The sequence below is a fragment of the Shewanella sp. S1-58-MNA-CIBAN-0166 genome (genome assembly GCF_040310085.1).
Taxonomy (GTDB): domain Bacteria; phylum Pseudomonadota; class Gammaproteobacteria; order Enterobacterales; family Shewanellaceae; genus Shewanella.
Window position 1 is genome coordinate 1 of record NZ_JBEOPN010000035.1, and the last position, 49711, is coordinate 49711.

The following is a 49711-nucleotide window of genomic DNA, read 5'->3' on the forward strand; positions in this document are numbered from 1 at the left end:
GGTCGCTTAGCTCAGCTGGGAGAGCACCTCCCTTACAAGGAGGGGGTCACTGGTTCGAGCCCAGTAGCGACCACCATATCAATTTGTTCTATATTTTTGCGTTTTATCCCAGGTCGCTTAGCTCAGCTGGGAGAGCACCTCCCTTACAAGGAGGGGGTCACTGGTTCGAGCCCAGTAGCGACCACCATCTTGTATTTCTGTATTATTTCTCTAAAAACCTTCAACGTTTTACCAAACAATCCAAACAATCCAAACAATCCAAACAATCCAAACAATCCAAACAATCCAAACAATCCAAACAATCCAAACAATTAATATTTTACTTACATTTTTTGTGTCTATTTTTATTCCTGTTCATAAAAATGTATGGTCCGTAAGCGTCCAGGCAAGTACATCTTCAGCAGCTCTTATTCATCCTCTTTATTAACGACTGATCATTACATCAGGAGTTAAAATAGTTAGACGTTCACATGAAGATTGGGTTGCCTTGATACAACAGTAATCCGCTGGTGGCTTGACTATTACCGCTTTTTGTCGTCTGCATAAGTTCAGTATCAGCTGATTTCTCGCCCGCAAAGCAGACATTGCTAAAATGATCACTCCAAAGAGCGCACCATTTGTTAAGGCTATTCTGACCTCGACGACGGCGATAATAAGCTTTGCAAGCGTCTTCATGACCAACCTTGGGAGACAGGGCGTTGGCTGAAACGAGTAATACAGGGTCACATTAATTATTATGGTGTGCCTTTTTAAATGCTCATTCCTACCGCGACCGATCACTGGTTTAATCCCATTTGATCGCATCTGTGCTACCTTGATAAACGGAGCAAACCAGAACCTGATATCGATAGCTTGTTACGATGGAATGTTAACCAATCGGCGGGGTTCGCTAGACGCTTATGAAACAAAACGTAAACGCAATTTAACAAATGACACCCAAATTAATAACAAAGCGTTTGGGCGAACCCTTAATCTCGGTTATATTACGGGTAAAACAGGGAGTCATAAATCGTATTCGGACGACGTCAAGGAAGAGACATGAGTGATCAGCCAATAGGCCGACATCTTATTCTTTTCGTATTCCACGAAGGTTTGGCCACTCTGTATTTAATCGGTGTTATTCCTATTTTTATAAACTTAACATGAACTTTTTGATGGGGCTTTCCCTTTCACTGTTCAGCTCGATCATATTAAGGAAGAGATATGAGAACGACAAAATGGATGTTAACCTCGTCATTCACCTCAATACTATTATTAGGATGTGGTGGAGGCAGCGGCGATGATGCAGGAACCGCTAACTCGGGTGATCCATCAAACAATCCAATCAATACACAACTCACGCTCAATACCGTTGTGACGAATAAATGTAATGTTCAATCGCCCAAGGCGGGTGTAGAAGTTCTTTTTCATAATGCACAAGGCGACGTTATTGCAGAGCATGTGACTGACTCAAATGGTCTGTTAACCACTGAATGGCCGAGTGATGCTAAACATATCACTACGGTAGCGCTGAATTATTTTACCCGCAATTATGGTTTTAGAACGTTGAGTATTGATACCATTATGGATACGAAAGGGGGAGATTTAGGTGTCATTCATTTCACAAATTTGAGCTATGCACCTGATTGTGATTGCAAAGATGTCACATTTTTTGTTCAAAATTTGATTGAGTCCTCCCCTGATAGCAAACTTAATATCGGCGGTGGACAGGGATATCTAACACCATATACGGCAGATTACTCTCTTGAATGGTGTGATGTGCAAGGACCCATTGATATTCAGTTAACGGCGGCTGATAATCAATCGAGTCAAGCTGGACAAATTGACTTAACCAATCTGGATGAATATACCTTAAATCTCGATGATTTTAATCATGTAGGGGTCATGGTTAACGATCCGGTAAATAACAGTGACGATGATATACATGCTTATTCTTCAGGTAGCTGGGATAGCTATAACTACGCCAATGAGCCTATCTTTATTTATCCGACTATTGCAGAGCATTATTACGTGTCATCTAATATTACTAAACAAATTAAAGTTTACGACACAGTGGGTTATTCTGCCAATTCGGCCATTCGTAAGCTGGATCAACAAGGTAATGCTTCAAGTGAAATCGTATTGGATGTTAATAACGCGTTTTCTAAAGAGGCGTATTCATTATATGAAACAATACGTAGCCAACAAGCCCCTTATCAATATGATTTTTCTAATGCCAGTGATGACATTGCCTTTAGTGAAATACTCCTAGGTGGGAGAAACGGTGATGGTGGTGTAGTGTGGAGGTTGCATGGTGGGATCAGGGGAACCATACCTAACTTCAGTTTCACCCCCTCGCTGGAAGCGAGTATTAACGTATTAGGTGATCGGTATATCCGATTTTTGGCGACAAGTTATGGTGATAAAAAAACGTTGGATGAATGGAGAAGGTTAGAGGTTGAACAAAGTCGAATGGCCGATCCTGATCTCAGTCCGTTATCAAAAGGAAGTGATGTAATGAATTTAGGCTTCTATAACGTTGAATATACTTATTAACGTCAATGTGCCTAAGCATTAAACCATTTATTGGGTGTGGGCATTATCATTGAGCGCTATGCGAGGGGATTGATGTCACAGTGAGTAATGTGTCTCACTCCGTCCAACTGGGTTTTGATATCCACTCAGCCTGACGATCAGTCGTAGCAAAAGGGCTATTGCTGTGACTGATCGCTAGCATTTTTCTACGAAGCCAAATGGCTTTTCTGTCATCGAGAATGGGATTGTTCAGAGTATAAAACTGAGCCGATCTGACTCATTATGAGGCCTTCAACATGACATGTCTCATCCTACAACCTCAGATAATTGTGTCTCAATGGCTGACTTTTTGGCCATTTTTAGTCTCAAGGGGAATAGGATGAAATGAGAAATTCATTTTAAATCAGTAAAGTAGACTAGAACCATTGCGGCCAATACTACTGAAAACGTCTCCTCACTTGACCGGTCGTGGTAGTAATGCTCATTCCTACCGCGACCATAACGAGGTTGGTTTGCGCCAATGTATTCGGAATCTTCATTAGGTGCTTTACCACCTACGCCACGATGAGTTCCGCGCTAGATTGTCCTCAAAAAGACCAAAGTATACTTTCGGTGCTGTTTTTTATGTCAAGTCTTCAATCTAGTGGTCTGACGATTCTGTCATCTTCTCTATCATCTGCAAACTCGGGTTAAACTCTTATTTCAAATGCTTGCTTGGTCGCTATTATCGACCACGCTATTCGTACCGACTTATTCGCTAATGCAACGACGGCTACATTAAATGGCTTCTTTGCTCTGAGCTCAAGTATCCATTCTCCAAATACGGCCACCGCTTTTTCTGGCCTTAATAACATCGCTCGAGCAACATGAATAAACAACGTTCTTAAAGCCTTATTTCCACGCTTACTTATCCCAAGCAAGGTTGACTTCCCTCCCGTTGAATATTGACCATTACACTAGAACATCTTGCTCGACAAGCTGTTTAAGTTTTTATCTTGCCCTGCTATACGCTCAATAAGCAGTAAATAATACTCATGATGTTCAATCAATTCTTGCATCAACATGGCTGGAAGCTGTTCGCCGTTATCGGCAAGCCATTGGAATAACACTTTCATTTTGGAATGCCCTCTAGGAAAGCTCATGCCAAACTCGAGTAAAGTTGCACCAATGCGTGACATACACGCTGTCCGCTCTTTAGTATAACTGGACCTAACGCTGATGACTTTTGAGGTCTCTGTTTTGACACCAACAAAACGCATCGACGGTCTTGTTCATGCTTCTGCTATTGCATCGGCATCAATATAATCATTTTTATTCGTTTTAACGTAAGGTTTAACATATTGGGGAGGAATAAGCTTAACCTCATGACCTAGTGCTTGGCATTTTCTTGCCAACCAGTGGGAATCACCACATGATTCTATTGCAATCATTGTTTTAGGTGTTTGTGACAGAAATTGAATGAGCTTTGAACAAGTTAAATGTTTACGAAATTGTTCACGACCAGTGTGATCATGCCCAACAAGATGAAAAGAAGATTTGCCTAAATCGATCCCAACTACTTTAATAATAGACATGATGGTTCGCCTCTTTGATTAGCCTACCCTAAGTATAGTTTAGGGGTGAGGCGGACCATCTAATTAAGCCACTCAAATTTGAGTGGCTAATGCTCATTACTCAACTTTCGATTAATCTAACCCTAAAAATCCGCCAGTTTGATGGGCCCACAGTTGTGCGTATATCCCTTTGGCATTAATCAGTTCTTGATGAGTACCTTGTTCAACAACACAGCCTTTATCTAATACAATGAGTCTATCCATCGCTGCAATCGTTGAAAGTCGATGTGCTATCGCAATCACTGTTTTACCTTCCATCAATTCATACAACGACTCTTGAATCGCTGCTTCGACTTCAGAATCTAATGCTGAAGTGGCTTCATCAAGCAATAGAATTGGCGCATTCTTAAGTAATACTCTTGCAATGGCGATCCGTTGACGTTGTCCACCAGACAGCTTAACGCCGCGCTCACCCACTTGGGCATCAAGCCCTTTGTTACCAAAGGGATCCGTTAAATTGTCAATAAACTCTGCAGCTTGTGCTTGAGTTATCGCCGCTATTAATTTTTCATCACTGGCATGTGGATCACCGTACAGAATGTTTTCACGGATCGAACGATGTAATAACGACGTATCCTGAGTCACCATACCAATATTTGCCCGTAATGAGTCTTGGGTTATATCCGTTATAGGTTGATCATCAATCAATATTTGGCCTTTTTCAACATCATGAAAACGCATCAATAAGTTGACTAAGGTCGATTTTCCTGCACCAGAACGTCCTACAAGACCGACTTTCTCGCCCGCTTTAATATTCAGATTTAGTTGCTCAATGACGCCGGTTTTTTCACCATAATGAAAGCAAACCTGATTGAAGTCGATTTTACCGTGGTCAACAACAATGTCTTTTGCATCGATTTTATCTTGGATAGCAATGGGTTTTGATAAGGTATTCATACCATCGGTGACGGTACCAATATTTTCAAATAGCGAACTGATTTCCCACATAATCCATTGTGACATTCCATTCAAGCGTAACGCTAAACTCACCGCAATCGCAATGGCACCAACCGTAATCGCATTGTCTGCCCATAACCAAATAGATACAGCCGCAATGGTGAACGCTAATATGTAATTAATGATTTGTACTAAAACATTAATGATCGTTACGAGACGCATTTGGCCATAAACGGTTTTTAAGAAACGCGTCATACTATCTTGGGCGTAGTCAGCTTCTTGAGTCGTATGCGAGAACAGCTTTACGGTTGATATGTTGGTATAACTATCGACAATACGGCCGGTCATTGTTGAACGAGCATCGGCTTGTTCTGTCGATATTGCTTTCAGCTTTGGAACGAGTTTCCATTGAATCAACACATAAGCCGCTAACCAAACGAGCATGGGTAACATTAAACGAACGTCAGCAGTGGCAATCATGACCAACATCGAGGTGAAATACACCAAAATGTACATCAGTACATCCAGTAGTTTCATGACAGTTTCACGTACAGCAAGCGAAGTTTGCATTACCTTTGTGGCGATTCGTCCTGCAAAATCATCTTGATAAAATGAAATACTCTGTTTGAGTAAATAGCGATGTGCTTGCCAACGAATAGCCATGGGGTAGTTACCTAAAAGCGTTTGGTGCACGATAGAAGCATGCAACCAGACAACCAGCGGGATAACGACTAAGACAATTACTGACATGGTAATTAACGTTGTGCTTTCATCTTGCCACAATGTTTGCGGATTTTTGGTGACCAACCAATCTACCAGTTGCCCCATAAAACCAAACAATGACACTTCCAACATTGCCATTATGGCTGTCAGTACTGACATGATAATTAATGGTAAACCAAACCCGCGGGTATAATGACGACAAAATGCGTACAAAGTATTGGGTGGCTGAGTCGGTTCTTCTTGTGGTAAAGCTTGGGTCAATGATTCAAAAAATTTAAACATCTAATGCTCTAACTTAATGGTGAAAATTCTGCTGACTAGGATAACGCAAAAAGGCCAAATGTAATGGGTTAAATTGTTACCATATACGAAACGATTGGGTTCCGTTTTCCGCTAGTCGTGGTTGTTGTATTTCGGTAAAGTAATCTCTTGAATACGCTATAAGCAGAAAATAGTTCAGTTTTTCAGTGAGTGATATAAGGCTAAATAAACGAATGGTCCAGATTAACAGTGATTGTTATATTGCAGCACAGATCTGCCAGCAAGCAAGGCTTAGTCGTGATGCTCGCTTTGATGGTCAATTTTTTACCGGAGTTATCACTACTGGTATTTATTGCCGATCAATTTGTCCCGCTCCTGCGCCCTATGAAAAAAATGTCCGTTATTTTGATTCTGCGATAAAAGCGGCTAATGCTGGACTTAGGCCTTGTCTTCGGTGTCGCCCTGATAGTGCACCGAGTTCATTTGCGTGGTTAGGTACTCAAACAACGTTAATGCGTGCTATCACGTTAATCGAACAAGGCTTTTTAAATGGTGAAGATGCAGGAACGATCGTCAAGTTGGCTAATAAATTAGGTATTACCAGTCGGTATTTAAATAAACTCTTTAACCAAGCTTTGGGGACTTCACCTAAACGTTTTGCGTTGTATCAGCAGTTGATGTTTGCTAAGCAGCTATTACACCAAACTCAATTATCAATGACAGACATCGCCATGGCCGCTGGTTTTAATAGCATCAGGCGCTTTAATGAAATTTTTAAACAAGAACTACTATTAACACCGAGTGATTTACGCCGAAAGAGCCGACGTTCAACTGATGAAACTCATCCTTATAAAAAAAACCAAGTGAGTATTAACATTAAACCAATAACATTAGCACTATCTTATCGGCCACCCCTAAATTGGGCGAAGATGTTGGCTTTTTATGCCTTTCGTCAAGTTGATAATATGGAGGTCATTGATGATATTTCGGGACGTTATGGCCGAACCTTCTCATTTAATGGTGTAGAAGGCTTTTTTTACATTTCACTGAATGCCGATAAACCTCAACTTGATGTGAGTATTTACTTAGCCGATGCCAATGATATTAAATCCTTGCATTATATTACTCTGCAATTACGGCGTATGTTTGATTTAGATGCTGACATGGCGATAATCCAGCAGGCATTATCTCCTATCATAGAATTAGGCGCCAAAATTGATAGTGGTTTGCGTATTCCCGCGGCAGGTAGTGTATTTGAGGCCGCTTGCCGTGCCGTATTAGGGCAACAAGTGAGTGTGGTGCAAGCCACTAAACTATTAAATTTATTGGTTGAATCTTATGGTGAAACGCTGTTCATCGATGGTAAGACTTGGCTGTTATTTCCGACGGCACAAGCTATTGCTAGCGCTTCATTAGATGAACTTAACATGCCAGGTGCTCGAAAATTAGCATTAAATGCCTTGGGGCAATTTGTACATCAGCATGCTGACTCAACACCTGACGATTGGTTGTCCGTAAAAGGTATCGGCCCATGGACTGTTGCTTATGCAAATATGCGAGGTTTGAGTGATCCTGATGTGTTTTTGAGTTCTGATTTAGTCATCAAAAATCGTCTTCATGCGTTATATGAGCAATCGGGTAAGCCCATTGAAAACCCTAAATCGTACTTAAGCATTGCTGCCGACATTGCAAAACAAGCATCACCTTGGGGCAGTTACTTAACCTTCCAGCTTTGGGGTAATGATCCTGTCGCTGCAAAAAACGGATAATATTATGACCCATTTTACTTCGCCCAAGTGTCATGCTTTAATCACAAGTCCAGTTGGTTTACTTTCGCTTAAAGCATCTGAGCATGGATTAACCCATCTACAGGTTGAAGATCTTGCCCAAACGAGCTTGCTCGTAGAGATTCAAACTCAGTTTATACTCCAACAAAGCAATACTGAGACTACTCAAGATTTATTGATACAAGCCCAACAACACATTGATACAACAGTCATTCAATTAACAGAGTACTTCGCTAATCAAAGGCAGCATTTCAGTGTTCCACTAGCGCCTAAAGGTACCGTGTTTCAACATGAGGTTTGGCATGCTCTGAGTCAATTAACATTCGGCCATCGCTGCAGTTACAGTGATATCGCTAATACTATTGGGAGACCTAAATCTGTCAGAGCGGTCGGGGCTGCAAATGGTGCAAACCCAATAGCCATTATCGTTCCTTGTCATCGGGTGATAGGCAAAGGCGGTAAGTTAACTGGTTATGCTTATGGGCTCGATATGAAGCAGTGGCTACTAGACTTAGAAGGGATTGAAGAAATTAACTAATTTATCTGACTGCTGTGCCAAAGTACGTTAAAATGTGCGATTGATATCCATTATTTTGAGCGCATTTGATACATGACCCAAGCTTCTTTAGCTACGACTTTCGCTGAATTTGGCCTGCATACTCCATTGTTGGCCAGATTAGCTGAGCTTAAATACCTGCAGCCTACACCAATCCAAGCAGAAACCATTCCTAGCACACTAACCGGTAAAGACTTACTGGCAGGTGCCAATACCGGCTCAGGTAAAACAGCGGCTTTTGCATTGCCGATTTTACATCAATTGGTGAGTCGTCGGGCAACAACATCTGCCAAAGGTAATTTTGTCAGTGCGTTAGTCTTGGTTCCAACGCGAGAACTCGCTAAGCAAGTTGCCGACAGCTTTAAATCCTATGCGGTTCATTTAAATGGCGACATTAAAGTGGTTGCTGCATTTGGCGGTGTATCTGTTAATACTCAGATGTTAGCATTGCGTGGTGGTGCCGATGTGGTGGTCGCGACGCCAGGTCGTTTACTCGATTTAGTATCGTCAAATGCACTAAAGTTGTCCCAAGTGACAACGTTAGTACTTGATGAAGCTGACCGAATGTTAAGCCTTGGTTTTACTGAAGAATTGACTCAAGTACTCAATTTACTTCCTAAGCAAAAACAAACGTTATTGTTTTCAGCTACTTTTCCAGATGAAGTACGCCAACTAACGCAAGCGCTGCTCGTTAATCCGCTTGAGATACAATTACAAAGCGCTGAAGCGAGTACATTAGTACAACGGGTAATGACGGTTAATCGTGAAAAAAAGACCGCATTACTTGCGCACTTGCTACAACAACATCAATGGCGCCAAGTATTGATTTTTGTTAATGCCAAAAATAGTTGCAATCATTTAGCTCAAAAACTGGCTAAACGTGGTATCACTGCAGAGGTGTTTCACGGTGATAAAGCCCAAGGCGCGAGAAGTCGTGTATTGGAAGGTTTTAAGGCAGGAGATATTCAAGTGCTCATAGCGACTGACATTGCTGCTCGTGGCCTTGATATTGAAAAATTACCAGTGGTAATAAATTTTGACTTACCGCGCAGTCCAGCAGATTATATGCATCGAATTGGTCGCAGCGGACGTGCGGGAGAGGTCGGTTTAGCGTTGACCTTGTTGTCGCATGATGAGTATCATCACTTCTCTGTTATCGAGAAAAAGAATCAAATTCGCCTTGAACGTGAACAAGTTAACGGATTTGAGGCTGATGATGTAGTGCCTGAAAGCGTACTGGAACAACCTAAGCCAATGGCGAAGCCAGAAGGTAGCGGTAAGAAAAAACGTAAAAAGTTGTCCTCAGTTAATGTTGATATTTGGGCTAAAAAACCAGATTAGTAGTAGGTAATATGAAACATATTTTTTGGTTAGTTGATGGACAAGTTGCAGGCCGTAGCGGTCCAAACAAGGATGCGTGGGACTTAGCTGAGTTAAAGCAAGCCGGTTTCGGTGCAATTGCATCCTTAAATAATGGTGAAGGTTGCGATATCGACGCTATGGCTGAATTAGGTCTTCGTCATAAAGTATTTAATTTACCTGATAATATTCCACCTAAGCCGCATGACTTAGCTATTTGTGCTGAAATACTCCCCCAGGTATTAACATTTATTCGTGAATGTGAAACTGATCAGTTACCAGTGTTACTCCATTGTCGCTCTGGGATCAATCGTACAGAAATGGTGATGGCTTATTATATGATGGAGAACGGTGCAGCGCCTTTGCATGCGGTTAGTCAAGTTCGTAATGCCAGTGGCTTAGCGTTCGATGCTGAGGGGTGGGATCAATTTGTTTATGATGTGCTTTACGAGCTGCAATCTGCTTCGAACTGATTAATGTCAATTTAAAGCATCATAATAATGAGGGAAACAACGATAATTAAATCAGTGGCTGATTTAATTATCGTTGTTTCCCTTTGTTGTTTTTATTAGGCTATATTCGGTGCTAACTTGCACTCTGTTCTAGCTTATATGTGTATATTGCCGATTAAGTTTTTCCCGGCTTTGATAAATTACATAAGAAGGTTCACAACAATTCAATCGTTGATCTTTTTTGCACGACATATCGACAACTTGTTGCGGAAATAGTACTAATGTAGTTTGCTATTTCTGGTTATCAACCAAAGTCTCCGCCTCAAATACTCATTATTTATAGAACCGTAATTGTATCGTAATGATTTATCGAGTTGGCTATTATCGGATGAATAGCTAATTTTGTGATTTGTAATGATCTTTGCAGATAAAATAGGCCACTTAAGCTAGTCTAAAGACTGACGATAAATGCTATAGTGAAGTAGATTTCAGTCTTCAGATGAAGGGGTAATGATGAGTCCGAAAATGAGCAAAGCGAATCAATCGCAGGGTTTATTGCTTTTTAAATTAAATCAAACACAAGTGTTTGCTTTAGGTACTTTAAAAATTCGTGAACTCGTGCCGTTTACTCCTTTAACTAAAATCCCACACTCTCACTCGGCTATTCTTGGTGCAGCAACCATTCGGGGTATGACTATTCCGATTATCGATATGGCTGCAGGTATTGGCTATAGACCCGTTACCGAAGCAGAGCTTAAAGATAGCTATATCATCATTACTGATTGTCAGAGAATGGTGATAGGTTTTCTTGTGCGCTCAATCGATAAAATCATTGAATGTAATTGGCGTAATATCGAAGCACCTTCAGGTAACTTAGGCAAAAATGCCTTTTTAACAGGTGTAACCCGTTTTAATGATCAGCTGGTTCAGTTATTAGATGTCGAGTTATTACTGTCGAAAATATTTCCGGATGATCCGATTAATAATCGAGCGATATTAACCGATGTACAACGTGAGAAATTAACACCGTTACGTATTTTACTGGTAGATGACTCAAAAGTTGCCCGTAAACAATTATCTGATGCATTAGACTCTATTAACATTGCTTATCAGGTGACGGCAGATGGTCGCGACGCTCTGCAGATGATGCAACAAGCCGCGGAAGAACGAAAGCCTATTGATTTACTGGTGAGTGATATTGAAATGCCAGGACTTGATGGATACGAATTAGCCTTTGAGGTTAAAAATAATCCAGCAATTGAACATGCGTACATTATTTTACATACGTCATTATCCAGCGAAATCAGTGTCAGCCAAGCCAAACAAGTCGGAGCCAATGAGGCGTTAACTAAGTTTGATGCTAAAGAGTTGATTGAAGCGATGCTTAGAGGTGCTCAAGCATTGCAGCCTGCTGGATGATTGTCATTGTTTTATTTTTGGTATTTTCAGCCTGTAACATGGTTAACAATTTAACAGCAAGTAACCTGTAACCGTCAAATTAGTGCTTTCTTTATGACCGATGATTGAATTTTTTTACTCATTTGGTATCAACACTAGACTTATTGCATGGCATCCTGATATATAGCTACAAGGCTTTTATAGTGTTCAGTATATTCGCTGGGCACAAGGTAATGCTTAACTTTAATGAGGGAGTGCTATCCCTGAAAACGGATTGATTGAAGTGTGCTAATTGAGTGTGGTGAGTTAATCTCCCTCAATGAGTAAGAAAGTAGGGTGTTTTCAGTAATAGCATTGATATTATCGAGATGTCATGAGTATCGTAACCTAAGTATTATATCGCTGTAAGTTACAAGGTGATAAATACGTGGATACGACGAGTATTATGATGTTTCCTTTTCTAAAGATAAGCAAAACCTTGATCATAAAAAGTCATAAATATAATAATCATAGGTTAAGCAATGAATCAAAAAACATCACTGTTAGCTCGTATCGCTAACGGTAGCCTCGTGCTACAAATCATCAGCGGAATCATTTTGGGCGTGATTCTGGCAAGTATTTCAACCACAGGTGCCAATAATGTGGCTTTTTTGGGCTCACTTTTTGTGGGTGCTTTAAAAGCCATTGCGCCAATACTGGTTTTTGTTTTGGTTGCATCATCGATTGCCAATCAAAAGAAAAATAGTCAAACCAATATGCGTCCTATCATTGGGCTATATCTTTTCGGAACGTTTGCAGCGGCATTAACAGCAGTATTATTCAGTTTTGCTTTTCCAACGACTTTACTACTAACAGCCGGGATAGAGGGCTCAAATCCTCCTCAGGGGATTAGCGAAGTAATCAATACCTTATTGTTCAAAGTTGTTGATAATCCGGTGAACGCATTATTAACGGGCAATTACATCGGTATTTTGGTGTGGGGGGCAGGCCTTGGGATAACCATGCATCATGCCAGCGACAGTACTAAGCAAATGCTCTCTGATGTCAGTGATGCGGTGTCAAATATAGTCCGCTTTGTCATTCGTTTAGCACCAATTGGTATTTTTGGTTTAGTTGCGGCTACATTTGCTGAAACAGGTTTCGACGCTCTTGCGGGTTACGGCCAATTATTGATGGTACTTGTGGGATCCATGTTATTCATTGCTTTGGTGATTAACCCTATTATCGTTTATGTCAAAATTAAACGTAACCCATATCCATTAGTATTTAAATGTTTACGTGAAAGTGGTGTAACAGCCTTTTTCACCCGTTCAAGTGCGGCCAATATTCCGGTCAACATGGCATTGTGTGAAGAGCTAAAATTGCATAAAGACACCTATTCTGTGTCTATTCCATTAGGTGCCACCATTAATATGGGCGGTGCTGCGATTACCATTACGGTATTAACATTAGCAGCAGCTCATACTTTGGGTATTCAAGTGGACTTTATGACAGCTCTGTTATTGAGCGTGATAGCGTCCGTTTCTGCTTGTGGTGCTTCAGGTGTTGCCGGTGGTTCACTATTATTAATCCCATTAGCGTGTAGTTTGTTTGGCATTTCTAATGATGTTGCTATGCAAGTTGTGGCAGTTGGTTTTATTATTGGTGTGATTCAAGACTCAGCTGAAACTGCATTAAATAGCTCTACAGATGTGATCTTTACTGCTGCAGCATGTGAAGCTGCTGAAGCGAAAGAGACAGCTCAAGCGCGTTAATATCGTGAAAAAGTCCTTATTGATAAATGCCGACGCGATAGCGTCGGCATTTTTTTGTTTGAATTGCCAAGGTAACCTGATGTGAAGATAACAAACGCCTCTCAAACAGTTCCTTGTCTTGATACCTGCGTTATTCTTTACACAAGAAGACTTGCAATAGGCTAGATATTGACGCGTCGATTCGTCTTGTTACTAAGACAAATAATAATATTGATAGTGATTAATCGCTAAGCTTTTAATCCTTCTCACTACATTCTCATCTCTTATCCCAAGCTCTGATTAAGATATTAAAATGGATGCTGACTAAAAAACGTCATCTCGATTTGGCTATAAGGATGGGTAATTGCGAGCGATTGCGCATGCAGGTTTAACCGTTTACTGGCACTAATTGTTTCGGTATCGCCATAAAACTCATCGCCTAAAATGGCATGGCCAAGCGCCAACATATGAACCCTAAGCTGATGAGTGCGACCCGTGTGGGGTTTAAGTTCCATCAGGGTTGACTGCGTCCTATGTTCAAGTACCTGGAAGTAGGTTAACGCAGCTTTGCCTGAATCTGTAAGCATTTGGAATGGTGGTGAATCAGGATTAGGTCCTAGGGCAAAGTTCACTTTACCTTGTTGTTCACCCACGTGGCCAATCACTTCAGCAATGTACACTTTTTTGGCCTGGCGATTTTGAAACTGAATTTTTAAATGTGATTCCGCTTTTTTAGTACGAGCAAAAATCATGATCCCAGAAGTATCACAATCTAAACGATGGATCAAAATCGCTTCAGGATAGCATCGTTGTAAACGGGTTATGGCCGTATCGTGTGTGTCAGGTGAACGCCCTGGATTTGATAATAGGCCTGAAGGCTTATTGATGACGATAATGTCACGGTCTTTATAGCGTATGTCCAACCACGGAATTGAGGGTGGTTGATAAGTAAAGATGTGCATTATAAGGTGTCTCTCTAATTGTGTCTGATTCAGGTATTGATGTGGCGAAACGTTAATCTCGCGAGTACTCATGTTGCGGATACTAACAAAGTTTTACTGATAACCAAAAACCAATTATTCGACTGAATAATGCTGTTTGGTTATGGCTGCTTTACCAGGTCGCTAACCATAACCGTAATGACATTCCCCAACTGCTTGTTACGCCAGAGGTAACAAAGCGAATATTGTTTTCAGTATCAACGATATAAATAGCAGGCAATGCCATGGCGCCCCATTGTTGGCTTAATAACATTGTTTGATGCTGATTGATGACATCAAAATGATAATGATGATGTTGCATAAAGGTGCTGATGTCGTCGTCAGAACCTGAAGCTACTGCAATGGAAACAACCTGATAATCTGGATTAAGATTAACCGAGTTCACCATAGGAGAGGTCACCTTACACACCGGACACCAAGTGCCCCAAAAATAGACCAAGGTGGGTTTATTTTGGGTACTGTTCTCTCTGATATGCTGCTGGGCGTCAATTGATGCTGAAGTAAATAATGATATTGGTTTATTGGCGATAGTATATGCGTTAATTGGCATCGCTATGCCTGTTCGCATATCTCGCTGTAGATAACTCGCGATAGCGAACAACACCACCGCAATAACGATTATATCGCGTAGACTCGTTAGCCAAAACCGTTTGGTTTTGAGTGTGTATTTTAGATTAAGTAACCATGACGGCATACGACATTAATTCCTATAAATACCCTGTATTAAGGTAAATATGCTGCCGGAGTCTTACGACTATAAAGCCTGCTATAGGCCATTAACTGTGGATAAAAGGTTCTAAATGCAATCTCGATATCAATATAAATCTTATCGATATCTTTAATGGCATGGTCAAAAAGTTCTGGTTTTGATAAACGACGACTGACGCCTTTAATCGCTTGATCTAATCCTTGCCTTGTTTGGTAACTACTAAGCCAATCTTGCTGGATAATTTGTGGCGCAATGGCCTGTAACGTCGGAGGTAGTTCAAGTGTAGTACTAAGCTGGTGGTATGCTTTTTGGCAAAATTCATCTAATGGCTGATGATGATACTCTTCCCAATAAAATGCTAAGTAATGATCAAATACTAAGTCTACTAATATCGGTGCAACACGACGTGAGGTTTTAGGAAACAGCTTGAGCAGGTCGATAATAATTTCATGACTATCAGTAATTTGGTCTATTTGTCGATGAAGCCATATCCCTTGTTGCAGATGTTTTGGATGTTGCTCTATGTTACCTTTCGCGAAATCACCCGACAAATTAGCTACTAGGTGAGTATCGCTGATGTCGGCTAAATGTAAGTGAGCTAAAAAGTTCATAAATTGTACTTCTAATTTTATTATTTTACAGTATGATACTAGCCGTTTGTAACAAAGCGTTACAAAGTGGCAAGTGAGTGGTGTTAATCATAACGTTTTATAGATAAATGTCATGGAGTATTGAGCTTCGTATCATTGTGATGCGTATATGTAACTGCTTTTTAAAGGTTATAGGATTAATTTAGGGATCAAGGATGATGAAAGACTGGATTAAAAAGTTATTGGGTAAGCCAGCTGCACCAAAAAGAAATAAAGTACACATCGACATGCGTTATGAAGAACATTCATATAAATCGGCCCAAACCTTTGACTCTGCCAAGTCAGATACTATTGAACTGGACGATATCGACACCGAGTCGATAGAACAAAAGCCGACAAAATAATCACCAAACTTGATCTTAACCCGCAGTCGCCATAGACTAGCGGCCGTTTTTACTGTTGAGATCATACTATGCGTGTTGCAGATTTTTCATTCGACCTACCTGATGAGCTGATTGCTCGCTATCCGACAGCACAACGCAATGCTTCGCGTTTACTCACATTAAGTGGCGAAAACGGTGAGCTTGCCGACAAAAAGTTTACTGATTTATTCAATCTGATCAATCCTGGAGACTTGATGGTGTTTAATAACACCCGAGTCATACCTGCGCGTTTATTTGGTCAAAAGTCGACTGGCGGTAAGCTTGAGATTCTCGTTGAACGTATGCTCGACGATAAACGTATTCTAGCCCATGTTCGCAGTTCAAAATCGCCTAAAGTGGATACGATTATCGACTTAGACGGCGGCTACCAAATGAAAATGTTGGTTCGTCACGATGCTTTGTTTGAGCTTGAGTTACTGTCTGATAAAACCATATTAGAAGTCCTTGAAGACGTTGGCCATATGCCACTGCCTCCTTACATTGATCGTCCAGATGAAGATGCTGATAAAGAACGTTATCAAACAGTGTATAACCAAACGCCAGGTGCTGTAGCTGCACCTACAGCAGGCTTACACTTTGATGATGCCATGCTAGCCGATTTAAAAGCCAAAGGGGTTAATATTGCCTTTGTGACTTTGCATGTCGGTGCCGGTACATTCCAGCCAGTACGAGTCGATAATGTGCTTGAGCACAAGATGCATTCAGAATGGGCTAATGTTCCACAAGAGGTTGTTGACCTAATTGCGCTTACTAAAGCGGCTGGAAATCGTGTTGTTGCCGTCGGCACAACCTCAGTGCGTTCATTAGAAAGCGCAGCACGCGCGAGTGGAGAAGGTCCGCTTGAAGCCTTTAGTGGTGATACCGATATCTTTATTTACCCAGGTTTTCAATTTAAAGTTGTTGATGCCATGGTCACTAATTTTCATTTACCAGAATCAACATTAATCATGCTGTTGAGTGCTTTTGCAGGTTATGAAGCGGTCATGAATGCTTATCAACATGCGATTACGCAAAAATATCGCTTTTTTAGCTATGGCGATGCGATGTTTGTGACGAAAAAAGCCCCGTAGGCAATGAATTTGATTTAAAATACTCGCCCACAATAGTGGGCGTTTTTTTGATTTAATGTGTCAGTAACCTTGAAGCATTAAAATTTGCCCTCATTACTATAGAAACTAAACGAGTCAGACTGTTTATCTGGCAAGGTGATTTATGAAATTTGAATTAGATACAACTGATGGTCGTGCACGTCGCGGACGTCTTATTTTTGATCGTGGCACTGTAGAAACACCAGCATTTATGCCTGTTGGAACTTACGGTACGGTAAAAGGTATGACGCCTGAAGAAGTGCGCGCTACTGGAGCCGACATTTTATTGGGCAACACCTTCCATTTATGGTTACGTCCTGGCGAAGAGATCATGCGTAAACACGGTGATTTGCACGATTTTATGAATTGGCAACGCCCTATTCTAACGGACTCGGGTGGATTCCAAGTGTTTAGTTTAGGTGACATTCGTAAAATTACTGAAGAGGGTGTGCATTTCCGTTCACCGATCAATGGTGAAAAGATTTTCTTAGACCCAGAAAAATCAATGCAAATTCAGGATTCTTTAGGATCTGACGTGGTGATGATTTTTGATGAATGTACACCGTATCCAGCGACACATGACGAAGCACGTAAGTCGATGCAAATGTCACTGCGTTGGGCTAAGCGCTCACGTGATGAGTTTGACCGTTTAGAAAACCCCAACTCTTTGTTTGGCATTATTCAAGGTGGCGTATTTGAAGATTTACGTGACGAGAGCGTAAAGGGTCTTTTAGACATAGGTTTTGATGGTTATGCCGTAGGTGGTTTAGCTGTTGGCGAGCCTAAAGCAGACATGCACCGTATTTTAGAGCATGTTTGTCCGCAAATTCCTGCTGACAAGCCGCGCTATTTAATGGGCGTAGGCAAACCTGAAGATTTAGTCGAAGGTGTTCGTCGTGGTGTGGATATGTTTGACTGTGTAATGCCAACACGTAATGCCCGTAATGGCCATTTATTTACCAGTGAAGGTGTGATTAAAATTCGTAATGCACGTCACCGTGATGACACAGCAACATTAGATCCTAAGTGTGATTGTTACACTTGTAAAAACTATTCACGTGCTTATTTATACCATTTAGATCGTTGTAATGAAATTCTAGGTGCGCGTTTAAACACCATCCATAATTTACGTTATTACCAAATGTTGATGGAAGGTTTGCGCGGCGCAATTGAGACAGGTACATTAGACGCCTTTGTTAAGGAGTTCTATACCAGTTTTGGTCGTGAAGTACCTGAGTTAATCGTTTAATTTTAGCTAATAAGAAGAGAGAACTATGTTTATTTCAAATGCATATGCAAGCCCAATCAGTGGTGTAGCCGGTGGCGAAACCATGCAGTTAATTTTCATGCTAGTCATGTTTGGATTAATCTTTTACTTCATGATTTTCCGTCCACAGTCAAAGCGTGTAAAAGAGCACAAAAACCTAATGGCGTCGATTTCAAAAGGTGATGAAGTGTTAACCAGTGGTGGCATTCTCGGTAAAGTGACCAAAATCGGTGAAGAAAGTGATTATGTGTTATTAGCGATTAATGATAACAACCAAATCACGATTAAAAAGGATTACATCGCAGCGGTATTGCCTAAAGGTTCTATCCAGTCGTTATAAAGCCAAGAGGGCTATGGTGTGTTAAATAAATACCCAATGTGGAAAAACATCATGGTGATGCTTGTCATCGCCATTGGTAGTTTTTATGCAATACCAAATTTGTTTGGTGAAGATCATGCAGTGCAGATTGTCGCAACTCGCGGCGCAGAAGTGACTGCATCGACACAAACGACTGTGGTTGATTTATTAGATAGTCAGGGTATTGCCGTAAAGCGTGCCGAGCTTGAAAATGGTCAGTTATTGGTCCGAGTGCAAAATCCTGAGCAGCAGTTGGTGGCTAAAGAAGCTATCGCTGAGCTGCTTGGTCAGAAATATACCGTTGCGTTAAACTTAGCTCCGGCAACCCCTGAATGGCTTGAAGCTGTTGGTGGGTCGCCGATGAAATTAGGTTTAGATTTACGTGGTGGTGTTCACTTCTTAATGGAAGTGGATATGGGCGAAGCTATTCGTAAAATGGAAGAAGCTAAGATAGCTGATTTCCGTAGCCAGCTTCGTGAAGAAAAAATTCGTTATGCTGGTATTCGTAAAACCCCTAAAGGAATTGCGATTAAGTTTCGAGATGCTGAAACTGTTGACCAAGCTGAGACTTATTTAAAAACTCGCAGCAATGACATGACCTATACCGACGCGAGTAGCGGTAATGAGTTTATGCTTCTTGCTACCATGAGTGATGCTTACCTTAAGCAAATTAAGGAAGAAGCATTACAGCAAAACATTACCACTATTCGTAACCGTGTTAACGAGTTGGGTGTTGCTGAGCCTGTAGTACAACGTCAAGGCGCTGAGCGCATTATTGTTGAACTGCCTGGTGTACAAGACACAGCTCGTGCAAAAGAAATTTTAGGTGCTACGGCATCGATTGAATTTCGTATGGTTGACGATAAAGCCGACGTAAGTGCAGCAGCAAATGGTCGTGTTCCAGCAGGTGCAGAAGTGTACCAACGCCGTGAAGGCGGGATTGCCGTATTGAAAAAAGAAGTGATGCTAACGGGTGATCATATCACTGGTGCACAACCTACTTTTGATGAATACAGCCGTCCACAGGTAGCGATTAATCTTGACGCGAAAGGCGGCTCGATTTTCTCTAACGTCACCAAAGATAATATCGGTAAACCAATGGCAACATTGTTTATCGAATATAAAGACAGTGGTACACGTAATCCTGATGGCACAGTGAAAATGACTCGTATTGAAGAGGTTATTTCAGTTGCGACGATTCAGGCTCGTTTAGGTCGTAATTTTGTCATTACCGGTCTTGAGCATACTGAAGCACAAAGCCTAGCGTTATTATTACGTGCAGGAGCGTTGATCGCGCCAGTGACCATTGTGGAAGAAAGAACTATTGGCCCAAGCTTAGGTGCTGAAAACATCCAAAACGGTGTTCAAGCGATGATTTGGGGCATGGTTGTTGTTCTTGTATTTATGATGGTTTACTACCGTGCATTTGGTTTTATTGCCAACCTTGCATTGATGGCAAACTTAATTATGGTTGTTGGTGTGATGTCTATGATCCCAGGTGCGGTATTAACCTTGCCAGGTATTGCGGGCATGGTATTAACGGTGGGCATGGCGGTTGACGGTAACGTACTTATTTTTGAACGTATCCGTGAAGAACTTCTTGGCGGTCGCAGCGTACAACAAGCTATCCATGAAGGTTATGGTAATGCTTTTTCAACCATTGCAGATGCTAACATCACCACTTTTATGACAGCGTTAATCTTGTTTGCTGTCGGTACCGGTGCGGTTAAAGGCTTTGCTGTTACCTTAATGATAGGTATCGCGACTTCGATGTTTACAGCCATAGTTGGCACACGCTCAATCGTGAATGCGGTTTGGGGTGGTAAGCGCGTTAAGTCATTGTCTATCTAAGGGAGAAGTTGAATATGTTGCAAATATTTTCAGTAAAGAAAACAGTCGACTTCCTTCGTCATGCACTTCCTATTAGTGTAATGTCGTTGATCTTAGTTATTGCTTCTTTTGTATCGCTAGGCGTACAAGGCATTAACTGGGGCTTAGATTTTACCGGCGGTACGGTTGTTGAAATGGAGTTTTCAGCACCTGTTGACTTGAATGCTTTACGTGCGACCATGACCACAGCTGAAGCTGAAGGTGCGGTAGTACAGAACTTTGGTTCAAGCCGCGATATATTGGTGCGTTTACCGGTAAGAAATGAGTTAAAAAGTGATGTCCAGGTTGCAGCAGTATTAACTGCTGCGCAGTCAATTGATTCAGGCGTGATTCAAAAGCGTGTTGAGTTTGTTGGGCCACAAGTAGGTAAGGAATTAGCGGAGCAGGGTGGCTTAGCCGTTATTGTTGCTTTAATCTGTATTCTTATCTATGTATCATTTCGTTTTGAATGGCGTTTAGCTGCAGGTTCTGTAGCGGCGCTAGCCCATGACGTTATTGTGACCTTAGGGGTATTTTCGGTATTACAGCTTGAGTTTGACTTGACCGTATTGGCAGGTTTATTAACAGTTGTAGGTTACTCACTTAACGATACCATCGTAGTGTATGACCGTATCCGTGAAAACTTCCTTAAAATGCGTAAAGGCACCCCTGTAGAGATTGTGAATACCTCAATCACTCAGACCATGAGTCGTACTGTTATTACTACAGGTACTACATTAATTACCGTTATTGCGCTGTTTTTAAAAGGCGGCACAATGATCCATGGTTTTGCGACTGCATTGCTACTCGGTATTTTTGTTGGTACATACTCATCGATTTACGTGGCAAGTTATTTAGCCATTAAATTGGGTATCAACCGTGAGCATATGTTACCGGTAGAGATTGAGAAAGAAGGTGCTGATCAACCTTCAATGATGCCTTAATAAGTATTATTAATCTTTATCGCTAAAAAGAAACCCCAGCTTGCTGGGGTTTCTTTTTATGCCTTAGTTATGTTCTGTTGTTCTGCTAAATGCACTTCACAGGCAGCCATCAAAGTTTTGTGCCATTGGGTTTGTGGGTAGATCATCAGCGCTTCCCACCCATCACTGCCGAGTATATCAACACTGATAAACATCAGTGAAGTTACCATCATCTTCCCAGATACTCTAAATGTACCGATATTAGTCTCTAAACGAGAAATGGTTATTTTAGTCATGATGCAAAGTGATGAGGTAATCTGCTTGGCCGTTTTCGGTTGAGGTAAACTCACCGTGGCCGATAAATTGATGCAAGTTATCGGTACCCGAGTCAGCTATTACATTGAATTGGCTTTGTGCAACACCTTGCGAGAATACCCCATTATGTTGTAACACTATGGTGCCGGATATTTCTGGCGTGTTTATGGTTAAGTGCTCCATTCCAACAAATACCGCAGCCTCCCCATTTTGATATGACATTACATAGCGAATTTGAGCTGAACCATTGATATCACCAGAATACGTTTGGGTAATTTCGGCAATGGTTTGTTTGCTGTTATTGCCGTGTTCAGCATATGCCGATTCATTCCAAGCGGTGATTTGAAATACACCTTTTAAGACTATTTTTGTCATGTAGAGCCCTGCTTATGATGTTATTAAATGCGAAGAGTTCATATAAAGTTAACATAATCATTGTCTATGACAAATGTCCAATTTATAAACAACACTCGACAGATTTTGGTAGAGGCAGTAGGATGAAACAAATTTGCCAGCAAGAGCAATGCAGTAGGATAACGCATGGAACAACGAAAAGTATTATTAGCCGGTGGTAATTTACTGCAGGCTCACACATGGAAAGGGCTACTGGAAACCAGTGGAATTGAAGTTGATCTTAAAGGTGAAGCACTCATTGGTGGTGTAGGCGGTTTACCGATTGAAATGCAAACGGTAGAATTATGGGTAGCAGACAATCAACTTGTCACTGCGCAAACCTTACTCGATTCACTCGATATTGAACAGCCTCAATGGCAATGTGTCCAATGCCATGAAATAAACGAAGGCAGTTTTGAATTGTGTTGGCAATGTAGTTCGCAAAGAAGTGAAATGCATAACGAATAAACCCGTATGATGGTTTTTTAACGTTGAAAGCCTTCTTTCATGACCACATATTATTCAACATAAACGGGGTTTAATCGCGACGTAAATATTAGACGAAAAGTGTCTAAGTCAATTTACGTTTAGTAATAAAGAGCCTAGTTTATAAATATGCGCCCGTTTAGTTGAGCCACTAGGATTGCATATGTGGCTTATTTCGGCGCAATTAGCGCTTATTCATGTAAATGACACCATCATAAACTCCTCGTTATAGTAAATTGCCACTAACTGCAGCAAAATTGCTTTCAAAAATCCAATAGACTCTAATGATTAAACTACTTTTAGGTTTATGACGTATGTAGTGCTAATTTGTCACAAATGAGTGATTTAACTAACTTAAGGAAACGCTATGCAACCCTCTCCAGCATTCGCCAGTTTGGTCGATTCTGTTATGCCACATGTTAGCTTGTTAACCATTGAGCAATATCAACAACAAGATCAATGGCAATTAATTGATGTGCGAGAAGATAACGAATGGTTACAAGGGCATTTACCTAATGCAAAACACCTCAGTCGTGGCATTATTGAACGTGATATAGAGCATCGTTTTCCGGATAAAAATACTCCAATATTACTTTATTGTGGCGCAGGCCAGCGTGCAGCATTATCTGCCTATAATTTACAACTTATGGGTTATACGCAAGTTGCCTCAATGGTTGGTGGCTACCGTGCTTGGATACAACATCAATTCCCTATCGTTGAAGACTGAGTAGATTAATGCAATATTTCCCTTTGTTTGTCGATACTCAAGGTTTGAAGGTCTTATTGGTTGGTGCTGGTGAAGTTGCCACACGTAAACTCGATTTGTTGTCTCGTACGGATGCTCATATTCATGTCATAGCGCCGACGGTTGCCAATGATATTGAAAACTATTATACGCAGGGGCGGATCCAGCTGTCTCGTCGTGAAGTATGTGCTGATGATATTGCCAATGTGGATATCATTTACCTTGCTACTGCCGATGAGCAATTGAATATGGATTTTGCGCAGTTGGCCACAGAGCGGGGGATTTGGGTGAATGTGGTCGATAATCCTAAATTTTGTCGATTTATTACGCCTTCGATAGTGGATAGAGGCCGGTTAGTGGTTGCGATAAGTACAGCTGGTGCCGCACCTGTTTTCGCTCGAACCATCCGTTCACGCCTCGAAACTATGCTACCGTCATCATTAGCGCCTTTATTTGATTTTGTTGCCAGCAAGCGCGAGGAAGTACAACATAAATTATTAGCAGGCAAAGATAGACGTTTATTTTGGGAACGTTTTTTTACCACTAACCAAGATAAATTCGATGCATTAACAGAACAACGTTACCTTGAGTCTTTTGAAGACTTTAGTGTTAAAGGTGAGATTCTTTTGTTAACCGAGGATACGCCGGCACATTTACTCCCTATTGCAGCAATGCCGCTGTTACAGACATTAGACGTGGTTTACAGTGATAGTGCGCTTGATAGTGAGATTAATGAATTATTAAGGCGAGACGCAAGCAGAGAAGCGGTGCCATTGTTAAGTGATATCACTCATCAATATGAACATGGATCTCGTATGTTGATAGTGTCTTCTGTTGCAAAAGTCGCCCAGTTAAGTGCGCATTTTCCAATGGCTAAACATCTACGCCCTGGCGCTATTTAACCGGATAAGTACGATGTCCTATTATGCCGAGTCTACTTTGTAGTAGACTCGGTTTTTTTATACTTGTTGGAACCTTTTATGGCTGCTAAAGCTACCGTTTTTAAAGTCTCGCTGCAGATTGCAGATATGGACCGTCATTATTATGCCGATCATCAGTTTACCTTAGCCCAACATCCGTCCGAAACCGATACGCGCATGATGGTGCGTTTACTGGCATTTGCCATTAATGCATCCGAAACTTTAGTGTTTAGTAAAGGGTTATGTGTTGATGATGAAGCTGAACTTTGGGATAAAAATCTGAGTGGTGAAATCGATCTTTGGGTTGAGTTTGGTCAAGCTGATGAGAAATGGCTGAGAAAAGCCTGTGGTCGGTCAAAACACGTTATTCTTTATACTTATGGTGGCCGAAGTGTGCCTATTTGGTGGCAGCAGAACCAGCAAGCGTTTGCTCGCTACGATAATTTAACTGTGATTAATTTTCCAGAAGATGCGGTGAAACAAATGGATGTATTTGTTAATCGAAATATGGCGTTACAAGTTAGTCTTAGCGAAGGGCAAGTGTGGTTGTCGGATGCAAATAATAGCGTGTTAATAGAGCCTGAACCGTTAAAGTAGTGGTATTTACGTTATTTGGGTTGCTATCACATTTTGCTATCACATTTTTCTATCATACTTACGATCACAGTAAAGTGAATTTAACCTTAATTTATCAAAAATTAATTAAATTTAATCAAATGGGTCTTGTACTAATAAAATCACAGGCAGATAATCAAATCATGCAGTGAACATCACAATAAATTATAAATCATTAATAAATATGATGTTTCACGTTTCGCGATGGTTGTTGATTAAGGATGTTATTGTGAAGAAATTAGCCCTATACCCAGTAGAAAAAATTGATGAATTAACTTCACCAGAAGCCCATGAAGATATCTCAGTACTATATTCAGCGTTAAATGTGTTTACTGATTTTAAGAAAGTGACGCCTATGGTGATAGAATCGAGCACGTCGGCGGTTAAGGTCGAGCACTTAATGCAGAAGTCGCATGTACGTCTTAAATTAGTCATAGATGATAAAGATAAGTTTATTGGCCTAATCAGCTTTGAGTCTTTACATAATCAAGAAATATTAAAACGTGTTGCAGCTGGTCATCAGCGTGAGCATTTAAGTGTTGCAGATTTTATGATCCCTAAAGAAGATCTGAAAGCGATTGATTTTGAAGATTTAAGTTATGCTCGTATTGGTGATGTTATTGAGACATTACAATCAGCAGGACAGCAACATTGTTTAGTGGTTGACCGATCTAATCATGCTATTCGTGGTGTGCTATCTGCTAATGATATTGCTCGCCGATTAAAGCTTGCTGTCGATGTGAGTACACCAAACTCATTTGCATCTATATTTGAAGTGATTGCCAATATTCAGCAGCCTGCCGTGTTGCAAACAACACAACCTCACTATTAGATTTTTAATTATTAGTCTGCTAACTGTTAAAAAGTTAATCCATCAGAAATAAAAATAGCCACATAATGTGGCTATTTTTGTAATCAACGAAATAATATTACTGGAAGCTTAAGCTCCAAGTATCAATATATCCAGTATCTTGTCTCGCATTATCAACTGCTTTTAATGTCCATACACCACTTGATTCTACACCTGCCATATTAGCCGTATAAGTTTGGGTTAGGTTATCGGTTCCACCACCAGTGTTGTTATGCAGTACAACAGTTTGACCTGTTGGGCTAACTAACTGGATTTTTAAATCACCAATATAAGTATGAATAATTCCAATAGACACTGATACCGTTCCTGAATCGCCAGTGCGGCTAACAGTAATAGGGCTAGTGATACCACTAGTGTTGTTGTCTGGAATCGTATAATTTCCGGTATTGTTGTAGCTCGCTGGGCCGCCTGTGTTGCTGCCACCAGTGCTACCAGCGGTGTAGTTAGCCACTAAATTTACACCACTAAATGCACTATAACCTTGTAGCATCACATAGTAAGTACCAGATTGAGGCGTCGCAATTGGGCAAGACTCTGCATTACCACCTTTCCATGGACGACAGTCGTAACTGCTGCTGGTAGGTGATGCGCCATACTGCACATATAAGTCAGCATCGCCAGTGCCACCACTCATAGTGAAGCTTAAGTCTGTCGCGCCTGCAGGAACGTCTAACGAGAAATATAATTCATCGTTTTTAGCGCCAGCTAGGCCCGTTTTTGCCACGCCTTTTTCAAGTACGCTGTCACCAGAGCCTGTACCTGGATCGGTTGGACCATTACATGATTCGTCTAGATAAGCCTTTGCTGCTGTTGCATTAACCATCCCGTAACCAGTTTGGTTATCACGACCGGCAACGCTTAAGTCATCTGCTGTGGCATTTAATGCCGCACGCACTTGGCTGGCGCTACACTCTGGGTGGTAACTCCACACTAATGTTGCTACGCCTGACACATGCGGTGTTGCCATTGAGGTGCCATTGTAATATTCATAATCTCGATTGCCTTGATTACTCACAGTGGCTGACTGACCCAACTTGGCTTTAAGTGCAAGCCCCGTAGCTCGATCAACAGACATAGACGGAATCAGAATTTCACTATTAGCGTCCACTAGGAAAGGATTTTGTAACCCTGGTAGTGCAGTGTTACTGTATACAATGACACCTTTGGCACCGGCTGTTTTACAGGCTTTAACCGAGTTTATTTCAGGGTAACTTGAGCCTTGGTTGCCTACACGCTCAACAAGACAGATTTTATTGGTCATGCTACCGCAATTAAAACTGGTTCCATTTACAGTACATTCCGCTAAGGTTCCTGTTGCACTTGCGTTAATTGGTGCCGAAGTGTAGCTAGTACCTGACGGGGTTAAACGGTTGTGCGGCACTACACCATTGTTAAAGTATGACTGACCGCCAATAGTTATATCGGCTAAACGACCTTCGCCAACGGTAACCGTTGATAGAATTGCCTCGCCAGGACCTGAAATTTCAACTTGGTCTGTATACTGTGAAAAAGCGGCATGATCAAGATTGCTGTCAACCGCAGCAACAGACATTACGCTATCATAAGATGCTGGGTAGCTATAACTACTGTCGCCAGCATTACCTGCCGCTGCAATTAATAGCACCCCATTGTTATAATGAGCATTTAATGCATTACGCTCAGTTGTGGTTGAACCACTGCCACCTAAACTCATTGTGACTACGTTTGCACCACCTGAAGTAACACAGGTATCAATAGCAGCGACTAAAGACGATGAGTAGCCCCATCCGGCTTCGTTAAACACTTTTACAACATGAATATTGGCATTCTGGTTAGGCATAACCCCGACCACACCTTCATTGTTCGCTATTGCGGCAATGGTACCTGCTACGTGAGTACCATGGGCATTATTATTACCTGGTTGATACCAGTTACCTGTACCTGAGTTATTGGTCCCGGTTGCATTGTTACCACTTAAATCATTGTGGCTACGGTCATAACCAGAATCAATAATACAGATAGTACGATTACCTGCTTGGCTGTCGCTTAACACGGTCGCACCAACAAAGGTTTGTCCCCAAGGTGTTGTTTCCGCAAGCAGTCTACGGGGTAAATCCTCTTCCACGTATTCAACATCTTGACGCAAACGTAATGCTTTAAGAGAGGGAGAATCGAGTTTAACTGAGTAGCTATTACTACGACCTACACGCTTCATTTCTCGTGCCTTTACGCTGTTCAAAGCTCTAAACTGGGTAAATACTTCGTTAGAACGAGGCTCGTAATCCATGCTGTTGTCGGCTTCAACATTCACATTTTGCACAGCGGCATTGCCATTAAGAGTCTGAGCAGCATTATCATTTCTGAACTTAACGATATATCGTTTAGGTAAAGGTGATTGTTGTTCAATCTGTTGATTAGTTGCAGAGAGTTGTGACGGGGTTGGTGCTGCGTTTACTTGAGTTGAAATAGCCAAAGCGAGTGCTGTCATGCTAAGCACGACCGTTGGGTTTTTATGCTTTTTCATATTATCTTCCATGTTAATCAGGGTGGGACGTAATGTCTTTTATAATTATTTTTTACAGATAAGCTATTTTGCCTATCTGTCTAAAAGGTAACCACATTTTTGCCTGGTGTAAACAAGTTGTTAATGTTTGTTGTCAAGTAACTGGTGTTATAGAACGGATTTATTTGAGTTTTTATTCACCAACCATGACTTAACATTCACTTACAACTCGAGTTGGTAGAATGTTATCTTTCGAGCTTTAATGGAGTTAACTTTATGAAAGCGCTTAACTAGAAAGTGCATAAACGGATCCGTTTTATGCTAATAAATAATTATCTAATATTAAATGTAAAGATTTTTTTACAGGAAAAATGTAGGGAGCGAAAGCGGTAAGGTTTATCGTATTGAGATGAAGAGGATGTCAATACGATAAACTATTGTATTTACTTAATAAAACCACAGTTGCAAATGTGTGGTTTTAGATTGTTAGTGAGGTTATCGTGCTGATATTAAGCTATCAAAACCACCCGCATTATAGGTATTGGTGTAACCCTGTTTAACTAATGATTCCTGTGCAATACCACTACGGTTGCCGCTGCGGCAGTAAAGAACCACTTCGGCGTCTGTATCGATATTGAGCTTTGCCAACTCTGGGACGATAATCTCAAATGGAATATTAATCGCACCGTCAATATGTCCAGCAGCAAACTCTTCAGCAGTGCGCACATCAATTAATGTGACACCGCGGTCTATTTTTTCCCAAGCAACGCTAGACTCTTGCTCTGCAGCCCAAGTAGGCATAAGCGATGCCGCTAATAAGACCAACATCGCTAAGATAGATTGAATAGACAGCAGCATAGATTTTTTAAACACGATAATTTCCTTGTTATTTATTTAAGGCTATTTCAGCTGCAGTTTTGACGCCGAACTTTTTCATTATCATCGCAGCAGGACAAAAGCCTGTAAAAGCACTCTGAAATAGATTAGCGCCGACAAATACAGTAAGCCAGACAAAATGTGGACTAACTGTTGCGGTTAACACAAGAGATAATAAAACCATAAAGCCGGCAAAGGCCATAATATTTCGTTCTAATGACATGTTTAGCTCCTTATTGGGCGATGCCCAGTGAATAATATAATTTTGTTACACATGCTTATGTTTCATTACTGAAAAATACAACACTGGAATCACCACCAAGGTTAAAATAGTTGAGATAAAAATCCCAAATATTAAACTAATGGCTAAACCGTTAAAAATAGGGTCATCAATAATAAATAATGCCCCAATTATTGCTGCTAATGCTGTCAACATAATGGGCTTTGCCCTTACCGCGCCAGAGTGGATAACCGCTTGTTCTAACGGAACGCCTGCGGCAGTTTGTTGATTAATGAAATCAACCAGCAAAATTGAGTTTCGGACAATAATGCCTGCCAGCGCTATCATGCCTATCATAGAAGGAGCCGTGAATTGAGCGCCTAATAAAGCGTGCCCAGGCATAACACCTATGATGGTTAATGGAATGGGCGCCATGATGATTAACGGCACGATATAAGATTTAAATTGACCCACAACAAGTAAGTAAATAGCAATCATACCAACGGCATAAGCAATGCCCATATCGCGGAAGGTTTCATATGTTATTTTCCATTCACCATCCCATAGAATCGACACGTCGGTTAATCCATCAGGTTGATTAACCAAATTTTGTTGAATTAGATAACTAGTGTCACCTTTTTCATTTTGCTGATTAATCTGGCTGACCATATCGAACATGCCATAAAGTGGGCTACCCGTTGGCCCTGCCATATCGGCAATAACCATTATCATAGGCACCATATTTTTATGGATAATGGGTGCATTAATCACTTGTTGTTGCACCTTAACTAATTCAGTTAGCGGTACTGTTTCACCTGATTGAGTCGGTAGGCGTAATAACAAGACTTGCTTTAGATCTACTTTAGCGGCTTCATCAAGCTGTAATCTAATCGGCGTGGGATGAGCTAACTGTGCTTGATGCAAGTAACTGACATCCTTACCATCAACAGCAGTGCTGATCGTATCCACAATACTGGCGTAAGAAACACCCATTAAGCTGGCTTTATTTCGATCAATGATCACTTGCCACTTTTGTTGTTGCGCTGGCAAATATATATCCATATCAACGACGTATTCGGTATCTCTGAAACGTTGCAATAAGTCATTGGCTGCTTGTTCACGTAATTCGGTGTTAGGCGCATAAACCTCAGCAACTATAGGCGACCAAACCGGTGGCCCTGGTGGTACCTCAACAATTTTGATATTGGCTTGATAACGTAGACCAATTTTTTGCAACGGCTCGCGTACAGATGATGCAATGGTATGACTGTCGCGGTCTCGATGTTTTTTATCCACTAGATTGACCTGAATTTCACCGAGTTCTTGGCTGCTGCGTAAAAAATAATGTCGTACTAAGCCATTAAAATTCATAGGTGCATGGGTGCCCGCGTACAACTGTAAATGCTCAACTTCTTCCACACTGCTGAGATATTGACTGAGATCTTGTAATACTCTTTGAGTTTGTTCCACAGGGGTGCCTTCAGGCATATCAACCATTACCTGAAACTCAGACTTATTATCAAAAGGCAGCATTTTTAGTACTACAGCTTGCATTACAGGTAAGGCGATAGCGAAGGCAATCAATAATACGATCCCTAAAGCCAAGCCTTTTCGCGCTTTTGGCGCATGTTCGCCGAGTAAAAAAGGACTCATTATTCGCGTAAATAGACGCGTTAATCGATTGTCTTCTTCTACTGGGATACTTGTGTCAGGCGCTTTATTGTTTGAACTATGTATCTTTTTGTGAGGTTTTAACAATATGCGGCTTAACCATGGGGTCATAATAAACGCGATTAATAGCGAAATAATCATTCCCATACTGGCATTAATCGGAATTGGGCTCATGTATGGACCCATTAGTCCAGATACGAACGCCATTGGCAATAGGGCGGCGATAACGGTGAAGGTAGCTAATATCGTTGGCCCACCGACTTCATCAACGGCATGAGGGATGAGCTCGCTTATGGGTTTATCACTCATTGCCATATGCCGATGAATATTCTCTACCACCACGATGGCATCATCGACCAAGATACCAATGGAGAATATAAGTGCGAACAATGAAATTCGGTTTAGAGTGAATCCCCATGCCCAAGATGCAAATAAGGTTATGGCGAGAGTAATGATAATGGCTACACCAACGACGGCAGACTCACGAAGTCCCATGGTGAAAAATACCAGTAGTACTACCGCAGATGTGGCAAAAATCAATTTGAAAATAAGCGTATTAGATTTATCTCCAGCGGTTTTACCGTAGTTGCGAGAGATAGCGACATTGACATTATTGGGAATTAATACGTTATCGACAGCATCGATTTTAGCTAATACGGCATCTGCAATGTCGACGGCATTTTGCCCCGCCTGTTTACCAATCGCGATGGTTATAGCCGGGTAAGTCCCCTTATCTGTTACGTGCCAAACATGTTGTTTAGGAATATCACTTTTAAGGCTCACATCGGCGACATCAGATAAATAAACTGCACGAGGAAATGGACTTTTCTCCGTTATAGATTCGGGTTGACTAACTTTAATCAGCAGATTATTAACATCATCTGGCGTGCGTAAAAACTGCCCCGCTTGCAGTTTTATTTCTTGATTAAACTGTGTCATAGAGCCGACTGTAGACAGTTGGTTATTATCTTGTAATGTGGCACTAATATCGTTGAACGTTACGCCGAAACTGTTCATCTTGACAGGATCAATACGCACATTTAACACCATCTCGTGGCCACCTTGGCTATAAATCTCTCGAGTACCCGGTATCCGTTTTAGCTCTGTTTCTAGGCCCGATGCGACCAAGGTAAGCTGCTCTGCAGTGATGTTTGGATCTTGAGACCAGAGCGTTAACCCCACTATAGGTACGTCGTCAATACCTCTAGGTTTGATTAACGGCTCACCAATGCCTGCTGCATGGTTAAACTTATCGCTGTTTGAATACAGTTGATTGTACAAATTAACCACAGCTTCATCTCGTGGAACGCCGACGTCAAAAATAGCGATAATGAGCGCGCCATCGGGCTGGGAAAATGAGTACAGGGTATCAATGCCTTTTATTTGAGAAATTATCCGTTCTGCAGGTAAGGTGACCTGATTTTCAACCTCCGTCGGTGTGGCTCCAGGGTAGGGGATAAACACATCAGCAAAAGTCACATCAATTTGAGGTTCTTCTTCTTTGGGGGTAATAATCACCGCAAAAAGGCCGAGTAATAAACCTAGAATAGCCAGTAATGGGGTAATGGCACTGTGTTGAAATGCTTTTGCTATTGAGCCTGAAAGGCCAAGTTTTATCGATTCATTAGGTGTTGTCATCAGGTTTACTCCTGACCTTTCGCTGCTGAGGACATAATTAAATATCGTCCAGCATCGATAACAATTTCATCGCCTTCCATTAACCCTGATAATACTTCAGCAGTATTATTCTGATGGTCTACTCGGCCGATACGCACTTGGTTAAGCACAATCTTGTCTGAATGTTTACGATACACTGACGTTAAGTCACTGACTTGATGTATGGCCGATAATGGGATCATTAAACTCGTTCGACTAGGGAAGTTAACGACTACCTTAATCCACTGACCTACAATGACGTCTTCCATGTTACTGGCATCAATATTGACTCTGACTTGATGCTGATGAGTTAACGGATCGGCAAATTGATAGACGTTAATATCATTTGAAATGATTTCATCGCCGTTGAACAATTGAACACTCACTTGCTCCTGTTGTTGCACCTGAGCAACGTCTTGCTGTGGAATTTGAAATACAGCTCTAAGGTGTTGAGTATCGTAGCCAGAGAACAACGCTTGGCCGTAAGATATGGTTTCACCTTGTTCGATAAATCGATGGGTCATTCGGCCACTAAAAGGCGCACTCACGACAGTGTAATTTAAACTCTCTTTGGCCTTTATTAACTGTGCTTGAGCAGCACTGACTGCTTGTTTGCTGGATTTTGCTTTGGCAGTGGCTTCATCCATGGCACCTTTTGATATGGCGCCCTTGGGAAACAATGTTTTATAACGAAGATATTGTGCTTGGGCCTCACTGTTTAGCGCTTCTGCTTTAGCGAGATCCGCTTCTGCCCCCGCGTATCCTGCGCCTTGCTCTTTATTGGTAATTTCTAATAATGCAGCGCCTTGTGGGACGAGATCATTCACATCAAAATGAATATTAATAATCCGCCCTGAGGTTTGTGCAGAAATCGTTGCCGCTTTAATTGCTTCAATTTTTGCATCATAAATACGGGGTTGATATTGTTCTGAATACTCTAGCTTTAATGTAGCAACATCAGAGGCTTGCACTGTATAGGATACTATTGTGGCTAGTATCGTTGTTGCGAGAATTGTGCCGAGGAATAAATTATTAGATAAGCGAGACATAGTGATAGCCTAATGTGAAGTCTATAAGAAAATTCTAATGGACTTTGCACCGTTAAGCAACCGATATATTGTAAAATCGTATAGATTAGAACCCTATGATATAAATGGCATAAAAAAACCGCCAATTAACAATAAAAGGCGGCTTGGTTGGAAACTTCTAGCCCGTGGTGAGCGGACTAAAAAAGGGTAAATACTGCTAATTAAAAACTGTAGTTATATTGTACTGAGTAGTAAACCGCATTTGAACGCGTTTGTGCTGAAATCTCACTGTTGTAGCCAGGCACTTGAGCAAGAAGGTTACTATTTTCTAGTACAGTAACATCTTCTCCGCGTACAAAAGCGATACCTAAATCAACGCTTGATTTTGCATTTAAATCGTAACTCACACCCGCGGTGTACCAAGTGCGATCAGAATCAGGTATTGATAATGATGAATGCTGATTAACTACGCCCTGATCGGTTGCGACACCTGCGCGTAAAGTCCAGTCTTGAGTGAGGTTATAAGTCGCGCCTAGGCTTAAGAACCACGAATCTTTCCAGTGGTATTCTTTTAAATCTGCTTGGTCGACACCATTGGCACCATCTTTAACCACGATTTTGTCGAATGCACTCCAATTAGTCCACTGTGCAGTGTAATGCACGGCAAATTTATCCGTTAGCTGGTGGAAACCGGCAAACTGAGCAATATCAGCGATAGGAATATCAATTTCATTGTATTCAGTGTAAAGATAATTTACATCACCTTTGGCGGTAAGTTTTGGGCTAATACGATAACTTAAACCAAAGCGATTATCTGGATTAACTTCATACACAACACCAACAATCCCACCTAATGCCCAACCATCTGCATCGACATCGACTAGACTGCCAATCTGTGGGTTTTCGCTAGTACGAGTTAAGGTTCCGCTGCCGTAAACGGCATCAACACCAAAACCAAAACTGAACTCATCATTAATGCGATAAGACATACTGGTGTTGAAGTTAATAGTAACCACTTCTGTATTACCGAGTAAGTCTACTGGAGGTGGCAGTGGTACTGCATTGCCGCTAATGGTAGGGGTTCTGTTTGCCAAGTCACCTAAATCGGTGCCAGTGCCGTAGTTACTGAATACCGCAACGCCAAACGCCATTTTGTCATTAATTGGATTGATGTAATAAAAATTGGGGATAACTTTTGCTTCTGCTGCATTATGCTCACTACCAAAAGCAACGTCTTGTCCGGCAAAACTGCCTTGTGCATCAGATACTGATACATCAATGTCTGCATAAACAACACCTAAAGATAGTGCTGTTTCATCAAAAAGAGCCATGGCTGCAGGATTACGAGATAGAACCGATGCGTTGTCAGCAATAACGGCATCACCCGCCATTGCACGACCAATACCAGTAGCAGATTGGCTGTTTAACTGAAAACCAGCAGCGGACGCTTGTGCACTGAGTAGGCCTACCGCGGTAGCAATGAGGGTCTTGTGGAATTTATTCATTATTATGTCCCATTTATTATTACCGTTTTGCACAAAGTTTATTCACTTCAAGCATTTGACGGTCAAAATTTTAGGCATATTAGGTAAGTGTGACTAATGTAACAACTCCGACCAGATGTTAGTTGTTGTTAATATTAAGTTAATTCTGGTTTTTAATGGTGAAGTAGGTGTTTGATAGCATGGCAGTATATGTAAATTTATCAGCAGTTTTAGACAACCATTACTGTGCAGTTAGTTTAAGTTAAAGTTTATTCATAGTGGATTTTAGAGACTAATCAGATGAGATTTATCGAAGCTTGTTAGGTCATTCGTTGGTATTGACACTCGATTATAAGATTAGTAGCTCAACCTCTGCAATTACAGCGGTTGAGCTATTAAAATGACTAATACAGCCTTTTATTGGAGTTTATTGTGTTTTTAAAGATTCACGAAAATCGGCAAAGTCGGCGATAGTTTTCGGTGTTGGTTGTGACATTTTACTGACGATTACCCCCACTAACATTGCGAAAATAAATCCAGGGACGATTTCATACAACTCAAAAATACCGCCAGTCAGTTGTTTCCACACGACAACGGTAAGAGCACCCACTAGAATGGTTGATATCGCACCATTACGGCTATAACCTTGCCAAAAGAGTGATAATAACACCACGGGACCAAATGCAGCTCCAAACCCAGCCCATGCATAACTGACGAGTCCTAATACGCTGCTTTCAGGATTAAGTGCGACAACGCCGGCTACTAATGCAATGGCAATAACGCCAATACGGCCTACTAACATTAACTCTTTACTGCTGGCTTGTGGACGTAACCATTTAAGGTAAAAGTCTTCTGTGATGACACTAGAGCAAACCAGTAATTGTGAGTCAATAGTACTCATAATGGCAGACAAAATAGCTGCAATCAGCAAGCCGCCAATCCATGGATTAAAAGCGGCATGGGCTAAATGAATAAATACTGTTTCTGAGTTCTCAAGTGGCTCTGCAGCAAAATAAAGACTACCGGCAATACCCGTTGCTAAGGCACCAACTAACGACACTAACATCCAGCTCATGGCGATACGACGAGATAACACTAAATCTTTTGGACTGCCGATAGCCATAAAACGAGATAAAATATGCGGTTGGCCGAAATAACCTAATCCCCACGCCAATAGCGACACGAGTCCAATGACGGTGGTGTTTTCGTTAATAAACGACAACATAGCAGGATCGATTTGTTCAAAACTTGCTTGAGTATCGGGTTGGCTGAAAATTGCAATGGGTACAATTAATAATGCAATTAACATTAAGCAGCCTTGAAAGAAGTCAGTCCAGCTGACGGCAAAAAATCCACCTACGAAAGTATAAGACACAATGATGAATGAACCGATCAGTAAGGCGAGGTTATAATCGAGGCCGAATACTTTTTCAAATAATATCGCACCGCCCACCATGCCTGAAGAAGCATAGAAAGTGAAAAAGATCAGGATCGTTAATGCCGAAACCAATTTCAATAGTCCATGAGAGTCATTAAAACGGTTTTCAAAAAAATCGGGTAACGTCAAAGAATTATTGGCAACTTGGGTATAAATTCGCAGTCGTTTTGCAACAAATAGCCAATTAAGCCACGCACCAAACACTAACCCAAATCCAATCCAGGCTTCACCTAAACCACTTAAATACACCGCGCCAGGTAAGCCTAATAACAACCAACCAGACATATCTGATGCGCCAACACTTAACGCTGTTACTGCGGGCCCCATTTTGCGACCACCGAGAATGTAATCATCAACAGTGTCTGTTTTACGATAAGCCCAGTAACCGATACCCATCATTAAGGCAAGATATCCGATAAAGGTAATGATGATTGGTGTTTGAATTTCCATATTGCTTCCAGGTGATTATTTTTATGGTCGACATGCTAGCAGAAGTTTGATCTAGTTCACACTTTGATTTTTTAATATGAAAAAAAATCCGCTATTCCAATGAAGTAGCGGATTTTAAATCATTAATTTATAAATTAAATAAAGGTGTTTTCAACTTCTTTTTTGACAAACTCAAGGTCAGAAGCGGGCTCACCCACTAACACCATATAGGCGTCGGCTGTTTGAAAACTTTGGCCTTTGTATTGATTGTCTGCAAATGCTTCTTCTAACACAATACGACTTTCGACGGGCACAATAAACAAAGTGATTTTGTTTCCGTTCTCGTCAGCCATCACTAAATGCAATGATTTAACACCTTGGAAGTCGCAATAAGAGGTGTAAAAAACACGGCCTGGTTGTTGGATAAATTTCGAATCACTTAATCCTTCTAAACTGGCTAGTTTAAAGTTTACGTCATTAAAACCAATATCCTGTTCCATCACTAATGCTTTGGTTTCATGATGAACATGAGCCAACGAGTTTTCCCCTAAGTTTACTGGCGTGAAGCGTAATAAACTAAAGCTAACTCCCACAATAAAGGCAACTGAAGCAGCCATTGCCATTAAGTAACGGGTCTGTTTTTTGTTTTTTTGATGCTGACTCAATTGCTGTCGTAAAATTAACTTATCAGCAAGCCCATCAGGCACGCTAATATTGAGTGCTTGAGTGAGTCTATGATCAAATGCTTGTAGATCTTTGACAAATTTAGCATCGTCTTCATTTTCAGCTAAATGAGCTAAAAAATCGTCGGCTTGATTATTGGGGTCACCGTATGCATGGCGACGAAACTGTAGATCATCCATTTGATTGACCTCTTACCTCTGGTGCTTCGAGAGCGTCTTTTAACTGGTTTCTGGCTCTAAATAAACGGGTCATTACCGTATTTCGATTGAGTTCTAGCATGGTGGCAATCTCTTCACCACTAAACCCGCCAATCAGCTGCAATAACAACGGCTCTCGATATTCGATATCGAGTTTACCTATTTGACGACGTAACCAATACTGCTCGGTATCTTCTTCATGACTTGTCGATAGTACATCTTCAAGTAAATCTTGTTCTACGTCGCTGTAGTCAAATTGTTTACGCTCAAAACGTCTGGCATTTTCCCGTCTTAAAATGGTAATTAGCCAGGCTTTAGCCGCTTTTTCGTCATTTAATGAGTCCAAAGAACGCCACGCCCTTAAGAACGTTTCTTGAGTAATATCTTCAGCAACATGTTTATCACCACACAACCAAAAGGCGTAGCGAAATATGTCGGTGTGAAGAGCCCTGACAAGGCTATCGTATCGTCGTTGTTTTGTTAGCATCTCAGATAAGACCGCAGGTTCGGACTTTTTCTTTCGCAATGAATCAAACATTTTTTAACTTTTTTGAGTTAATAATATGTAACAGCTTAAAAAGGAGGAGGATTAATAGCAAGCTAAATAGCAGCATCTAGCTACTATTAGCTTTTTAATGTTATGGATTTAGCTCTGCTATTATTGATTTTTTATTGGCGAGAGGGGGTTGTTGATAAGCCAAAATGGCATCCATTAACGATTTTTTATCAATCGCTTGTGGTTTATTGCTGTATTTGTCTGCTTGTAGCTTATTCATTGCTAACGCTAATTGTTCTGATAAACCGCTGATTTGAGTCAAAGTCATCAATTTACCTAAACGTTCGCTAAAGTAGGCTTGTACCGCAATAATCGCCGCACTGCTGTCGTTACGGTCGCATGCATGAATAATTGCATTGAGTCCAGTCGTTGCTGTTTTTCTAGGTATTTTGAGGTTTTTATTGTCTTGATTAAATTGTGGCAACGTGCGGTTTACCGATGCTGCTTTACGCCATAATACTAAAGTGATGAGCCATAATACCGCCAGAACAGCACTCAGTAACGGCCAATATCCGCTGGCTTGAACTGCGCTAAAACTATCCGCTGGTGGAATATCTGTCGTAGCCGTTGTGCTGCCTATCACGTTAATCGTGCGGGCTGGCAATGTGGCAAATTGTTGCTTTTTAAGATGTGGGTTCCACCAAGGAACATTTATCTCAGGTAGAGTATAAGTACCTGGTTTTGTTGGCACAATAGCAGTAGTGATACTGTATTGTGATACCACTTGATTGTCGCGAACAAAAGTTTGTCTTAACGGCTTTTCTGGATAAGCTTTTAAGCCGTCGGCCAGTGGAATATCGATGTCGGGTAAACTAGTGTCATCGGTATTAGATGCAATTAAACTAATTGTGCGGGTAATTGGGCTGCCCACTTCAAATTCGTTGATATCGTCCGGCCACGTCTCTTTTAATACCGCAATATCGCTGACTAACCATTTTCCTTGGTAACTTGGTGGTGTTGAATTGATTTGAATGACTTCTCTTTCCGCTTCTGTTTGCATTGGCCGACTTTCATTAAAGCCAAACATACCTCCGCGTCTAGGGGCTTCAACAAGTACATCGCCTGAGAAACTGGCGCCGTTGATAACTAACTCCCCTGGCAGATCGGCAATAATACCGTAAGTGCGTTCAATTACTCTAAAGCGACGGCCATCAATGATCTCACTGCCATCTTTGTCTTCGCCTATTTGCTTGATTTGCGCGCCTTCAATAACGGGAGCACTTAATACTCCTCGTTGTAATTCTACTGCAAGGTATAGTTTTACTTTATAAGTGATTAATTGGCCGACATAAGCTTCTGAGGCACTAGTGTTGATGTTAATAAATACGTTTTGTACTTCGTCGGCAGTTGAACCTTGTGGAATAACTTTTAAGGTAATTGGGTTTGAGCTAATTCCTTTGATGTTAAACGCCGGTATGGTGACATTGCCCACTGACTTAGGTGACAATAATACCTGCCAGCGAGTTTCTTTGGTGGTGTCAAAGTTAACCATTTTAGTGCTGCGGCCAACGCTAGTTCTTCCAACAATAAAGTCATCGAGCAATACTGAGGTATCTAATGCCCCCGCATTTAGATCATCATCGGCAATAATATCGAGTACGAAATACTCGCCGGTAACAATTGGATTTCGGTCTATGGTTGTTTGTACTTGGCTAAGTGCAAATACCGGTGCAGCAATGATGAATAGCAATAGGCTAAAAAAAGTTCTGATTACCACTGTTCATTTTCCTTAGGCGGTTGACTATTTTGACGACGTTTTTGATATTCAAGCTGCATTTTATTGCGGATTAACACTTGTGGATCTTCGTTTATGGCGCGAAGGGCACGTTGCATATCTGCAGGCAAATCATCTTGATTAATTTGTGAAGCCGAGATCATTTCTGATGGTTTGCCATCTTTTATGTCTTCGGTATTTGACTCTGTTGACGACGGTGCAGCACTCATTTTTTGGTTGCCATCATCTTGTTGGTCTCCATTTTTAGTTGCACTGGCCTGCATGCTAGATTCGTTACTAGCTGGAGAATCTTGCGTTGAATCATATTGCTGTGAAGTGTTGTTATCTTCAGAGGTTGATGATTGTTGATCCGAACCATTTTGTTGCTGACCATTTTGCTGTTGTGCTTCGTTTTGTGACGATTCGGATTGTTTATCATCTTGTTGTTCATCACGGTCTGATGGCTGATCACTTTGTGATTGCGGTTTATTATTATCAGATGAACGATCATTTTTATTGTCAGATTGGTTTTCAGCGTTCTGTTGTTGGTTTTGTTGGCCAGATTGGTCTTGTTGACCTTGTTGGTTTTCCTGTTCACCAGACTGTGATTCGTCGGAATCTGCTTGTTGAGATTCATTGTTATCAGAAGATTGCTCTGATGTAGAGTTGTCATCATTTGAGTTAGATGGATCTTGCTCTGATTTATCAGATTGCTGATCTGATGACTCTTTTTGTTGTTCAAGCAATTGCTGGGCTAAGGTCAAATTCTGTTTTGCTTCAGTAAACGGTGATTGAGCCGCAATAGCTTGTTGATAACGCTTAATGGCCTCTTGATAATCTTTAAGCTGCATTAGGGCATTCCCTTGGTTATATAAACCTTGGGCGCTGCTGTCTTGTTCATAGCCTTCTAGCGCTTGTTGATAATTACCGGCTTTGTATTGCGCAGAGGCTTGCCATTGTTGGTTTTCGAATGTTTCCGCTGCTTGGGTAAATTCACCTTGTTCAAATGCAGACTGTGCTTGTTGGTCTTTAGTTTTCCATAAGTCCTGCCACACAGAGGCTTGTGCTGGTTGACTGTTGGCTAGACTAAATGTCATTGCCGTAGCGAATAGCAAGCTAGGGCTAAGCATGAGGGTTAATAATCCTTGCCTAAAACTCATTAACATCGGGATGATTAATAACATAGCTAAATATGGACCCAGATCTTGCCAAGTTTCGCCTGCAAGATCCGTTTCGGTTGCCTTGCCATCAGTTGCCAGCCAGTGGGTGAGGGTGGAGATATCGCTACCATCTGTTTGAGCTGGCACAAGGATCCCTTGGTGTTGTTGGACAAGTTTCTGCAATAGACCGTAATCGGTTTTAGCGACAACGATTTCATTACTATTATCACGCAATAATTGACCATCAGCTAAACGAATGGGTGCACCTTGTTTACTGCCAAAAGCCATGATCGATAAACGATAACGGCTGTTAAGTGCGCTGCTTGCTTGATTAAATTGTTGTGCAGAAATGCCATCGGTCATGACAATAATATCGCCACTGACATGACCACCTTGAGCCAATAGTTTTTCTGCTAGAGATAACGCCGCTGTTAAGTTAGATCCTTTAGTGGGCATAATATCGGGTGATAATGTTGGCAGTAAGTTTAAAATAGTGTCACGGTCGCGGGTTAACGGGCTAATGGTATAAGCATCACCAGCATAGGCAATCAACCCTGTTTCGCCTTCTTTTAATTCATTTAATAAGTCGGTCGCTCTAAATTTAGCGTAGGACAAGCGATTTGGACTTAAGTCGGTGGCATACATGGACTGAGACATATCCATAATGAGCACTCGACCTTGTTCGGTTGCAAATACTGGCAGATTTTGTTTATTTAATGCCGGCCCTGAAAGCGCAATCACGGCGACTATCCAACTGGCAATTAATAGCCATTTGGGCTGATGACTTTTCTCAACCGTTTGGCTGATTAGTAACTGACTTAAATGTGGGGCGATATATTGTTTCCATGCTGATTGCTGGCTATGTTTACGCCAAAATAATGCACTTAATATTAATACCGGGATGAACCCTAATAGCCATTCAGGGCGAATGAAATGGATCATTATTGATTCGCCTCTTTGGTTTGGTTAGTTTTAGTCTGGTTGGTTTTAGCCAATAACTGGGCAGGCCATTGTTGCTGCAAACTGATTAAAAAACTAATCAGTAATGACATTAATAACGGCCAATAAAATAACTCACTTTTGGGACGATAACTCAATTGATCACGACTCACCGGTTCTAACTTGTCTATTTCTTGATAAATGCTGGCTAACTCTTCACTGTTTCGGGCTCTAAAATAACGCCCCTTAGTCATGGCAGCTAATTTTTTGAGTTGGCCTTCGTCTAAGTCCATTGATGGATTAATGCGCTCTTTTCCAAAAATAGTTCGGCGTTCTAATATTTCAGCGCCAACCCCGATAGTATAAATAGTGATGTTACGTTTCGCGGCAATTTGTGCGGCGACTTCTGGTTCAATATTACCTGCATTATTAGAGCCATCCGTTAACAGAATGAGCACTCGATTACTTTCGTCAACTTTATCAAAGCGCTTAACCGCAAGTGCAATGGCTTCACCGATAGCGGTTTGCTTGCCGACTAAACCTATCTGAGCATCATCTAAAAATGTAGCAACAGAGCGGCGGTCTAAGGTGAGTGGGGCTTGTAAATAAGCATGATCAGCAAATAAAATAAGTCCGAGTCTGTCACCTTTACGACGTTCGATAAAGTCACTAAGTACATGTTGTATTAGGGTAAACCTGTTAACAGTTTGTCCATTTATGACCATGTCTTCAATTTGCATACTGCCGGATAAATCCACCGCAATCATTAAATCACGGCCTTTTGCCGGTAATTCTATGGGATCGCCAAGCCACTGTGGTCGAGCGATTGCTAACAACAACAATATCCACATTAGCCAGTAACGTTTTCTGCTGCTTTTTCGGTTTACTGAGCTGGACACTGTAACCGTTGTAGCGATGCCGGGTAGCTGTAGATGTCCGCCGACATTATGTATGTTGATGCGTTTTATCAACAACGGAAGCGGCAGTAAGATTAATAACCATGGCCAATAAAATGCTAGCATTTGGCCTCCAGATATGAATTATTGGATGATAACGTTGTATCACTAAAAGGACGTTTATTGCTTAGCCAGGCTTTCGCTAAAGATTTTAATTGAGCTTTTTCGGTTTGATCTAAACCACTTGCTTGATGTCGCTTAATTAATAGTTGACCAATTTTATGTTGCTGGCCAGAGGCGAGGCGAGTATCTAACCAATCAAACCAAGGCTGACCGTTGAGTTTAGCGAGGTGTTCACGCGGTAAATAGGTAAGTGCGGTGCGTTTGAGTAAGCTGTTAACCTGTGCTGCAAAGGTATCATCTTCAATATCATAGCTATCTAGTAACGTCAGCGCGATTTTTCGTGGTGCATGATATTGATGTTGTTTATATAAACGCTTAACTAACCAGATTGCTAAGGTTATTAATATTGTTGCAATTATCCAATATCCAGGTGCGATAGGCACTGCACTAATTGGCTCTGGTAATACAATATCTTGCATTTGCGCTAAAGCGGAGGCTTTGGCGTCAATCGGCAATGGCTGTGTTGGTAAGTTAGCAGTGGTCATTTAACGTAAAATATCCAATTGTGCACTGAGCGGTTTAGCGGCATCGATGAATTTAGGTTGTACTTTTATCATATTCATTAATGAGACGAATTGCTGTAACTGCTGTTGCTGAGTACTTAACCAGGCTTCATAACTTTGACGTGTTAGGGTCAGTTGTTGTTGGCCATCTCGTACGGGTAAAGAAAATTGTTTGGGTAACGCTAAGGTTCCCTGCCTTAATGGATCGGTTACCACAAAGGCACCAATATCACAGTGACGCGACAACTCTGTTAAAGGCGCTAAACATTGCTGGTTGATATGTTGGCCGTCAGTAATAATCCAAATCAGTGACCCAGGCTTAGCAATGCGCTGTAGCCGTTGGCAGGCTTTAAACATATGGCCGGGATCGGGTGATAATTGATTTATTTTGTTTAATTGTTGTTGATGGACATTAATTAACCCTGAGGTTAACTGTAAAATACCTTGACGGCGACTACGTGGCTTTAGCTCTAAGTGAGTACTTTCACTGGCAATTAATGCCCCGAGTCTATCGCCATGGTTAATGGCATTCCAACCTAACGTTGTGGCTAAATGAGCCACTTGTACCGATTGTAATAGTAGCTGGGAGCCAAAGTATAAGCTGTGGCTCAAGTCTATCAATAGCAGGATAGGGCGTTCGCGTTCTTCAACAAACAACTTAGTATGTGCAACACCTGTTCGTGCAGTGACTCGCCAGTCTATAGTACGAACGTCATCTCCATTTTGGTAATGACGTACTTCAGCAAACTCCATACCGCGGCCTTTTATTTGGCTGCTTCGGTGACCAGACAATGCTGCTTTCGCCCGCGATTTGCGATCGGGTATGGCGCGGGATAAGCTTTGACAAGCAATAAGCTCTTGCTCATTTAAGCTCACACCATCACTGTAAAGTGGTAATGAATTAGTTGGGTTCATCATAATCTAATCATGCTTAATAATAGGTGCTCGTGCTGCAACATTTACGGTACGGCAACTTGACTAAGAATGTGATCAATCACCTGATCTGCCGTAACGCCTTCCGCTTGCGCTTGATAACTGAGTAACAAACGGTGACGTAACACATTAGGCGCAACAGCTTGAATGTCTTCTGGTGAAACAAAGTCTCGTTCATGTAACCAAGCACGCGCTCTGGCGCAACGTTCCAGTGAAATTGTGGCGCGAGGACTGACACCATATTCAAGCCATTTAGCTAAATCAGCACTGTAGCGCGCAGGTTGTCGAGTCGCCATCACAATTTCAACGATGTATTTCTCTAACGGTTCAGCTAAGTAAATATCTAATGCCTGATCTCTTGCTGCAAACACATCGGCTTGTGCGACGGGGTCTATCGTAGGCAACTGATGTGTTTTGGCCTCTTTACGCGATTGGCGTAAGATTTCGACTTCGGTTTCTGCGCTAGGATAATCGAGATTTAAGTGCATTAAAAAACGATCTAATTGCGCTTCTGGCAGCGGATAAGTACCTTCGTTTTCTAGCGGATTCTGTGTAGCCATCACTAAGAATAGTGGTGGTAAAGGATAACTATTTTTACCAACGCTAACCTGGCCTTCAGCCATGGCTTCTAATAGCGCTGACTGAACTTTAGCTGGGGCACGATTAATTTCATCTGCTAGGATTAGATTATGGAAAATTGGCCCCGCTTCAAATTCGAATGTCCCTGTTTGCTGACGATAAATATCAGTGCCAGTTAAATCGGCAGGCAATAAATCGGGAGTGAACTGAATACGATGAAACTCGCCTTCTACTCCATCACATAATGCTTTTACTGCACGAGTTTTGGCTAAGCCAGGAGGACCTTCAACTAATAAATGTCCGTTTGCGATAAGTGCTATCAGCAAGTTCTCAGTTAATACGGGTTGACCTAAGACAACATTATCTAAATAGGTGCGTAGTGAGTGGAAACGACTTAACGGCATAGCTGTACTCAATTTATTTAGTTGGCATTGGGATTATTACACCCTATGTTATGAATTCTATTGGTTTTTGGCTAGTAGGATTAACACAATTTAACTCTTTATGAAGTAGATAGTTGTAAACGCCTGTTTAAAACTATTCAATAAAAAGTTAGAATCAGGTCACACTTTGATGGTCTGACCAGATTATCTGGCAAAATAAAAATTTACCGGCAGAGCCGAGATAAGCTAACAATAATAGAGGGTGACACATGAGTGATAGACAACAAGTAACAAATTCCCGGGGTGAGCGCATTGCGATTGTTGCCGGTTTAAGAACACCATTTGCAAAGCAAGCAACCGCCTTTCATGGCGTATCAGCGCTAGATATGGGCAAAATGGTGGTTAATGAGTTGCTGTCTCGCTCTGAAATCGACTCTCAGTTAATTGAGCAGCTTGTCTATGGTCAAGTTGTGCAAATGCCTGCAGCACCCAATATTGCTCGTGAAATTGTACTAGGTACTGGCATGAATGTGTCAACAGATGCTTACTCTGTCACCCGAGCTTGTGCAACCAGTTTTCAGTCGGCGGTTAACGTAGCTGAATCAATTATGACCGGCAATATTGAAATCGGCTTAGCTGGTGGGTCTGACTCGTCTTCAGTACTACCTATTGGAGTATCAAAAAAGCTTGCACATGCTTTAGTCGATTTAAATAAAGCGCGTACTTTTAAGCAAAAATTTGCGATTGCACGTCGTTTAGGCTTGAAAGACCTGATGCCGGTACCGCCAGCGGTTGCTGAGTATTCAACGGGTTTGTCTATGGGGCAAACCGCAGAACAAATGGCTAAGACTTACAACATTAGCCGTGCAGATCAAGATGCATTAGCGCATCGTTCACATACATTGGCTACTGAAACGTGGAATTCTGGCGTGCTTCAACAAGAAGTGATGACAGCTCATATTCCACCTTACAAACAGTTTATTGATCGTGATAATAATATTCGTGAAAACTCTGTATTAGAGTCTTACGCCAAATTGCGTCCCGCATTTGACCGTAAGCACGGTACCGTTACTGCCGCCAACAGCACGCCATTAACCGATGGTGCATCGGCCATTATTTTAATGAGTGAAGGTCGTGCTAAAGCCTTAGGGTATCAACCTATTGGTTACATCAAGAGTTATGCGTTTACGGCCATCGATGTATGGCAAGACATGTTAATGGGGCCTTCGTATGCGACGCCATTAGCATTAAAACGTGCTGGAATGGAATTAGAAGATTTAACGCTGATTGAAATGCACGAAGCATTTGCGGCACAAACATTGGCCAATATGCAGATGTTTGGTTCTAAAAAGTTTGCAGCAGAGAAGCTGGGTCGTAATCGCGCGATAGGCGAAATAGACATGAGTAAGTTTAACGTATTAGGCGGTTCATTAGCCTATGGTCATCCTTTTGCGGCAACCGGTACGCGTTTGATTACCCAAGTGTGTAATGAACTTAAGCGTCGTGGTGGTGGTACTGGTTTAGCAACTGCTTGTGCTGCTGGCGGTTTAGGTGTGGCAATGATTTTGGAGGTGGAGTAATGAGCATGGAAAAAACATTTAATTTAGCTCGTCGTGACGATGGTATTGCCATTTTAACAATGGACGTTCCTGGCGAAACCATGAACACCTTAAAAGAACAATTTGGTCCTGAAATTAGTGAAATATTAACTGAAATCAAAGCTGATAACAGCATTAAAGGCTTGGTTGTTATATCTGGTAAGGCTGATTCGTTTGTTGCCGGTGCCGATATCACCATGTTAGCAGCTTGCAAGAGTGAAGCTGATGCTAAGGCATTGTCACAACAAGGTCATGTGGTTTTTTCTGAGCTTGAAGGATTATCAATTCCTGTTGTTGCTGCTATCAATGGTGCTTGTTTAGGTGGTGGCTTAGAATTAGCGCTAGCGTGTCATTTACGCGTATGCAGTGACGATAAAAAAACCATGCTAGGGGTGCCTGAAGTGCAACTGGGTTTGTTGCCCGGCGGCGGCGGTACTCAGCGTTTACCTCGACTAGTCGGAATTGCAACTGCGTTAGATATGATGCTTACTGGCAAGCAAATTCGTCCTAAACAAGCATTAAAAATGGGGTTAGTGAATGATGTTGTGCCTAACTCTATTTTGCTTGAAACCGCGATAGAGCTAGCAAAAAAAAGTAAACAAGCTGCAAAACCTGTGGTGCAATCTAAAATTAATCAGTTTTTAGAATCATCTTCATTTACTCGCGATATTATGTTTGATCAAGCTCGCAAACAGGTAATGAAAAAAACTCAGGGGAATTATCCTGCGCCAGCTAAAATCATCGATTGTGTTCGTCAAGGTATGAATAAAGGCATGGTGAAAGGGCTTGAGGTTGAAGCAACTCATTTTGCTAATTTAGTGATGTCGAAAGAGTCGGCAGCATTACGTAGCTTGTTCTTTGCCACCACTGAAATGAAAAAAGAAACTGGTGCTGAAGGTGCTGTGCCACGCAAAGTTAAAAAAGTAATGGTATTAGGCGGTGGGTTAATGGGCGGTGGTATTGCGTCTGTAACAACCACTAAAGCTAAAATTCCAGCGCGTGTCAAAGACATTTCAGAGCAGGGATTAAGTAACGCACTATCATATGCTTACAAACTGCTAGATAAAGGCGTTAAGCGTCGTCATATGACACCTATAGCGCGTGACAATATCATGGCATTAATGACAACGACGACTGAATATACAGGTATTAAAGATGCCGATATCGTTGTTGAAGCGGTATTTGAAGATTTAGCACTTAAACATAAAATGGTTCAAGACGTTGAGCGTGAATGTGGTGAAAACACCATTTTTGCTTCTAATACGTCTTCATTACCGATTGGTCAGATTGCCGCAGCGGCAAGTCGTCCTGAAAATGTGATTGGCCTACATTACTTTTCTCCGGTAGAAAAAATGCCGTTAGTTGAGGTGATTGCCCATAAAACCACATCGCCAGAAACGATTGCAACTACAGTGGCGTTTGCACGCAAGCAAGGAAAGACACCTATTGTGGTTCAAGACGGCGCAGGTTTTTATGTAAACCGTATTCTAGCCCTGTATATGAACGAAGCTGCGCAGTTATTACTTGAAGGTCAACGTGTTGAACACCTAGATCGCGCATTAGTGAAGTTTGGTTTCCCTGTGGGACCGATGACTTTGCTTGATGAAGTGGGCATTGACGTAGGTGCTAAAATTTCGCCAATTTTAGAAAAAGAGCTCGGCGATCGCTTTAAAGCACCTGCAGCATTTGACAAGTTATTAGCCGATGACCGTAAGGGTCGTAAAAATGGTAAAGGTTTCTATCAATACGGACCTAAAGCTAAAAAAGCCAAATTGGTTGATGAATCCGTTTACAAAGTGCTCGATATCTTAATCGCTTCGGATAAAGAAGCAAAAGATGTGGCAGAGCGTTGTACTATTCAAATGCTCAATGAAGCTGTTCGTTGTCTTGAAGAAGGGATTATTGCCTCTGCAAGAGATGGTGACATCGGTGCTATATTCGGTATTGGCTTCCCGCCATTCTTGGGCGGCCCGTTCCGTTATATCGACACCTTAGGTGCAAGTAATTTAGTGGCAACTTTACAAGGTTATCAATCACTGTACGGTGACCGTTTCGCACCGTGTGATACGTTAGTAAAAATGGCTAGTGATGGCAGCCAATTTTATAAAAAGTAAACCGAGTGATTGTTATTGATAATATTTAACCTGAACTCGGGATAAGAATTGAACTAAACGCCCTCTTTACGATCAGATCTTTCGACCAAGAAGGATTTAATC

41 protein-coding genes, 2 tRNA genes and 1 pseudogene are annotated in these 49711 nt (G+C 41.4%); 22 read left to right on the top strand and 22 right to left on the bottom strand.

The features are described 5' to 3' along the window. From AAEY99_RS17825 to AAEY99_RS17835, 3 genes are all read left to right on the top strand, one after another. Positions 1-76 (top strand) — tRNA-Val (locus tag AAEY99_RS17825). A gap of 35 nt (positions 77-111) precedes the next feature. After that, positions 112-187 (top strand) — tRNA-Val (locus tag AAEY99_RS17830). A 1016-nt stretch (positions 188-1203) separates the two neighbouring features. Continuing rightward, on the top strand, positions 1204-2535 hold the full coding sequence (locus AAEY99_RS17835) for a hypothetical protein (protein WP_351011435.1): 1332 nt from the start codon (positions 1204-1206) through the stop codon (positions 2533-2535). Between the two features lie 668 nt (positions 2536-3203). Here the strand turns inward: AAEY99_RS17835 and AAEY99_RS17840 are convergent. Together AAEY99_RS17840 and AAEY99_RS17845 are read right to left on the bottom strand one after the other, a co-directional pair. Then, positions 3204-4088, bottom strand: a pseudogene (locus tag AAEY99_RS17840) (IS110 family RNA-guided transposase). A gap of 111 nt (positions 4089-4199) precedes the next feature. Next, positions 4200-6029, bottom strand: coding sequence for an ABC transporter ATP-binding protein (locus AAEY99_RS17845; RefSeq protein WP_192116312.1), 1830 nt, complete (start codon positions 6027-6029; stop codon positions 4200-4202). Between the two features lie 212 nt (positions 6030-6241). Between AAEY99_RS17845 and AAEY99_RS17850 the strand changes: the two genes are divergently transcribed. From AAEY99_RS17850 to sstT, 6 genes are all read left to right on the top strand, one after another. Continuing rightward, positions 6242-7777 (top strand): AlkA N-terminal domain-containing protein, encoded by a 1536-nt coding sequence (locus AAEY99_RS17850; RefSeq protein WP_351011437.1) that lies wholly within the window; start codon positions 6242-6244, stop codon positions 7775-7777. 4 nt (positions 7778-7781) lie between these two features. Further along, positions 7782-8333, top strand: coding sequence for a methylated-DNA--[protein]-cysteine S-methyltransferase (locus AAEY99_RS17855; protein ID WP_351011439.1), 552 nt, complete (start codon positions 7782-7784; stop codon positions 8331-8333). 72 nt (positions 8334-8405) lie between these two features. After that, positions 8406-9692: a DEAD/DEAH box helicase gene (locus tag AAEY99_RS17860; protein ID WP_335692855.1), complete on the top strand. Its 1287-nt coding sequence runs from the start codon at positions 8406-8408 to the stop codon at positions 9690-9692. An 11-nt stretch (positions 9693-9703) separates the two neighbouring features. Beyond that, on the top strand, positions 9704-10183 hold the full coding sequence (locus tag AAEY99_RS17865; RefSeq protein ID WP_101086564.1) for a dual specificity protein phosphatase family protein: 480 nt from the start codon (positions 9704-9706) through the stop codon (positions 10181-10183). A gap of 492 nt (positions 10184-10675) precedes the next feature. Beyond that, positions 10676-11581 (top strand): chemotaxis protein CheV, encoded by a 906-nt coding sequence (locus AAEY99_RS17870; protein ID WP_174839683.1) that lies wholly within the window; start codon positions 10676-10678, stop codon positions 11579-11581. A gap of 500 nt (positions 11582-12081) precedes the next feature. After that, positions 12082-13314 carry a serine/threonine transporter SstT gene (gene sstT, locus AAEY99_RS17875; protein ID WP_101086565.1) on the top strand — a complete coding sequence of 411 codons (1233 nt, stop codon included), beginning with the start codon at positions 12082-12084 and terminating at the stop codon, positions 13312-13314. Positions 13315-13601: 287 nt separating this feature from the next. Here sstT and AAEY99_RS17880 read toward each other — a convergent pair whose 3' ends face one another. The 3 genes from AAEY99_RS17880 to AAEY99_RS17890 all read right to left on the bottom strand — a co-directional run bounded on the left by AAEY99_RS17880 (position 13602) and on the right by AAEY99_RS17890 (position 15614). After that, positions 13602-14255: a pseudouridine synthase gene (locus AAEY99_RS17880; protein ID WP_351011441.1), complete on the bottom strand. Its 654-nt coding sequence runs from the start codon at positions 14253-14255 to the stop codon at positions 13602-13604. A gap of 151 nt (positions 14256-14406) precedes the next feature. Next, positions 14407-14988 carry a protein disulfide oxidoreductase gene (locus AAEY99_RS17885; RefSeq protein ID WP_162023548.1) on the bottom strand — a complete coding sequence of 194 codons (582 nt, stop codon included), beginning with the start codon at positions 14986-14988 and terminating at the stop codon, positions 14407-14409. A gap of 29 nt (positions 14989-15017) precedes the next feature. Next, entirely contained in the window at positions 15018-15614 is a 597-nt protein-coding gene (locus tag AAEY99_RS17890; protein WP_011638153.1) for an acyl carrier protein phosphodiesterase, read from the bottom strand. A 194-nt stretch (positions 15615-15808) separates the two neighbouring features. Here AAEY99_RS17890 and AAEY99_RS17895 point away from each other — a divergent pair, with 194 nt between their 5' ends. The 6 genes from AAEY99_RS17895 (at position 15809) to secF (ending at position 21562) form a co-directional block, all read left to right on the top strand. After that, positions 15809-15997, top strand: coding sequence for a hypothetical protein (locus AAEY99_RS17895; RefSeq protein WP_101086568.1), 189 nt, complete (start codon positions 15809-15811; stop codon positions 15995-15997). 68 nt (positions 15998-16065) lie between these two features. Then, positions 16066-17106 carry a tRNA preQ1(34) S-adenosylmethionine ribosyltransferase-isomerase QueA gene (queA, locus tag AAEY99_RS17900; protein ID WP_351011443.1) on the top strand — a complete coding sequence of 347 codons (1041 nt, stop codon included), beginning with the start codon at positions 16066-16068 and terminating at the stop codon, positions 17104-17106. 142 nt (positions 17107-17248) lie between these two features. Next, positions 17249-18373 (top strand): tRNA guanosine(34) transglycosylase Tgt, encoded by a 1125-nt coding sequence (gene tgt, locus AAEY99_RS17905; protein ID WP_011638151.1) that lies wholly within the window; start codon positions 17249-17251, stop codon positions 18371-18373. A gap of 25 nt (positions 18374-18398) precedes the next feature. Next, positions 18399-18731: a preprotein translocase subunit YajC gene (yajC, locus tag AAEY99_RS17910; protein WP_011638150.1), complete on the top strand. Its 333-nt coding sequence runs from the start codon at positions 18399-18401 to the stop codon at positions 18729-18731. Positions 18732-18749: 18 nt separating this feature from the next. After that, positions 18750-20600, top strand: a complete 1851-nt coding sequence (secD, locus tag AAEY99_RS17915) for a protein translocase subunit SecD (protein WP_059744418.1) — start codon at positions 18750-18752, stop codon at positions 20598-20600. Between the two features lie 14 nt (positions 20601-20614). Further along, on the top strand, positions 20615-21562 hold the full coding sequence (gene secF, locus AAEY99_RS17920; protein WP_101086571.1) for a protein translocase subunit SecF: 948 nt from the start codon (positions 20615-20617) through the stop codon (positions 21560-21562). A 56-nt stretch (positions 21563-21618) separates the two neighbouring features. On the opposite strand, the gene AAEY99_RS17925 is transcribed toward secF, so the two are convergent. Beyond that, on the bottom strand, positions 21619-21774 hold the full coding sequence (locus AAEY99_RS17925) for a hypothetical protein (RefSeq protein ID WP_351011445.1): 156 nt from the start codon (positions 21772-21774) through the stop codon (positions 21619-21621). Positions 21775-21829: 55 nt separating this feature from the next. Continuing rightward, positions 21830-22231 carry a DUF3224 domain-containing protein gene (locus AAEY99_RS17930; protein WP_335692865.1) on the bottom strand — a complete coding sequence of 134 codons (402 nt, stop codon included), beginning with the start codon at positions 22229-22231 and terminating at the stop codon, positions 21830-21832. A gap of 165 nt (positions 22232-22396) precedes the next feature. Between AAEY99_RS17930 and AAEY99_RS17935 the strand changes: the two genes are divergently transcribed. The 5 genes from AAEY99_RS17935 to AAEY99_RS17955 all read left to right on the top strand — a co-directional run bounded on the left by AAEY99_RS17935 (position 22397) and on the right by AAEY99_RS17955 (position 25847). Then, positions 22397-22717, top strand: coding sequence for a putative signal transducing protein (locus AAEY99_RS17935; protein ID WP_101086574.1), 321 nt, complete (start codon positions 22397-22399; stop codon positions 22715-22717). A 385-nt stretch (positions 22718-23102) separates the two neighbouring features. Next, positions 23103-23462, top strand: a complete 360-nt coding sequence (locus AAEY99_RS17940; protein ID WP_162023543.1) for a rhodanese-like domain-containing protein — start codon at positions 23103-23105, stop codon at positions 23460-23462. Positions 23463-23470: 8 nt separating this feature from the next. Further along, on the top strand, positions 23471-24382 hold the full coding sequence (locus AAEY99_RS17945; protein ID WP_101086576.1) for a precorrin-2 dehydrogenase/sirohydrochlorin ferrochelatase family protein: 912 nt from the start codon (positions 23471-23473) through the stop codon (positions 24380-24382). Positions 24383-24460: 78 nt separating this feature from the next. Continuing rightward, positions 24461-24997 (top strand): YaeQ family protein, encoded by a 537-nt coding sequence (locus tag AAEY99_RS17950; RefSeq protein WP_351011446.1) that lies wholly within the window; start codon positions 24461-24463, stop codon positions 24995-24997. Positions 24998-25244: 247 nt separating this feature from the next. Next, the gene (locus AAEY99_RS17955; protein WP_351011448.1) at positions 25245-25847 is read left to right on the top strand and encodes a CBS domain-containing protein; all 603 of its coding nucleotides are present in this window, start codon (positions 25245-25247) and stop codon (positions 25845-25847) included. Positions 25848-25944: 97 nt separating this feature from the next. On the opposite strand, the gene AAEY99_RS17960 is transcribed toward AAEY99_RS17955, so the two are convergent. The 15 genes from AAEY99_RS17960 to AAEY99_RS18030 all read right to left on the bottom strand — a co-directional run bounded on the left by AAEY99_RS17960 (position 25945) and on the right by AAEY99_RS18030 (position 45918). Further along, complete coding sequence (locus AAEY99_RS17960) at positions 25945-28389, bottom strand: S8 family serine peptidase (protein ID WP_335692871.1); 2445 nt, start codon at positions 28387-28389, stop codon at positions 25945-25947. A gap of 474 nt (positions 28390-28863) precedes the next feature. Beyond that, complete coding sequence (locus tag AAEY99_RS17965; RefSeq protein ID WP_101086580.1) at positions 28864-29241, bottom strand: rhodanese-like domain-containing protein; 378 nt, start codon at positions 29239-29241, stop codon at positions 28864-28866. A 13-nt stretch (positions 29242-29254) separates the two neighbouring features. Further along, a complete protein-coding gene (locus AAEY99_RS17970) occupies positions 29255-29467 on the bottom strand; it encodes a YgaP family membrane protein (RefSeq protein ID WP_101086581.1) in 213 nt (70 codons plus the stop codon). 45 nt (positions 29468-29512) lie between these two features. Further along, positions 29513-32773: an efflux RND transporter permease subunit gene (locus tag AAEY99_RS17975; RefSeq protein WP_101086582.1), complete on the bottom strand. Its 3261-nt coding sequence runs from the start codon at positions 32771-32773 to the stop codon at positions 29513-29515. A 5-nt stretch (positions 32774-32778) separates the two neighbouring features. Next, positions 32779-33840, bottom strand: coding sequence for an efflux RND transporter periplasmic adaptor subunit (locus AAEY99_RS17980; protein WP_101086583.1), 1062 nt, complete (start codon positions 33838-33840; stop codon positions 32779-32781). A gap of 200 nt (positions 33841-34040) precedes the next feature. Further along, entirely contained in the window at positions 34041-35324 is a 1284-nt protein-coding gene (locus tag AAEY99_RS17985) for an OmpP1/FadL family transporter (RefSeq protein ID WP_101086584.1), read from the bottom strand. Between the two features lie 406 nt (positions 35325-35730). Further along, positions 35731-37191, bottom strand: a complete 1461-nt coding sequence (gene putP, locus AAEY99_RS17990) for a sodium/proline symporter PutP (protein WP_351011451.1) — start codon at positions 37189-37191, stop codon at positions 35731-35733. A gap of 134 nt (positions 37192-37325) precedes the next feature. Then, positions 37326-38033, bottom strand: a complete 708-nt coding sequence (locus AAEY99_RS17995) for a DUF3379 domain-containing protein (protein ID WP_351011453.1) — start codon at positions 38031-38033, stop codon at positions 37326-37328. Beyond that, positions 38026-38589 carry a sigma-70 family RNA polymerase sigma factor gene (locus AAEY99_RS18000; RefSeq protein WP_011638133.1) on the bottom strand — a complete coding sequence of 188 codons (564 nt, stop codon included), beginning with the start codon at positions 38587-38589 and terminating at the stop codon, positions 38026-38028. Before AAEY99_RS18000 ends, AAEY99_RS17995 begins: the two co-directional genes overlap by 8 nt. A 100-nt stretch (positions 38590-38689) precedes the next feature. After that, positions 38690-40324, bottom strand: a complete 1635-nt coding sequence (locus AAEY99_RS18005) for a BatD family protein (RefSeq protein WP_101086587.1) — start codon at positions 40322-40324, stop codon at positions 38690-38692. Next, on the bottom strand, positions 40318-42423 hold the full coding sequence (locus AAEY99_RS18010; RefSeq protein ID WP_101086588.1) for a VWA domain-containing protein: 2106 nt from the start codon (positions 42421-42423) through the stop codon (positions 40318-40320). Before AAEY99_RS18010 ends, AAEY99_RS18005 begins: the two co-directional genes overlap by 7 nt. After that, positions 42423-43442 (bottom strand): vWA domain-containing protein, encoded by a 1020-nt coding sequence (locus AAEY99_RS18015; protein ID WP_101086589.1) that lies wholly within the window; start codon positions 43440-43442, stop codon positions 42423-42425. Before AAEY99_RS18015 ends, AAEY99_RS18010 begins: the two co-directional genes overlap by 1 nt. After that, positions 43436-43984 carry a DUF4381 domain-containing protein gene (locus AAEY99_RS18020; protein WP_101086590.1) on the bottom strand — a complete coding sequence of 183 codons (549 nt, stop codon included), beginning with the start codon at positions 43982-43984 and terminating at the stop codon, positions 43436-43438. The genes AAEY99_RS18015 and AAEY99_RS18020 overlap by 7 nt, the downstream gene beginning before the upstream one ends. Continuing rightward, complete coding sequence (locus AAEY99_RS18025) at positions 43985-44920, bottom strand: DUF58 domain-containing protein (protein WP_351011456.1); 936 nt, start codon at positions 44918-44920, stop codon at positions 43985-43987. It lies immediately after the preceding gene. Between the two features lie 41 nt (positions 44921-44961). Continuing rightward, positions 44962-45918, bottom strand: a complete 957-nt coding sequence (locus AAEY99_RS18030) for an AAA family ATPase (protein WP_351011458.1) — start codon at positions 45916-45918, stop codon at positions 44962-44964. A gap of 248 nt (positions 45919-46166) precedes the next feature. Between AAEY99_RS18030 and fadI the strand changes: the two genes are divergently transcribed. Continuing rightward, complete coding sequence (gene fadI / locus AAEY99_RS18035; protein WP_059744448.1) at positions 46167-47477, top strand: acetyl-CoA C-acyltransferase FadI; 1311 nt, start codon at positions 46167-46169, stop codon at positions 47475-47477. A 5-nt stretch (positions 47478-47482) separates the two neighbouring features. Then, on the top strand, positions 47483-49609 hold the full coding sequence (gene fadJ / locus AAEY99_RS18040) for a fatty acid oxidation complex subunit alpha FadJ (RefSeq protein WP_101087200.1): 2127 nt from the start codon (positions 47483-47485) through the stop codon (positions 49607-49609). Positions 49610-49711: the final 102 nt, after the last annotated feature.

Coding starts and splice junctions, on each gene's coding strand:
- AAEY99_RS17835 (WP_351011435.1), top strand. CDS start 1,204: ATGAGAACGACAAAATGGATGTTAACCTCGTCATTCACCTCAATACTA.
- AAEY99_RS17845 (WP_192116312.1), bottom strand. CDS start 6,029: ATGTTTAAATTTTTTGAATCATTGACCCAAGCTTTACCACAAGAAGAA.
- AAEY99_RS17850 (WP_351011437.1), top strand. CDS start 6,242: ATGGTCCAGATTAACAGTGATTGTTATATTGCAGCACAGATCTGCCAG.
- AAEY99_RS17855 (WP_351011439.1), top strand. CDS start 7,782: ATGACCCATTTTACTTCGCCCAAGTGTCATGCTTTAATCACAAGTCCA.
- AAEY99_RS17860 (WP_335692855.1), top strand. CDS start 8,406: ATGACCCAAGCTTCTTTAGCTACGACTTTCGCTGAATTTGGCCTGCAT.
- AAEY99_RS17865 (WP_101086564.1), top strand. CDS start 9,704: ATGAAACATATTTTTTGGTTAGTTGATGGACAAGTTGCAGGCCGTAGC.
- AAEY99_RS17870 (WP_174839683.1), top strand. CDS start 10,676: ATGAGTCCGAAAATGAGCAAAGCGAATCAATCGCAGGGTTTATTGCTT.
- sstT (WP_101086565.1), top strand. CDS start 12,082: ATGAATCAAAAAACATCACTGTTAGCTCGTATCGCTAACGGTAGCCTC.
- AAEY99_RS17880 (WP_351011441.1), bottom strand. CDS start 14,255: ATGCACATCTTTACTTATCAACCACCCTCAATTCCGTGGTTGGACATA.
- AAEY99_RS17885 (WP_162023548.1), bottom strand. CDS start 14,988: ATGCCGTCATGGTTACTTAATCTAAAATACACACTCAAAACCAAACGG.
- AAEY99_RS17890 (WP_011638153.1), bottom strand. CDS start 15,614: ATGAACTTTTTAGCTCACTTACATTTAGCCGACATCAGCGATACTCAC.
- AAEY99_RS17895 (WP_101086568.1), top strand. CDS start 15,809: ATGATGAAAGACTGGATTAAAAAGTTATTGGGTAAGCCAGCTGCACCA.
- queA (WP_351011443.1), top strand. CDS start 16,066: ATGCGTGTTGCAGATTTTTCATTCGACCTACCTGATGAGCTGATTGCT.
- tgt (WP_011638151.1), top strand. CDS start 17,249: ATGAAATTTGAATTAGATACAACTGATGGTCGTGCACGTCGCGGACGT.
- yajC (WP_011638150.1), top strand. CDS start 18,399: ATGTTTATTTCAAATGCATATGCAAGCCCAATCAGTGGTGTAGCCGGT.
- secF (WP_101086571.1), top strand. CDS start 20,615: ATGTTGCAAATATTTTCAGTAAAGAAAACAGTCGACTTCCTTCGTCAT.
- AAEY99_RS17925 (WP_351011445.1), bottom strand. CDS start 21,774: ATGATGGTAACTTCACTGATGTTTATCAGTGTTGATATACTCGGCAGT.
- AAEY99_RS17930 (WP_335692865.1), bottom strand. CDS start 22,231: ATGACAAAAATAGTCTTAAAAGGTGTATTTCAAATCACCGCTTGGAAT.
- AAEY99_RS17935 (WP_101086574.1), top strand. CDS start 22,397: ATGGAACAACGAAAAGTATTATTAGCCGGTGGTAATTTACTGCAGGCT.
- AAEY99_RS17940 (WP_162023543.1), top strand. CDS start 23,103: ATGCAACCCTCTCCAGCATTCGCCAGTTTGGTCGATTCTGTTATGCCA.
- AAEY99_RS17945 (WP_101086576.1), top strand. CDS start 23,471: ATGCAATATTTCCCTTTGTTTGTCGATACTCAAGGTTTGAAGGTCTTA.
- AAEY99_RS17950 (WP_351011446.1), top strand. CDS start 24,461: ATGGCTGCTAAAGCTACCGTTTTTAAAGTCTCGCTGCAGATTGCAGAT.
- AAEY99_RS17960 (WP_335692871.1), bottom strand. CDS start 28,389: ATGAAAAAGCATAAAAACCCAACGGTCGTGCTTAGCATGACAGCACTC.
- AAEY99_RS17970 (WP_101086581.1), bottom strand. CDS start 29,467: ATGTCATTAGAACGAAATATTATGGCCTTTGCCGGCTTTATGGTTTTA.
- AAEY99_RS17975 (WP_101086582.1), bottom strand. CDS start 32,773: ATGACAACACCTAATGAATCGATAAAACTTGGCCTTTCAGGCTCAATA.
- AAEY99_RS17980 (WP_101086583.1), bottom strand. CDS start 33,840: ATGTCTCGCTTATCTAATAATTTATTCCTCGGCACAATTCTCGCAACA.
- AAEY99_RS17985 (WP_101086584.1), bottom strand. CDS start 35,324: ATGAATAAATTCCACAAGACCCTCATTGCTACCGCGGTAGGCCTACTC.
- putP (WP_351011451.1), bottom strand. CDS start 37,191: ATGGAAATTCAAACACCAATCATCATTACCTTTATCGGATATCTTGCC.
- AAEY99_RS17995 (WP_351011453.1), bottom strand. CDS start 38,033: ATGGATGATCTACAGTTTCGTCGCCATGCATACGGTGACCCCAATAAT.
- AAEY99_RS18000 (WP_011638133.1), bottom strand. CDS start 38,589: ATGTTTGATTCATTGCGAAAGAAAAAGTCCGAACCTGCGGTCTTATCT.
- AAEY99_RS18010 (WP_101086588.1), bottom strand. CDS start 42,423: ATGATCCATTTCATTCGCCCTGAATGGCTATTAGGGTTCATCCCGGTA.
- AAEY99_RS18015 (WP_101086589.1), bottom strand. CDS start 43,442: ATGCTAGCATTTTATTGGCCATGGTTATTAATCTTACTGCCGCTTCCG.
- AAEY99_RS18020 (WP_101086590.1), bottom strand. CDS start 43,984: ATGACCACTGCTAACTTACCAACACAGCCATTGCCGATTGACGCCAAA.
- AAEY99_RS18025 (WP_351011456.1), bottom strand. CDS start 44,920: ATGATGAACCCAACTAATTCATTACCACTTTACAGTGATGGTGTGAGC.
- AAEY99_RS18030 (WP_351011458.1), bottom strand. CDS start 45,918: ATGCCGTTAAGTCGTTTCCACTCACTACGCACCTATTTAGATAATGTT.
- fadI (WP_059744448.1), top strand. CDS start 46,167: ATGAGTGATAGACAACAAGTAACAAATTCCCGGGGTGAGCGCATTGCG.
- fadJ (WP_101087200.1), top strand. CDS start 47,483: ATGGAAAAAACATTTAATTTAGCTCGTCGTGACGATGGTATTGCCATT.